The organism is Psychrobacter fulvigenes (assembly GCF_904846155.1).
GTDB lineage: Bacteria > Pseudomonadota > Gammaproteobacteria > Pseudomonadales > Moraxellaceae > Psychrobacter > Psychrobacter fulvigenes.
The window spans coordinates 1,325,677-1,383,347 of sequence record NZ_CAJGZP010000001.1; the positions used below are offsets into that span (position 1 = coordinate 1,325,677).

44 protein-coding genes and 2 pseudogenes (2 of these 46 only partly in view) are annotated in these 57,671 nt (G+C 44.9%); 21 read left to right on the forward strand and 25 right to left on the reverse strand.

Annotated features, from left to right (window positions below; genetic code table 11):
* Positions 1 to 730, reverse strand: the 5' portion of a protein-coding gene (locus JMX03_RS05855; protein WP_201595163.1) for an RtcB family protein. The gene continues 503 nt to the left of window position 1, outside the view; 730 of the gene's 1,233 nt are visible here — the first part of the coding sequence; it begins with the start codon at positions 728 to 730; its stop codon lies off the left edge, out of view.
* 439 nt (positions 731 to 1,169) lie between these two features.
* On the opposite strand from JMX03_RS05855, the gene JMX03_RS05860 reads away from it, so the two are divergent.
* Entirely contained in the window at positions 1,170 to 1,580 is a 411-nt protein-coding gene (locus JMX03_RS05860) for a hypothetical protein (protein WP_201595165.1), read from the forward strand.
* Here JMX03_RS05860 and JMX03_RS05865 read toward each other — a convergent pair.
* Positions 1,577 to 2,404 (reverse strand): IclR family transcriptional regulator, encoded by an 828-nt coding sequence (locus JMX03_RS05865; RefSeq protein ID WP_201595167.1) that lies wholly within the window; start codon positions 2,402 to 2,404, stop codon positions 1,577 to 1,579. The genes JMX03_RS05860 and JMX03_RS05865 overlap by 4 nt on opposite strands.
* Positions 2,405 to 2,609: 205 nt before the next feature.
* On the opposite strand from JMX03_RS05865, the gene JMX03_RS05870 reads away from it, so the two are divergent.
* Both JMX03_RS05870 and JMX03_RS05875 read left to right on the forward strand, forming a co-directional pair.
* Complete coding sequence (locus JMX03_RS05870) at positions 2,610 to 3,794, forward strand: acyl-CoA dehydrogenase (RefSeq protein ID WP_201595169.1); 1,185 nt, start codon at positions 2,610 to 2,612, stop codon at positions 3,792 to 3,794.
* A gap of 246 nt (positions 3,795 to 4,040) precedes the next feature.
* The gene (locus tag JMX03_RS05875) at positions 4,041 to 5,294 is read left to right on the forward strand and encodes a CaiB/BaiF CoA transferase family protein (protein ID WP_201595171.1); all 1,254 of its coding nucleotides are present in this window, start codon (positions 4,041 to 4,043) and stop codon (positions 5,292 to 5,294) included.
* An 87-nt stretch (positions 5,295 to 5,381) separates the two neighbouring features.
* Here JMX03_RS05875 and JMX03_RS05880 read toward each other — a convergent pair whose 3' ends face one another.
* Positions 5,382 to 6,152, reverse strand: coding sequence for an IclR family transcriptional regulator (locus tag JMX03_RS05880; RefSeq protein ID WP_201575008.1), 771 nt, complete (start codon positions 6,150 to 6,152; stop codon positions 5,382 to 5,384).
* Between the two features lie 304 nt (positions 6,153 to 6,456).
* Here JMX03_RS05880 and JMX03_RS05885 point away from each other — a divergent pair, with 304 nt between their 5' ends.
* The 3 genes from JMX03_RS05885 (at position 6,457) to JMX03_RS05895 (ending at position 11,172) form a co-directional block, all read left to right on the forward strand.
* Positions 6,457 to 7,911 carry an NAD-dependent succinate-semialdehyde dehydrogenase gene (locus JMX03_RS05885; RefSeq protein WP_201595173.1) on the forward strand — a complete coding sequence of 485 codons (1,455 nt, stop codon included), beginning with the start codon at positions 6,457 to 6,459 and terminating at the stop codon, positions 7,909 to 7,911.
* Between the two features lie 107 nt (positions 7,912 to 8,018).
* The gene (gabT, locus tag JMX03_RS05890; protein WP_201595175.1) at positions 8,019 to 9,281 is read left to right on the forward strand and encodes a 4-aminobutyrate--2-oxoglutarate transaminase; all 1,263 of its coding nucleotides are present in this window, start codon (positions 8,019 to 8,021) and stop codon (positions 9,279 to 9,281) included.
* A gap of 433 nt (positions 9,282 to 9,714) precedes the next feature.
* A complete protein-coding gene (locus JMX03_RS05895; protein WP_201595177.1) occupies positions 9,715 to 11,172 on the forward strand; it encodes an APC family permease in 1,458 nt (485 codons plus the stop codon).
* A 125-nt stretch (positions 11,173 to 11,297) separates the two neighbouring features.
* Here the strand turns inward: JMX03_RS05895 and JMX03_RS05900 are convergent, their stop codons facing one another.
* From JMX03_RS05900 to JMX03_RS05925, 7 genes are all read right to left on the reverse strand, one after another.
* Entirely contained in the window at positions 11,298 to 12,671 is a 1,374-nt protein-coding gene (locus JMX03_RS05900) for an NAD-dependent succinate-semialdehyde dehydrogenase (RefSeq protein ID WP_201595179.1), read from the reverse strand.
* A gap of 40 nt (positions 12,672 to 12,711) precedes the next feature.
* Positions 12,712 to 13,863, reverse strand: a complete 1,152-nt coding sequence (gene aguA / locus JMX03_RS05905) for an agmatine deiminase (RefSeq protein WP_201595181.1) — start codon at positions 13,861 to 13,863, stop codon at positions 12,712 to 12,714.
* Positions 13,864 to 13,919: 56 nt separating this feature from the next.
* The gene (locus tag JMX03_RS15400; RefSeq protein ID WP_265090501.1) at positions 13,920 to 14,096 is read right to left on the reverse strand and encodes a carbon-nitrogen hydrolase family protein; all 177 of its coding nucleotides are present in this window, start codon (positions 14,094 to 14,096) and stop codon (positions 13,920 to 13,922) included.
* Positions 14,038 to 14,787 (reverse strand): nitrilase-related carbon-nitrogen hydrolase, encoded by a 750-nt coding sequence (locus JMX03_RS05910; protein ID WP_265090454.1) that lies wholly within the window; start codon positions 14,785 to 14,787, stop codon positions 14,038 to 14,040. The genes JMX03_RS15400 and JMX03_RS05910 overlap by 59 nt, the downstream gene beginning before the upstream one ends.
* 139 nt (positions 14,788 to 14,926) lie before the next feature.
* On the reverse strand, positions 14,927 to 16,420 hold the full coding sequence (locus JMX03_RS05915) for a Na+/H+ antiporter NhaC family protein (protein WP_201595183.1): 1,494 nt from the start codon (positions 16,418 to 16,420) through the stop codon (positions 14,927 to 14,929).
* Between the two features lie 237 nt (positions 16,421 to 16,657).
* Positions 16,658 to 18,016 carry an NAD(P)/FAD-dependent oxidoreductase gene (locus JMX03_RS05920; RefSeq protein ID WP_227677755.1) on the reverse strand — a complete coding sequence of 453 codons (1,359 nt, stop codon included), beginning with the start codon at positions 18,014 to 18,016 and terminating at the stop codon, positions 16,658 to 16,660.
* 1 nt (position 18,017) lies between these two features.
* Positions 18,018 to 19,361 carry a glutamine synthetase family protein gene (locus tag JMX03_RS05925; RefSeq protein WP_201595185.1) on the reverse strand — a complete coding sequence of 448 codons (1,344 nt, stop codon included), beginning with the start codon at positions 19,359 to 19,361 and terminating at the stop codon, positions 18,018 to 18,020.
* A gap of 501 nt (positions 19,362 to 19,862) precedes the next feature.
* Here JMX03_RS05925 and JMX03_RS05930 point away from each other — a divergent pair.
* Together JMX03_RS05930 and JMX03_RS05935 are read left to right on the forward strand one after the other, a co-directional pair.
* Positions 19,863 to 20,603, forward strand: coding sequence for a gamma-glutamyl-gamma-aminobutyrate hydrolase family protein (locus JMX03_RS05930; protein ID WP_201595187.1), 741 nt, complete (start codon positions 19,863 to 19,865; stop codon positions 20,601 to 20,603).
* Positions 20,578 to 21,297, forward strand: a complete 720-nt coding sequence (locus JMX03_RS05935) for a cupin domain-containing protein (protein ID WP_201595189.1) — start codon at positions 20,578 to 20,580, stop codon at positions 21,295 to 21,297. Before JMX03_RS05930 ends, JMX03_RS05935 begins: the two co-directional genes overlap by 26 nt.
* A 94-nt stretch (positions 21,298 to 21,391) precedes the next feature.
* On the opposite strand, the gene JMX03_RS05940 is transcribed toward JMX03_RS05935, so the two are convergent.
* From JMX03_RS05940 to carA, 6 genes are all read right to left on the reverse strand, one after another.
* A complete protein-coding gene (locus tag JMX03_RS05940; RefSeq protein ID WP_201574998.1) occupies positions 21,392 to 22,732 on the reverse strand; it encodes a glycosyltransferase in 1,341 nt (446 codons plus the stop codon).
* A 112-nt stretch (positions 22,733 to 22,844) separates the two neighbouring features.
* The gene (locus JMX03_RS05945) at positions 22,845 to 23,717 is read right to left on the reverse strand and encodes a TIGR03915 family putative DNA repair protein (RefSeq protein WP_201595191.1); all 873 of its coding nucleotides are present in this window, start codon (positions 23,715 to 23,717) and stop codon (positions 22,845 to 22,847) included.
* A gap of 9 nt (positions 23,718 to 23,726) precedes the next feature.
* Positions 23,727 to 24,995 (reverse strand): putative DNA modification/repair radical SAM protein, encoded by a 1,269-nt coding sequence (locus JMX03_RS05950; protein WP_201595193.1) that lies wholly within the window; start codon positions 24,993 to 24,995, stop codon positions 23,727 to 23,729.
* A 586-nt stretch (positions 24,996 to 25,581) separates the two neighbouring features.
* Complete coding sequence (gene greA, locus JMX03_RS05955; RefSeq protein WP_201574995.1) at positions 25,582 to 26,058, reverse strand: transcription elongation factor GreA; 477 nt, start codon at positions 26,056 to 26,058, stop codon at positions 25,582 to 25,584.
* A 329-nt stretch (positions 26,059 to 26,387) separates the two neighbouring features.
* Entirely contained in the window at positions 26,388 to 29,666 is a 3,279-nt protein-coding gene (gene carB / locus JMX03_RS05960) for a carbamoyl-phosphate synthase large subunit (RefSeq protein ID WP_201595194.1), read from the reverse strand.
* A gap of 187 nt (positions 29,667 to 29,853) precedes the next feature.
* Entirely contained in the window at positions 29,854 to 31,089 is a 1,236-nt protein-coding gene (gene carA / locus JMX03_RS05965) for a glutamine-hydrolyzing carbamoyl-phosphate synthase small subunit (protein ID WP_201595196.1), read from the reverse strand.
* 579 nt (positions 31,090 to 31,668) lie between these two features.
* On the opposite strand from carA, the gene JMX03_RS05970 reads away from it, so the two are divergent.
* Positions 31,669 to 32,205, forward strand: coding sequence for a gamma carbonic anhydrase family protein (locus JMX03_RS05970; protein WP_201595198.1), 537 nt, complete (start codon positions 31,669 to 31,671; stop codon positions 32,203 to 32,205).
* Positions 32,206 to 32,254: 49 nt separating this feature from the next.
* On the opposite strand, the gene JMX03_RS05975 is transcribed toward JMX03_RS05970, so the two are convergent.
* Positions 32,255 to 32,704 carry a hypothetical protein gene (locus JMX03_RS05975; protein WP_201595200.1) on the reverse strand — a complete coding sequence of 150 codons (450 nt, stop codon included), beginning with the start codon at positions 32,702 to 32,704 and terminating at the stop codon, positions 32,255 to 32,257.
* A gap of 199 nt (positions 32,705 to 32,903) precedes the next feature.
* On the opposite strand from JMX03_RS05975, the gene JMX03_RS05980 reads away from it, so the two are divergent.
* From JMX03_RS05980 to JMX03_RS06035, 12 genes and pseudogenes are all read left to right on the forward strand, one after another.
* Positions 32,904 to 33,605 carry an HAD family hydrolase gene (locus JMX03_RS05980; protein WP_201595202.1) on the forward strand — a complete coding sequence of 234 codons (702 nt, stop codon included), beginning with the start codon at positions 32,904 to 32,906 and terminating at the stop codon, positions 33,603 to 33,605.
* Positions 33,606 to 33,850: 245 nt separating this feature from the next.
* Positions 33,851 to 34,946, forward strand: a protein-coding gene (gene prfB / locus JMX03_RS05985) for a peptide chain release factor 2 (protein WP_201595204.1) whose coding sequence is annotated in 2 segments (ribosomal slippage) — positions 33,851 to 33,922 and positions 33,924 to 34,946 — 1,095 coding nt in all. Because the reading frame shifts where the segments join, the coding sequence is not laid out codon by codon here.
* Between the two features lie 57 nt (positions 34,947 to 35,003).
* Entirely contained in the window at positions 35,004 to 35,288 is a 285-nt protein-coding gene (gene ppnP, locus JMX03_RS05990) for a pyrimidine/purine nucleoside phosphorylase (RefSeq protein WP_201574988.1), read from the forward strand.
* Between the two features lie 182 nt (positions 35,289 to 35,470).
* On the forward strand, positions 35,471 to 36,589 hold the full coding sequence (locus tag JMX03_RS05995) for a DNA topoisomerase IB (RefSeq protein WP_201595206.1): 1,119 nt from the start codon (positions 35,471 to 35,473) through the stop codon (positions 36,587 to 36,589).
* A 216-nt stretch (positions 36,590 to 36,805) separates the two neighbouring features.
* Positions 36,806 to 38,497, forward strand: a complete 1,692-nt coding sequence (locus tag JMX03_RS06000) for an AMP-binding protein (RefSeq protein WP_201595208.1) — start codon at positions 36,806 to 36,808, stop codon at positions 38,495 to 38,497.
* Positions 38,498 to 38,570: 73 nt separating this feature from the next.
* Positions 38,571 to 39,350: an SDR family NAD(P)-dependent oxidoreductase gene (locus JMX03_RS06005; protein WP_201595210.1), complete on the forward strand. Its 780-nt coding sequence runs from the start codon at positions 38,571 to 38,573 to the stop codon at positions 39,348 to 39,350.
* A 113-nt stretch (positions 39,351 to 39,463) separates the two neighbouring features.
* The gene (locus JMX03_RS06010; RefSeq protein ID WP_201595212.1) at positions 39,464 to 40,033 is read left to right on the forward strand and encodes a L,D-transpeptidase family protein; all 570 of its coding nucleotides are present in this window, start codon (positions 39,464 to 39,466) and stop codon (positions 40,031 to 40,033) included.
* A gap of 449 nt (positions 40,034 to 40,482) precedes the next feature.
* Positions 40,483 to 43,080 (forward strand): ATP-dependent chaperone ClpB, encoded by a 2,598-nt coding sequence (clpB, locus tag JMX03_RS06015; protein ID WP_201595214.1) that lies wholly within the window; start codon positions 40,483 to 40,485, stop codon positions 43,078 to 43,080.
* Between the two features lie 178 nt (positions 43,081 to 43,258).
* Positions 43,259 to 44,518, forward strand: a complete 1,260-nt coding sequence (locus tag JMX03_RS06020; protein ID WP_201595216.1) for a PQQ-dependent sugar dehydrogenase — start codon at positions 43,259 to 43,261, stop codon at positions 44,516 to 44,518.
* A gap of 168 nt (positions 44,519 to 44,686) precedes the next feature.
* Positions 44,687 to 46,336 (forward strand): annotated as a pseudogene (locus tag JMX03_RS06025) (BCCT family transporter).
* Positions 46,337 to 46,508: 172 nt separating this feature from the next.
* Complete coding sequence (locus JMX03_RS06030) at positions 46,509 to 48,137, forward strand: BCCT family transporter (protein WP_201595218.1); 1,629 nt, start codon at positions 46,509 to 46,511, stop codon at positions 48,135 to 48,137.
* Between the two features lie 247 nt (positions 48,138 to 48,384).
* Positions 48,385 to 50,039: pseudogene (locus JMX03_RS06035) on the forward strand (BCCT family transporter).
* A 102-nt stretch (positions 50,040 to 50,141) separates the two neighbouring features.
* On the opposite strand, the gene JMX03_RS06040 reads toward JMX03_RS06035, so the two are convergent.
* The 8 genes from JMX03_RS06040 to JMX03_RS06075 all read right to left on the reverse strand — a co-directional run.
* The gene (locus JMX03_RS06040) at positions 50,142 to 50,492 is read right to left on the reverse strand and encodes a hypothetical protein (RefSeq protein WP_227695394.1); all 351 of its coding nucleotides are present in this window, start codon (positions 50,490 to 50,492) and stop codon (positions 50,142 to 50,144) included.
* Positions 50,493 to 50,806: 314 nt separating this feature from the next.
* Entirely contained in the window at positions 50,807 to 51,103 is a 297-nt protein-coding gene (locus JMX03_RS06045) for a DUF3144 domain-containing protein (protein WP_374220368.1), read from the reverse strand.
* Between the two features lie 196 nt (positions 51,104 to 51,299).
* The gene (gene metK / locus JMX03_RS06050) at positions 51,300 to 52,466 is read right to left on the reverse strand and encodes a methionine adenosyltransferase (protein WP_201574976.1); all 1,167 of its coding nucleotides are present in this window, start codon (positions 52,464 to 52,466) and stop codon (positions 51,300 to 51,302) included.
* 144 nt (positions 52,467 to 52,610) lie between these two features.
* A complete protein-coding gene (locus JMX03_RS06055) occupies positions 52,611 to 53,207 on the reverse strand; it encodes a DJ-1/PfpI family protein (RefSeq protein WP_201595220.1) in 597 nt (198 codons plus the stop codon).
* A 58-nt stretch (positions 53,208 to 53,265) separates the two neighbouring features.
* Entirely contained in the window at positions 53,266 to 53,961 is a 696-nt protein-coding gene (nth, locus tag JMX03_RS06060; protein WP_201574974.1) for an endonuclease III, read from the reverse strand.
* A gap of 118 nt (positions 53,962 to 54,079) precedes the next feature.
* Positions 54,080 to 54,910, reverse strand: a complete 831-nt coding sequence (locus JMX03_RS06065; RefSeq protein ID WP_201595222.1) for an RnfABCDGE type electron transport complex subunit B — start codon at positions 54,908 to 54,910, stop codon at positions 54,080 to 54,082.
* A 68-nt stretch (positions 54,911 to 54,978) separates the two neighbouring features.
* Positions 54,979 to 55,974, reverse strand: a complete 996-nt coding sequence (gene nudC, locus JMX03_RS06070) for an NAD(+) diphosphatase (RefSeq protein ID WP_201595224.1) — start codon at positions 55,972 to 55,974, stop codon at positions 54,979 to 54,981.
* A 57-nt stretch (positions 55,975 to 56,031) separates the two neighbouring features.
* On the reverse strand, positions 56,032 to 57,671 hold the 3' portion of the coding sequence (locus JMX03_RS06075; RefSeq protein ID WP_201595226.1) for a hypothetical protein. It continues 43 nt past the right edge of the window; only the last 1,640 of its 1,683 coding nucleotides appear in the window; its start codon lies off the right edge, out of view — the gene reads right to left on this strand; it ends in the stop codon at positions 56,032 to 56,034.

Here is a 57,671-nt window from a genome sequence, read left to right on the forward strand (position 1 = left end):
AACCGACCGCAAACCAATAGTCATCGAAGTGCTCAGTCCCTTCGGCAAAGTAAGCCAAATCTTTATCGGGCAAGTTGATAAACCACTTACGCATATCCTCCCGTGCCAGCTCGATAAAGTAGCGACCGATGGCGTTACCCACGCCGCGCGAGCCTGAATGCAGCATAATCCACACCTGATTGGTTTCGTCTAAGCAGACTTCTACAAAGTGGTTGCCTGTACCCAGCGTTCCCAGATGCTTAAGGATATTGGTGTTTTTAAGCTTAGGGTGCTTTTGGGTTATATAGTTAAAGTCATCAACCAGTGCTGCCCAACCATCTTTAACCGTGTCATCAGGATTTGACCATGCGCCGACATCACGATTTGAGCCGCGACCACGAGACTTGCTACGACCATGGGGAATGGCTTTTTCCAGCTCGCTGCGCAGACCGCGTAAGTTATCAGGCAAATCATCAGCGGTTAGGGTGGTTTGCACCGCCATCATTCCGCAGCCGATATCGACGCCAACGGCCGCCGGGATAATCGCTTCTTTGGTTGGCAATACGGTACCGATGGTTGCGCCAATGCCTACATGCACATCAGGCATCACCGCGAGCCACTTATAAATAAATGGCATTTGCGAGGCTTTAATTAGTTGGTCGTGCGCTTTTGGATCGACAGGGACGCCCTTGGTCCAAAGTCTGATAGGAGTTCCACCATCTTGAATGATGTTATGGTTTATCGGTTGCATAAAAATTCTTCCAAATTTATCAATGTTAATTTATTAATGACAGGTGTTTTTAATAATTATTTAATCGTTATTTTTTTATTAGCTAAGGTTAGGCCAAAGCTATAGTTAAGACCCTTTAAAAATGGTGTAGTACTGTTAGTATAAATTTTCCTTGCTTGCTGTGCGACGTTGTCACTCCAGAGGCGGCGCAAAACCCATCCCAACAGCACATATCAAAGATAGATGTACCAGTTTTAATTAGGACCAACTGTATAGCATAGCATTATAGCATATTCTGATTTAAGTTATTGATATTAAAGGTAAAATAAATGGCAATTGATTGTGTAAGTGTTTTTAGAGTAAAAGGTAAGTATTTAATGAGGTTTAGGTTTAGCTCTGCTGAGTTGGGGTAGACTTATATGGCACACTATCAGTTTTTCTTAATCAATGGAGCACTTACATGCCTTCTCTTAAAACCATTAATTATATGCTAATAGTTGTCTTACTGACCGCTTGTAGTCCATTGTATCAACCAGAGCATAGGGGTGAGCCCGTTGTTAATGATTCAATTGCAATGGTTGTTAATGATTCAATTGCAATGATAGGTATTAGCGAAGATGTCGCACTTAAATGGTTATTAGTAGCTTTAGAGCAGCATCAGGTTGCTGATCTTGATTGTTTGCAGTTTCGTACAGAAAATAACTTTGCTACGGATTCTGAATTGGTTTGGGAGTTTGCAGCTGTCGAGATTCATAATGAAACTTGCGGTGGTGATCCTAATATTGCTCATGTGCGTAATCGCTATAGGGTTAATGCAGATGGTTCAGTGATGGTCTACGATATCGTAAATGCTGAATACCAACCGTTTTAAACACCACTGCCAATCCTCTCAGCCAATTCCTGCAATTTGGGCACGATCACCTTTGCATACTCTTTTGCTTCCCAGTTGGCACTCGGAACACTGGCATTGAGGGAATAGGCATAGTGTCCCGTTGCGACATCAAATACCCCAACCGCGACCGCCAAAATATCATTAGAAAACTCACCATCTGATAGCGTATAGCTGTGCACTTGATAATAGTCTACTGCTTCATCTAGCAGATTTTGCGCTTGCTCATACTCAGCTTTAGATAAGTTTTCTTGCAAATTAGTATCAATAACCTTTTGTCTAGTAGGGTTGCTGACAGCATAAAAAGCGCGGCCAATGGCTGTCCGTGCCACTGGAACGGCTGAGCCAACTTGCAAATTGACCGATAGGCGCGCAGGGCTACGGCAGCAGGCCAGATAGCGCATCTCACCCTCGACTTCTGTCGCTAAGTTCACTGACACTTCGTTTTGATCGGCAAACTGACGTAACAGCGGCTCTGCAAACGCGACCACATCATGACGACTCCAAGCGATAGCGCTCAGGCGCACTGCATTACTGCCCAGTTGGTATTGTCCATGTATCGTCGTGCGCAAAAACCCAAGCGTGGTCAAGGTGTAGATAAGACGGGTGACGGTCGCTTTTGGTAGCTCTGTCATTTTGCATAATTGTTGATGACTGAGCTGATCATGATGTTCAAATGCAGCAAGTAAAGTCAGCCCACGCCCGAGAGCAGTGACAAATTGCCTATCGTCATTCTCCTTGCTTTGAGCTAGTTTGGTAGTCATGCGATCTAATAATGGCGCTGCTGTCGATGAGTCTTTTTTCATTTTTATGACCATATTTGTGGATAAAGGTTTACAGACACGATAAATTTTGCTTAAATAGATATAAATTATGAAACTAAGTTTTGCACAGCGAAACTATTAAGTCAATCATAAGTTAAGAGCTGTGATAAATTAACAATCGCTTAAAGCAATTTGTTCACTCAACCATCATTCGTCGGTCAGGATGACTGACACCAAGGAGCACGATATGTCAAATTACACGGTCCCGAGTTTTGATTGGGAAGATCCATTTTTATTACGTGATCAGTTAACCGATGAAGAGCGTATGGTTAATGACAGCTCACGTCAGTTTTTTCAAAAAGAGCTAATGCCTGGCATCATTGAAGCCAACCGCAATGAGAACTTTGACCGCAATATCATGCGTCAAATGGGTGAGATGGGTCTGCTAGGTGTGACCATCGATGGCTACGGCTGTGCGGGTCTATCAAGCGTGGCTTATGGTTTGATTGCCAAAGAAGTTGAAGCAGTAGATTCAGGCTATCGTTCTGCGATGAGCGTACAGTCAAGTTTGGTCATGCATCCTATCCATGCTTACGGTACTGAAGAGCAAAGAGAAAAATACCTGCCTAAGCTTGCCTCAGGTGAGTATGTCGGTTGCTTTGGTTTGACCGAGCCAGATTCAGGTTCAGACCCTTCATCGATGTCAACGCGTGCGCGCGCTGTCGATGGTGGTTACGAGCTGACTGGAACTAAGATGTGGATTACCAACAGTCCTATCGCTGATGTATTTGTGGTATGGGCAAAAGATGATGAAGACGTGATTCGCGGCTTTATCTTAGATAAGGGCATGAAAGGCTTATCAGCACCAAAGATCGAAGGTAAGTTTTCACTACGAGCTTCTGTCACAGGTGAGATTGTGATGGACAAAGTGTTTGTCCCTGAAGCCAATGCTTTCCCAGATATCCGTGGTCTAAAAGGTCCGTTTGGTTGCTTAAACAAAGCCCGTTACGGTATCGCTTGGGGTGCAATGGGCGCTGCTGAGTTTTGCTGGAAAGGCGCGCGTCAGTACACCCTAGACCGTAAGCAGTTCGGACGTCCACTAGCAGCGACGCAGCTTGTGCAGCTAAAGCTTGCCAATATGCAGACTGAGATTGCGCTTGGCCTACAAGCAGCATTACGTGTCGGTCGTCTAATGGATGAAGACAATGCAGCGCCTGAGATGATCTCACTTATCAAACGTAATAACTGCGGTAAGGCACTCGATATCGCGCGTGTTTCTCGTGATATGCATGGTGGTAATGGTATCTCAGATGAGTTCCACATCATTCGCCATGTGATGAACCTAGAAGCGGTTAATACTTATGAAGGTACGCATGACATCCATGCTCTGATCCTAGGTCGTGCACAGACTGGTATCCAAGCGTTCTTTTAAGGGTAGTTAGCTAATAACTAGGTATTTAGCTAATAACTAAATGTTAGCCAACTACTATTAGCACATCTTTACGTTATTACGTACGTTACTGTTTGGCTTTTTACGAAGCAATTTATAGGCAGTAGCGTACGTTTTTCAGTTGTTATTCATCATTTATTATTCCGCTTTTTTTATCGAAAATTAAATAATGAATAACAGTTTAATGGTAAGAATAGCAAAGCACACGTGACACAATAAGGGATTATTATGACTGCCAACATCGATGAATCTTCACAGCCTGAGAATGTTAATAATGCTACTGGCAATGATGTGCCACAAGGGGCATTGCAGGGTATCAAGGTACTGGACTTATCTCGAGTGTTGGCCGGCCCCTCTTGTACGCAAGTTCTCGCTGATCTCGGCGCAGAAGTCATCAAGGTCGAGCGTCCAAAGATAGGTGACGAGACACGCCACTGGGCACCGCCTGCGTTTAGCGATGAGACGTCTGCCTATTACGCCACTATTAATCGCAATAAAAAATCATTGACGGTCGATATTACCACACCTGCGGGACAGAAGATTATTAAGCAGCTTGCCGCTGATAGCGATATCGTGGTCGAAAACTTTAAGGTCGGTGGTCTAAAAAAATACGGCTTAGACTATGACAGTCTAAAACAAGACAATCCGCGCCTGATTTATGCGTCCTTAACAGGGTTTGGTCAGACAGGGCCTGATGCCAAGCTGCCAGGTTATGATTACATTATTCAAGGCTTATCAGGGCTGATGAGTATCACAGGTCCGAGTGATGGTGAGCCGCATAAAGTCGGCGTGGCAGTGGTGGATTTATTTGCAGGCTTGCAGCTGACGATCGGCATCCAAGCGGCGTTGCTAGCACGGCAGCATACGGGTCTAGGTCAGCATGTCGATGTGGCATTGCTAGACAGTGCTTTGTCTATGCTGGCTAACGTTGGTATGAACCATTTGGCTTCAGGCACCGTGCCACCACGCCTAGGCAATCAACATCCCAATATCGTGCCTTATCAAGTGTTTGCAGGAGCAGGGAAGCAGCACTTTATCTTAGCTTGTGGTAATGATCAGCAGTTTGGCAGACTCTGCCATCTGCTCGACGTTGATTGGCATCAAGACAGTCGGTTTGCGACCAACCCCTCACGAGTCGCCAATCGTCAAGTATTGTGCGATATGCTGGTAGAAAAGTTTGCTGAGCAATCGCGTGTGCATTGGCTGGATGTGTTGAGTCAAGCAGGCATACCGTGCGGACCGATTAATAACATCTCTGAGGCGTTGGCGATGCCGCAAGCTCAGGCACGTGAGATGGTCGTAGATTTCGCAGCGCAGGGGAGCCCTGTAAAAGCGCTTGGTAGTCCGATCAAGCTTTCAGCATCACCCGTTACTTATCGCACGCCGCCACCACGTTTGAGTGAGCATACCGACAGCACACTCGCAGAGCTGGGTTATGATAGCGACATGATAGCGAAGCTAAAAGCCGATGGCATTGTTTGACCTGAGCTTAGTGTAATAAGTAAGCATAAGCAGGCCGATTCAATATTTTGAATCGGCCTGCTTATTTTTTGGCTGTTTGTTTTTTAGCTAAGCGGATTGAGCACTAATAAAGCCCAAGCGTTGTTCGATTTGTTCTGCCAGCTCGATGAGCGCGGTACTGACTTCTTCATATTTAGACTCGTATTCTGCCTGCAAAAAGCTGACTGCCATGCCTGCAATCGCATTGCCTGAAGCGTTACGAATATAAGTACCTAAGCAATACATGCCATCACGCAGTTGTCCGTCATCGAGCGAGATACGGCTATTATGAATCGCACTTAATTCATCAGACAAGGCTTCAAAGCTGTTGACACCGTTAGAGGTGATCGGCTCAGGAAACTCGCCTTCGTACAAAGATTCGATGGTGTGGTTCGACAGAGTAGAGAGCATGGCTTTGCCCGTTGCCGAAAACACAGCAGGCACGCGCACCCCGGCACGGAAGGTAAAACCAAGTGGCGCAGGGGCTTCATGACATGCCAAAAACACCACCTCACCCAAATCCAACTTCGATAATGTGACAGTATGCTGAAGCAGAACAGGATACTGCAAAATAAGATCTTTAAATAACTGTATCACCCCTTGTTGACGCTCATACTCACCTGCCCAGTACAGTAGATATGAGCCCAAATGAAAACGACCGTCGTTGTCTTTATAGATGACGTGCTTGCCCAGTAAGCTCTGTAGGATATTGTGAGTGGAGCTCCGTGGCAGATCCAACTCCTTAGCAACCTGTGCGGCTGTCAATGGCTGCGATGACGCCGTAATTAAGTCTAAAATTTGAAAGGTTTTGTCCAGTGCTGGTACCGTAGTCGCAGTCATAAGTTACCTATATGAAGAGGGTGAAATAATAAATGTGCAAAATAATGCACAAAAAGACAAATAAAGCCGTAATAAGGGTTGCAAATAGTAGCATATCATTCCTATAATGATGTCTCTTATATGGAATTAGTGTTCAGTATATTGAACAGATATATAATTATCAATAGTTATATATGAATGAAAGGTTTTATCAAAGATGTTTATGAAAACCGCTTATGAACGCCATAATAAATATCGTTGATGAAATAATTGTAGATTCCAATGACCCTCATAACCGCCAAGCTTACCGACAAGGAGTGTTGATATGCTAAAGCTATCAAACCAAGATCTCATCAAACAACAGTGTCTAATCAAAGACGGCTGGCACGCTGCCAGTGACGCCGCTACTATTGACGTGAGCAATCCGTTTAATGGCGATATCATCGGTACTGTGCCAAGCCTGACCAAACAAGACGTCGATGACGCTGTCGCCTATGCTCATGAAGTGCAAGCAGCATGGGCTGCCAAGACTGCGCAAGAGCGCGCAGATCTATTGCAAAAATGGGCAGATCTTATCGATGCTAATAAAGAAGATCTGGCTATCATTATGACGGCTGAGCAAGGTAAGCCTTTAGGCGAGTCGCGCGGTGAGATTGGTTATGCCAATAGCTTTATCCGCTGGTTTGCAGAAGAAGGCAAACGCGTATACGGCGATGTTATTCCGGCCAACAAATCACAACTGCGTCATGTCATTCTCAAGCAGCCAGTCGGTGTTTGTGCGGCCATTACGCCTTGGAACTTCCCATCAGCCATGATCACTCGTAAAGCTGCTCCGGCGCTCGCGGCCGGCTGTACGATGATTATTAAACCGGCAACCGAAACGCCATTTTCAGCTTTGGCATTGGGCGCATTGGCCGAGCAAGCGGGTATTCCAGCAGGCGTCATCCAAGTCGTCACTGGTAAGTCATCAACCATCGGCGATATCCTCACGGGCGATGCTCGCATTCAGAAGCTATCGTTTACAGGCTCCACCGAAGTGGGTCGTACTTTGATGGCTCAATGTGCGCCAACCGTCAAAAAATTGTCACTAGAGCTCGGCGGCAACGCACCTTTCATCGTCTTTGATGATGCCGATCTTGAAAAAGCGGCTGAAGGCTTAATCGCTTCCAAATATCGTAACGCTGGTCAAACCTGTGTTTGTGCCAACCGTGTGTATGTTCAAGACAGCATTAAAGATGAGTTTTTAAATATATTTGTCAAAAAAGTCGCTGAGCTTAACGTCGGTAATGGTTTGGAAGAAGGTATTGATATCGGTCCTCTCATCAACCAAAAAGCCTTAGAAAAAGTGCAAGCCTTATTAAAAGATGCATTGGATAAAGGCGCTAATCTGGTTGCTGGCGGTAGTACGAACAGCGCATCAGAGCTGACCTACAATCCAACCGTCATCACTGATATTAGTAGTGATATGGATATTGCGCACGAAGAAATCTTTGGTCCTATTGCCACCATCTTTACTTTTAAGGATGAAGAAGAAGTCATTCGTAAGGCCAACGATACTATTTATGGCCTAGCCGCTTACTTCTATAGTGGCGATTATGCCCGCTCATGGCGCGTTTCTGAAGGCCTTGAGTACGGCATCATTGGTCATAATACAGGTTTGATTTCTACCGAAGTCGCACCATTTGGCGGCGTGAAGCAATCTGGCTTTGGCCGTGAAGGCTCAAAATACGGTCTCGAAGAGTATGTTGTGACCAAGTACTGGTGCTCTGACATCAGCTAGTTTTTGTGTTCTACGTAAATGTAACATCACTCAACATCTAATACTTTTTAGATAAATCGCCACTCAATAATTGGCACTTACGTTAAAAAAGAGAAAAGGACATTCTTATGACTACTACTAATCAATCATTACTCGAGCGCCGTAAAGCTGTCTTACCAACAGGACTTGGTGTTGCTTTTCCTGTCTTTGCCGAAAAAGCACAGAACTCAGAAGTTTGGGATGTGGAAGGCAATCGCTATATCGACTTTGTTGGTGGTATTTCGGTATTAAACACGGGTCACAGCCATCCAAAGATTACCCAGCGTGTACATGAACAGCTAGATAAGTTTACCCATACTGCTGCACAAATGATCAACTACGAGTGCTATGTAGATCTTGCAGAAAAGCTTTGCGAAAAATCACCTATCAGTGGTGACAAAAAGGCGTTTTTCTTAACCACTGGCGCTGAAGCAGTCGAAAACTGTATCAAGATTGCACGTGCGAAGACAGGCCGCCCAGGTGTCATCTCTTTCGTTGGTGGCTGGCATGGTCGTACCCTCATGTGCATGAGCTTGACTGGTAAAGTGTTGCCATACAAAAAGAACTTTGGCCCTATGCCAGGTCCTGTATTCCATGCGCTATTCCCAGCTGAAGAGCTGAATGTAACAGAAGCGCAGGCGCTACATAGCCTTGAGATGATCTTCCAAGCGGATATCGATCCTAGTGAAGTGGCGGCGATGATTATCGAGCCAGTACAAGGAGAGGGTGGTTTCCATCAAGTGACACCATCATTTGCTAAATCTTTACGCGAAATCTGTGATGAGCACGGTATCGTACTCATTTTTGACGAAGTACAGTGTGGTTTTGCCCGTACCGGTACTTTGTTTGCCAGTGAGCAGTTGGGTGTTGAGCCTGATCTTATGACCAGCGCTAAGAGCTTGGCGGGTGGCTATCCTATCTCTGCTGTTATCGGCCGTGCTGACATCATGGATGCTCCACAAGTTGGTGGTCTAGGTGGTACTTATTCTGGCAACCCGCTTGCTTGTGTCGCTGCATTGGCAGTCATGGAAGTGATTGAAGAAGAAAACCTACTTGAGCGTAGTGTTGAGATTGGCGATAAAATTGCCTCGTTCTTAAAAGACTTAAATCTAGGCAGTATCGGTCATATCCGCCATAAAGGTGCAATGCTTGCGTTTGAGCTGATCGATAGCGAAGGTAAGCCAGACACGGATGCAACGGCTAATCTAAAAGCAAAAGCGTTTGAGCAGGGTCTACTGTTAGCCTCTTGCGGTATGCATGGTAATGCCATTCGGGTAATGGTGCCGTTGACTGTCCAAGATGAAGTGCTACAAGAAGGCCTAGATATTATCAAAGGTATTTTGACGGCTTAACTTTTAATCAAACATCGTTTTGTTTAAAAGGTTGTTTGACTACAACAAGGCTGCTCTTATGGTACTCGCTCTAAGTAAGTAAATGACAACGGCGCCTTGTATCACAGGGCGCCGTTTTTGTTTTCTGATTTCAACAATGCCAAACAAACACTTTTTATGGCATCTTGGTTTTTGATAAAAATACTGAATTAATGTCGAATATAAGTGACATAAATATGTTTATCGGTTTACTCTGTATAGTGTCAGTTTTTTGTTGCTACATACATGAGTAAGATGTTGAAACACTATATTACAGGTAGCGACAGGCAAATATGAGGATACGCTCTAATAAAATGATATTTAATAAAAAATAAATCGTAAGCTAAATAAAAACCAACTTAACCCAAAAAGAGTAGAGGGTTAACATGGACGAAACTTGGACAAGGAGTAGGTTATGTCTGTAATGAAAAAATCGCTAGGGGTAGTCGATATTATTGCCTTAGCATTCGGGGCTATGGTTGGCTGGGGCTGGGTAGTACTGGCTGGTGGTTGGGTGTTTTCAGCGGGTACTTGGGGTGCTATGACGGCGTTCGTTATTGGCGGTCTGATAGTAATCATGATCGGTATCACTTATGCTGAGCTGATTGCCTCCATGCCAGTGACTGGCGGTGAGCATACATATACCCACCGAGCGCTGGGGGTTAATATCTCCTTTATATGCTCATGGAGCATGTTGTTTGGTTATTTGTCAGTAGTGGCCTTTGAGGCCGTGGCGCTACCCACAGTGGTTGAGTACCTGATTCCTAACTATAATCAGGGCTATTTATGGTCAGTCGCTGGCTACGAGGTGTATGCGACTTGGGCAGCCGTCGGTATGGCGGGCTCAGTATTGGTCACTTGGCTGAATACCCGGGGGATGGAGGTCAGCGCTTGGTTCCAAAAGACCGCAGTAGCTGGGATTTTATTTGTTGGAACGTTACTGTTTATAGGTGCGGTGTTGTTTAACCCTGAGGCGACCAATACTGAGCTATCGCCAGCTTTTGTTGGTGAAGGCTTCTCTGGTGTTGCTGCTGCTATCGCAGGGGTTATTGTGATGGTGCCCTTTATGTTTGTCGGCTTTGATGTCATTCCGCAAGCAGCTGAAGAGATAGATTTAACCCGCCCCAACATTGGTGAGTTTTTGATTATTGCCTTGATTGTGGCTGTGATGTGGTATGTGGGCGTCATCTGGAGTGTCGGGGTAACGCTACCCATGGCATTGGCAGAAACCTCTACTTTGGCAACGGCTGATGCGATGGAAAGTGCATGGCAGGGTAGATGGGCAGGTGTTTTACTGGTGATTGGCGGTGTACTCGGTATTATGTCGAGCTGGAATGCCTTCTTAATTGGGGGTAGTCGCTTACTATATGCGATGTCTAAGACTCATATGTTGCCGGCGTTTTTAGGTAAACTGCATCCTGTGCATAAGACACCAATCAACGCTATTTTATTTATTGGTGGTTTGGCAACGCTTGCGCCGTTATTTGGCCGTAAGATGTTGGTATGGATTGTGACTGCTGGTGGTTTCGGCGTGGTCATTGCTTATACTTTGGTAGCAGTGTCATTTTTGGTATTGCGCTATCGTGAGCCTGAGATGGTACGTCCTTTTAGAATACCGCAAGGTAAAATCGTCGGGATGATTGCTATCGTACTTGGATTGGGCTTGTTTGTTCTGTACTTACCTGGTATGCCAGCGGCACTTAGTGGTCTTGAGTGGTTAATATTCCTTGGCTGGACAGCATTGGGGATTGTATTCTTCGCTTATGAATCCATGAAAAATCCAGGGATGAGTAAGAAGGTCATGGATGAGGAGTTAGAGGGGCTCAAAGTCATCAATCAGCAGTGGGTGAAGGATAACCCTTATAAAAAGTAGTTTATAGAAAGCAATGAATAGAAATTCGCTTGTATAAAGTGAATTAGAAAATTCTAAATAAAAAGAAAGCCTAACGTTGGACGTTAGGCTTTCTTTTTTCTGAATGAGAGCTGTGCCAATATCAATTAAGACATATCACGAATCAGCTTATGATTTAAGAATTCTGTGATACCAAGCGTACCCAGCTCACGACCAAATCCTGAGCATTTAACTCCACCAAACGGAGTGTTGGCTTCACTGCCAGACGGGGCGTTGATCGTTACCATGCCGACCTCTAGTTTGTTTGCGATGTCTGCTGCCAAAGCTGGGTCTTGCGTTTGGACTGAAGCGCCAAGACCATATGGTACATCGTTAGCAATCTTAATAGCATGCTCTACATCACGAGCTTTGTAGACGACAGCGACAGGTCCAAATAACTCCTGACGATAGACGTCCATTGAGTCATCAACATCGGCCAGTACAGCGGGTGCAAACCAAGCACCAGGCTTATCTTTTAGTAGACCGCCCTCGACTAAAACGTTAGCACCAGCTTGTACTGCGCTATCGAGCTGTTGCTGCAGACCCTGCGCTGCCGCTTTTGATGACATTGGACCGATCGTGGTTTTATCATCTAATGGATCCGCCAAGGTCATCGAGCGTACAGCATCAGTGAAGCCCTCGACGAACGTGTCGTAGACAGAGTCAACGACGATAAGGCGCTTAGCTGCGTTACAGGCTTGTCCTGTATTGCCAAAGCGTCCAGAGATGGCACCTTTGATAGCCAGTTCAATATCAGCATCTGCTGCGACGATGAACGCATCCGAGCCGCCAAGCTCTAAGACGACTTTTTTGAGTGCGTCGCCAGCTACTTTGGCGACTGCTTGTCCAGCACGCTCAGAGCCAGTCAAAGACACGCCCTGTACGCGGCTGTCTTTGATGATGGTTGCCGCTTGATCGTTGGTGGCAAACACATTGTTATAAACGCCATCAGGCAAGCCTGCTGCTTCGAAGATCTCAACGATGATTTCTGCTGTTTTCGGGCACTGCGGCGCATGCTTTAGGATGATGGTGTTACCTACCATAAAGTTTGGCGCAACGAAGCGAGCGACTTGATAATGGGGATAGTTCCACGGCATGATACCTAGTAGCACGCCAACAGGCAGTTTTTGTACAGAGGCTGAGCCTGTATCCACTTCGATTCTGTCAGGTGCCAATAGCTGTTCAGCATTGTCCGCATAATAGCGAAAGATCTCAGCAACCAGACCAAGCTCACCCTTGCCTTGGGCAACAGGCTTTCCCATCTCCGCAGTCATGATACGTGCCAGCTCGTCTTTACGCTCAAGATAGATATCAGCAATCTTATGGAGGATGGCACTGCGCTCACTAAGCGCTACCTGACGCCAGTCTTGATAGGCGCTATCAGCAAGCTCAATCACCTGCTGGATATCATTGTCGCTGGCAGTAGGATAGGTGGCTTCTACTTCGCCAGTGGCTGGGTTGTTAACTTGATAATCGCTCATAAATATTCCTTAGGGTCAAAATCCGTTTTTGGTTATACTTTCATGAATTAGTGCATTTTTTAACTGCGGGCTGCTGCTGAGTAATACAATGAATATTACCACCACCAAAGACAATCTCTTTGGTACGTACCCCAACTACCTGATGCTGAGGAAAGACTTTTTCAAGCTGCGCGATTGCTAAGCTGTCATTTATATCATCGTATTGCGGCACAATGATAGCGTCATTACAAATCAAAAAATTGGCGTAAGAGGCGATACAAATATCACCAGTGCGGCGAGCCTTGGCATCATCAGACTGCACAGTGTCATAATTGTCAGGCAAAGTCACTGGATGTTTAGTACAGCATAGCTTATGGACTTTCAAACGTCTGCCTTGTGCATCTGTCATGTTAGAAAGCTGTTGATAAGCTTTTTGCGTCGCCTCATAAAAAGGATGTTCAGGGTCTTCAGTAAATAAGCAAACCACCTCGCCAGGTCGGGCAAAGCAGGCAATATCATCGATATGACCGGTAGTTTCATCAGGATCAATGCCGTCATCAATCCATAGCACTTTTTGAGCATTAAGATAAGCTTTGAGCTTGTCTTCAATTTGGCGCTCGGTAAGATGTGGATTACGTCCTGGACTGAGCAAACACATGCGGGTGGTCAGTATCGTGCCTTCGCCATCGACATGAAACGCACCGCCTTCCATCACAAAGCCATCAGTACGGTAGCGTTTAATGCCAAGGTACTCACATAAGCGGGCAGCCAGCCTATCATCGTCATCCCAAGGTGTATACAGCCCATCATAATCGCCGCCCCATGCATTGAAAGTCCAATCACAAGCGCGTAGCTCGCCGCTATCATTAATCAAAAACGTCGGCACAATATCACGTGCCCAAGCATCATTGCTTGGCAGAGAGATGACTTCGATATCATCAGGCAGGCTGTCGCGGCACGCTTGATAGTCATCAGCAATGACTAAAACGGCAACCTGCGCAAAGGGCTGGATCGCCATAGCCACTGCCGCGTAAGCTGCTTTGGCTGGCAGGGCTTGCTGGCGCCAGTTATCAGCGCGGTATGGCCATACCATCCATACTTTTTGTATTGGCGCAAACTCCGCTGGCATATAAAAACCGTCATCAATCGGAGTTGAGTCTGTGATTAGCAGGTTAGATGGCTCTTTAAATGACTCTGTATTTTCTGTAGACATATAAATAACCTTATCAAAATAATAGTTTTAATTTATATTTAGGACTGAGCTGTATATCAGCCATGCGTCAGTAAGGTTCCATACATGGATGGGCGACGGTCACGGAAGACGCCCCATTGGCGGCGCTCGATAGCCAGCTTGTCCAAGTCAAAGGTGACGTTTATAAACTCATTTTTATCGGCATGCTTCTTGTAGTATCTCGCCGCGACCATCAGTGATAAAAGAGCCACCATAGAATTGTACTGTGCTGTCATGGCCTTGGTGCGTGATGGTTTCTGCGCCGATACGATTAGAAGCAACGACTGGCATTAGGTTGGCTGCTGCATGACCTTGCATACAACGCTGCCAATGTGCCTTTGAGTCGATGTCCAATGTTGGCTCATCGCCAATCGCGGTCGGGTAAAACAATATCTCTGCACCCATTAGCGCCATACTGCGCGCACATTCAGGGAACCACTGATCCCAGCAGATACCGACACCAATCTTGGCGTACTTGGTTTGCCAAACCTTAAAGCCAGTATCTCCAGGGGTAAAGTAAAATTTTTCGGCATAAGGAATGCCATCTGGTATATGAGTTTTACGATAAGTGCCCAGTATTTCGCCATCAGCATCGATTATGGTGACACTATTAAAAAAAGTATTACCTGATTTTTCATAAAAGCTGATGGGTAGTACCACTTCTAGCTCTTTAGCCAACTTTTTGAAATGTTGAATGGCAGTATTGTCTGCTACTGAGGTAGCAAGCTTAAAATAATCAAAATCATGGACTTGGCAGAAGTAAGGAGTCTCAAACAACTCTTGGAGCAAGATGATATTGGCACCAGCTTTGGCAGCTTGAGTGACCAAATCGGTAGCGGTATCAATATTTTGTTGTTTGTCCCAACTGCAAGTCATTTGGGTTGTAGCAACGGTTACGGTGCGCATAATCTAAATCCTTTTAGTAGCGAATACGAATAAGTAATGTCAAACAAAAAAAAGGTGTTGGACAGTTAGCAATGGGCAACTACTCATCAGTAATTGCCCATAATGTAACGAACGGTTTGGTAATAAGGCTAAGTTATACTTAAGCCATCATATAACCCAAAGCTAAGAAGGTCACGACGGACAGTACCGCACCGAGCATCGCATAGGGGAACTGCGTAAAGGCATGCCGCATGGGTGAACACCCTGTACCCTGCGCTGCTAGTAATGATGAATCACTAAAGAAGCACGCATGACTACCAAATGAAGAGGCAGACAACAACGCACCAATCATGAGGGGAGTGCTTACGCCAAGCGCCAACGAGATTGGAAATACAATCGGCATGGCAAGGACGTATAGACCCCAGCTTGATGAAGTTGCGAAGGTTAAGAAAGCCATGACAGCAAAAATCACCGCAGGGAAAATGATGATAGTCATATAAGGAGTGATGGAATCAATAACATAGGTGGTCATGCCTAGCTCATCATTGATGGCTTTTAGAAAGAATCCACCAACGACAGTTGATAGTGGATATAACATGACTTTAAAGCCTTTAAAAATGGCTTCAACTTGAGTCTCAAAGCTCAGAATGCCCTGTGCCCAATAGACAACAACGGTCACAAAACAAGTCAGTAATGCACCACGTAACAGATCAATCTCAAAATAAACGGTTGAAATAATCAGCAAAATCATTGGAAAAGCAAAGTTCATAATATTGGCTTTGAATGATAGTTTGCGTTTTGCTTTGACGTTTGAGACCAATTGCTCTTCTACGAACGCTTCAGGAACAGGGTTGCCAGCTTTGGCGCGAGCCTCAGCTTTCTTCATTGGGCCCCAATCACCTAAGATGCCGTAAGCCACTAGGAATACAATGATAAGTGCAAACCAAGCATAGGCCATAAAAGGAATGGCGCTGATATAAAGCCCAATGCCTTCACCGTCTCCAGCGACGCCGTTCTCTTCTAACAGACCAGCGAAGTATACCGCCCAAGTAGAGATAGGCACGATGATACACATCGGTGCTGCAGTTGAATCGACAATGTAGGCCAGCTTTTCGCGTGAGACGTTATATACGTCAGTCAGCTTTTTGACCGAGGTCGAAACTGCCAAGCAGTTCAAATAATCATCAATGAAAACGACAACACCCAAACCAAAAGTTGCTAGCAATGACTGCCGACGCGACTTGATGACTTTTTGTAGCCATTCACTAAAGCCGTCTAGACAGCCACTGATTTCAAGTAGCTGAATAAGACCACCCATCAAACCACAAACAAGGACAATCCAGATAATGGTTTCATTACCCAGTACCATCGACATGTTGTCAGCAAAAGGAGAAATCAGATCAAAGGGATTAAGCATGACTAGGCCGGCGACACAGCCGGCTATCATGGATTCAAATGGACGTCTAGAGATAATGGCAGTGACTAGTACCAGTAAGGTTGGTAGTAGTGATAGGGCGCCCCAAGACTCAGTACTATCGCGGCTAAGAGACATCCAGGTAAAAGCAAAATAAATAGCCACTGCGACTATTAGGGTTAAAAATACTCGCTTGTTATGATACTGATCTTTGACAGCATCAGTGAGTTTCATGTTCATAGTTACGCTCCCTGTAAAACTATAGTTTTTTTTAAGATTATTGCTTGATAGACAGTCACGGTTTGACTGTCTATCGAGCTATTAACAACAATCCATTGTTGTGAAGGCGTACTCTGACACCTATCCTCAAAGTAAAATCTCTATCTAATAAGCATGTTTCTAGGGCGTGTTTCTAATGAAATCCTCTCTAAATTTTTTAATAAAGCTGCGCAGCCACGCAGCGGGTAACAGGAAAGATTACATTCCCGTGCGATCTTTTAGCGCATACCACCATGAGCCCATCATAGAGTAAGGTACTCGCAAGGCGCGGCCACCTGGGAAAGGTATCCACGGAATCTTTGTAAAAGTATCAAACTCTGCCGTATTACCATTGATGGCGTCAGCTAATATTTGTCCAAATAAATGCGAGCCTGTCACGCCATGGCCACTATATCCGTGGGCGAAATAAACCCTGTCATGGAGTTTGCCCATTTGTGGTACGCGAGAAAAAGACAAGGCAAAGTTACCACTCCACGCATAGTCAATCTTGACGTCACGTAGCTCTGGGAAAATCTTATTCATATTGGGTCTGATTTTGGCAGTGATATCTGCTGGATCTTGACCGCCATAGACAGTGCCCCCGCCGAATAACATGCGCTTGTCTGCAGAGAGGCGATAATAATCAAGGATATAGCGCACATCCTCGACACAGACGTCAGTCGGAAGTAGCTGGTCTGCCAAGTCTCCTAGAGGCTCGGTGGCGATGATTTGAGTAGACACTGGCATCACCCGATCGGTCAGTTTTGGGATGACTTTATTCAGATAAGCGTTGCCACAAATGATGGCCTGCTTACATGTCACACTGCCAAACTCGGTGATGATTTTGATTGAGTCGTCAGCATATTCGACATCGACGACTAGCGTATTTTCATAAATAGTACCACCACCTTGCTCAACAGCAACAGCCTCGCCAAGCGCAAGATTTAGCGGATGAAAGTGCCCGCCTGAGTGATCTATGATTCCGCCCACATAGGCATCGGTTTTTATGTGCTCTTGAATGCCAGCTTTGTCTAGCATCTCTCGATCATGCATGCCGTGACTTTCCCACAGGGCATGGGTCTCTTGTAAGTCTTTTAACTGGCCATTATTCAAAGCGGCAAAGATGTTCTTTTCTTTGAGATCGCAGTCGATATTATAATCGCTAATAAAACGGCGAATAATCTTGCCACCGCGAGTGACTAATTGACCGACAAAGTCTGCATTGTCTTGTCCATAAGACTTTTTGATCTTTTGCAAACTTGCATTCAGACCGTTGACGATTTGACCGCCATTGCGACCGGATGCACCCCAACCGATTTGTGCGCCTTCAAGCACGACGACTTCATGATCCGTCTCGATTAGATGCAGCGCCGCTGATAGGCCGCTATATCCACCACCAACCACACAAATCTCAGCTTGGATATCATTCTCTAGGGTAGGTCTATCAGGCTTAGGGTTGCGACTGGCAGCATAATAGCTATCAGGGTATTGTCCTTTGTCTGAATAATGCGGAATATTGCGCTTGTTATTAGACTGGCGGCTTGGGCTCATAGGTGGTGTAGCATTGCTATTTGACATATTAAACATCCTGTAAATAGGTGAGGTACTCAAGATTGGTTACTTGTAAAGCAAAGCGTTTGGCTTCTTGCTTTTTGACGGCAGTTAATAGCTCAATCATCTCGGTTGGAAATAGTGAGTCGATTAAGTCGCTGTTTTCAAACTCACGAATGGCAGAGAGCCAGTCTAAAGGCAAGGTCTTAAGATTTGCTTCATCATAAGTAATGCTGTTGATTGGCTCAGGGGCTTCAAGCTTGTTTTCGATACCATACAGCATGCCTGCTAGTACAGCGCTACAGACCAAATAAGGGTTGGCATCTGCACCAGAGACACGATGCTCAATACGGCGCGCTTTGGTGTCACCACCAGGGATACGGACGGCAGCGGTGCGGTTTTCATAGCCCCATGAGACATTGTTGGGCGCAAGCGTACCAGGGGTAAACCGACGATAAGAATTGACATGTGGGGCAAACAATAGAGTGCAATCTGACATGGTGGCCAATAGACCAGCGACCGCATGACGTAGCATGTCTGATCCTGCTTCGGTCCCGTCATCAAAGACGTTGTTACTGTCTTTATCCAGTAGGCTACAGTGAACGTGAAAGCCGTTTCCTGATTGAGTGCCAAACGGTTTTGCCATAAAGGTGGCGGTTAGCTTGCGGCGTGCAGCCACAGATTTGACGACTTGTTTGAATAATATGGCATCGTCCGCAGCTTTTAAGGGGTCATCGACGTGCAGTAAGTTAATCTCGAATTGACCACAGCCGTTTTCGGCCAAAGCAGCATCAACAGGGATATCAAGTTTTTCGCACTGAGCATAAATCTCATCTAAAAACTCATCAAACTGTAATAAATCATTGATGCTTAGAATAGAGGTCTTATTGAGTCTAAGGCCGCTTTTTGGGCGGATAGGCGGTTTAGGAGTTTCGCCTTCGGTATAGTCAACCAGATAAAACTCAAGCTCTGTTGCCATGACAGGCGTGAGTCCAAGCTCTTTGAATCTTTTGCTGATGTAATCTAAAACATGTCTGGCGTCACCATAATAAGGCTCGTTGTCTTCGGTATACAGCCAAACGGGTAACAGAGATGAGGGTGAGCTGGTATTAAGGAGTGGATATGCTGCGCGCCCAGTAGGACGTGCAATGGCATCAATATCACCATTAGACTGTGAAGACTCAATGACATCTGCACCCCAGATATCGACACCTAAAATTGATAAAGGCAAGCGTACGCCGCCGCTTTCTGCTTTATCCATTTGGTTAAATGGGATGCGCTTACCACGAAGTAAGCCATTGATATCACCTGCTGCAATATATACATATTCGGTGTTGTTTGCAGATTCGACCATTCCATTGGTTGTCGTCATGTCTATTCTTCCTGTTGGTTTTCAGACTATTGGTTTTCTAACTTAAAAATTGGTTTTGCTAATTTTGATGCACGTTATTTAAAGTTGATGCCAAACTTGGAGTAAATACAGGGATTAAAAATGAAATAACTGACGAAGCTTCCATGATTGTCGTTACCGTCATTTAAAAATCGAAATCAGTATTTATGCCTTAATATCAAGCGCTTAACCTCGCTTGGTATTGTTATTTATCAACCTATTTGGTGTGCAGATTGTTTCTTTTGTGTTACTAATGACTTTCAATATATAAGTGAAATCTATATATGTCAATTATAATCTGAAATATTAAAAAGAAACTTAAAAAATGCCATTTTGACCTGTAACCGATAATAATGAGTTTTATAGTTTACATTCATTGATGGGTTATGATAGATTTTAGGCTAGTACAGATGCTCATAGCATCTGAAACCAGCGCATTATTTGAGTTTTTAACGTTCACTGTAACAATCAAGGAAGAATAATATGCAAAATCGTAGACCCATTATTGCCATTGTGTCCTGTCATAAGATGGTTGATGGCCAACCAGCACAAGCGGTATATCAAAAATATATCGATGCAGTACATTTTTATGGTGGCAACCCTATTTTGCTGCCAAATACCGCTGCCGAAGGTGAAAACTTTGACGCATTGATAGCAGTGGTAGATGGTATTTTGTTAACAGGCAGTTATAGTAATGTGGCACCAGCGCGTTATAACGCATCACATGTCGAAGAAAAAGAGGATTTGGGTCGTGATGAGTTGAGCTTTAAACTGTTAGCACACGCCAAAAACCATGACATTCCTTTACTGGCGATATGCCGCGGCTTGCAAGAGATGAATGTGTATTTTGCAGGCACACTACATCCAGATTGGCGTGAAGTAGAGGGGTTCTATGAGCCACACTTAGAAGACAGTAGTGCACCACTTGAAGTGCAGTATCAGCCAGTGCATGACGTTATCATCCAGCCTGATGGCCGGTTGCAGACCTTTGGTAATAAGTGGCACGTGAACTCTCTACATAAGCAAGCGATTAACAAGGTGGGTGAGGGGTTATTTGTCGAAGCGTTGGCGCCAGATGGATTGGTAGAAGCCATCAGCCTGCTAGAACATCCGTTTATGATTGGTGTACAATGGCATCCTGAGTTAAATTATGCACAAGATAACTTGTCCAAGTTTTTGTTCACGGAATTCATCCATTATGCCAGCCAAACCCAAGCGCAATAACGATATTTCTAATACTGACATCGACGATAGTAGCGACCATCAAGAGACTGAAGATAGCTGCATCGGCGATATCAGTATAGTAGACGAGAGTGAGTCTACCTCTAGCCCAGCACAGCAGGTATCTGCGGCGATTGAACTGGCAGAGGAAGATATCGGCAAAAAAATCAATCAGATGCGTCTTGATAAAGGCTACTCTCAGCGTAAGCTGGCAAGAATGGCAGGACTGACCAATACGGCGATCAGCTCTATCGAGCGCAACAAGGTGAGTCCTGCTATCAATACCTTGAAGGCCATTTTGCAGGTTCTTGATTCTGATTTGGCGACGTTTTTTAGTGATGAGTGGAAAGAGCGTAGGCCAAGAGTGGTCGTTACGCCAAAGGATTTGCTAGAGCTGAGTGAACCCAATAGTAAGGTGTCTCTGAAACAGGTGTATAACTGTAGTACCACAAAAAACTTAGGGTTTCTGATAGAGACGTATCAGCCAAACAGCTCAACAGAAGAGAAGATCACTCATGAAGGTGAGGAGATAGGGACGGTTATTGAGGGTAAAATTCTCATACGGATTGAAGACACTACTTATCTGCTAAATGAGGGTGATAGCTATGTGATTGATACCAATCATCCGCATACTTTCATCAATCCCACGGATGCGATAACGCGTATTGTCAGTGCCCATACGCCAACGACTTACTAGGGTGTGCCATCAATTAGAGCATTTATATTTTTACCCTCATAATCTCATTGATGACAGGCCCTAATACAGGTCTAATAAAAGCGAGCGATTGGTACTATTTATTTTGCTTATTTTTATTCTCTGTGTTTTTAAGATTTTCTTTTTTGACCAAACCGTCTGTTTTAGGCGGTTTTTCTATTTGTCGCTCTGAGATTTGAGGGCTTTTCTTCTTTAGATTAATGGGCTCGGTTTTGATGAGTCTATCAGTAGACTTTAGGTGTTTCTTGATTCTGCGTACTGAGTCCGCATCTGCTTGTGCCTGTTGCTGTGCTTGTGACTCATCGTAGAGGCTTTGATAGACGGCAAGGGTCTCTGTGATCATCTCACGCATGGTGAATTTATCAGTCATCTCAGGACGAGTAACGCTCTCCAACTGACTTTTGATCACTTTACACAAGGCTTGGGCATTATATTTTTTGACCAGACCTTGTGGATACAGAGGCTGTAAAATCTCACTGAACGCGGCTTGATCCCAGCCAACCACTGGCGTGCCCAGATGAATAGCTTGCAGCGCGTTGATACCGATCGATTCGGGTTGATTGGCAAGTGCCAGCACGATATTCGCTGCAGATAGCCACTCGCGCATGTCATTACGCTTTTGTCCAACGTAGGTAATGCGCTCAGACAGATCAAGCGTGTTGGTTCGTTGGCGAAAATCCTCATGTGCCACATCGCCATATCTCAGATCCTCATCCATGATAATGACGTGAATATTAGGAAACTGTTCTTGCAAATTCCCCAAAATATCAATCAACCATTCTTGTCCGTATTCGTTGCCAATAATAGTCGGAAAGACTAGCCATTTTTTGTGCTCAAGCTCAGGGTATTCTGCAAAAGTGCGCCGCAGCCAATACACTGAAGGATTATGCCGATACGGATAGCGGCGGGTATCGACACCGCGATAAATACGTTTGATCACTCTGTTACCGATACCCTCACGTTTCAGACCTTTTTCTAGGTAGTTTGTTACGCTGTCTGATACGGTAATGATGGTGTCGACATCGAGCAAGGCCTGTGAGTACTTATTAATCGAATAAAAGCCATACATGGTTGAGACCAGCTTTGGGCGAGGGTTGACCCGAGCACGGCGCAGCGCTAAGTGCAATATCCATGCAGGCGTGCGCGAATGCACATGAATAATGTCAGGGTTGTATTGCTCGATAAGGTGACGCAGTGGCGCTACTTGCAGGAGCGATAACCATGACTTTTTGTACATATGCAATTGATGATATATATTGCCATCACGCTCTAAGCGTTTGACCAGCTCATTATCATCATCAGCGCTAGAAACAATGATGGAGGTATGCTCATTTTTGACCAATGCGCGTCCAAGATGAAAAATACCACGTTCGGATTCATCATGCTTCAAAGACGACAGTAAGCGCATAACTTTCATAATAGCGTCGGCCACCGGTTAGTAATATCAAGTTGCTATTGTCAATTAAAAGCGCTCAAAACTCAACCTTGTAGCTTGATTGATTGTGACAAATAAATGAGGTCAGTCAACACTAACGTTTTTTTTGCAGATGCTCGGCATTTGGCAGCACTTGCTTTTCACTCAGGTATTTCCAATAGCGCTGCGGTAGATATTGCTTATACAAGCGCGGGTTTTTACGCTCTTTTATATTAACGTTGGTAAAATATCCTTGCCAGAATTTTTGATAGCGCTGCTCATCCGCGCTATGGATACTGGCAGGATTACGCAAGACGGCATCATCAAGGTCAGTGATAGTTTGCAAAGCAGCAGGACGCGATGGCGTGCTTTGGCTTTTGTCATAATAAATACCATAGCCACGGGTTACATCATAAATCGCCCAGTGCTGATCTTGGTAACGCTGACGAAAATGCTCGCCAATCAATGGCAATACATTAAAGTCAGGCTCAACGCGGGCAAAGTAGATATCATCAGTGGTATGTTCAAACCGCACAAACGCTTCCATGCGATGCTTCTCACGACCGACAGACTTGACCGTCTGTACCAGCTCCAGCACATCTAAATTACCCAAATCCTGCATAATATGGCGGCTAGGGTAGTCAATGGCGTACTTCACTACTTGAAATAAAGTGGTGCCGATGTTGTCTTTTTCAGATAAAAACCCCCAAAGCAAGTTACGCATACCTGAGCGACCTAATAGCTTATTCAACTTGGTTAGTACCCGTTCGGCTTTATCTTCATCAGTAGCAACACTCGTCGCCTCGGCTATTAGTGAGGGTACATAACAGTCCTGAGCGGTCAGCTGTAACGCTTCATCATCTTGTAATCGGTTCGCATAAATGTAAAATACGGCACTTAGCCAGCCTTCAAAACTCGGCTCGTAAAGCACAATACTGGGCGTTATATTTCCGACTGCAAAGGCATTGTTTGGCATCAATTGTGACATAAGATCCCCTTAAAATAACGCCAACTGGCCACTACGCTGATCTTTATATTTCGTCTGGGTCTGCGCCAGCACGTATTGGCGAAAGTTGTCACGGGTTAAATGCGCCAGATGCTCGTTTTTACCTGTAGTAGCGATGAAGTATTTGGCGCGATTGACCGCAGCACCCATTTTTTTTAGATGATAAAAGGTCAGCTGATTAAACTTACGTGCTTTTAATATTTTTTTAGCGGTCTTAGTGCCGATACCTGGGATGCGTACAATCATCTCATAAGAGGCGGTTTGAATATTGACGGGGAAGTGCTCGCGATGACGAATTGCCCAAGCCAGCTTTGGGTCACAGTCCAAATCCAAAAAGGGTGATGCTGGCTCTACAATTTCATGTGCGCCAAAACCATAAAAACGCATCAGCCAGTCGGCTTGATACAGACGGTTCTCACGTATCATGGGCACAGGCGTGCCAATCGCTGGCAAGCGACTATCGGACAGCATCGGTACGTAACCAGAGTAATAGACACGCTTGAGATCATACTGTTTATAGAAATGACTCGATAGCTGAATCACCTGCAAGTCGGTCTCATTACTGGCGCCCACTATCATCTGGCTGGTTTGCCCCGCTGGGGTGAATTTTGGTGCTTTTTTATGCGTTTTACGGCTTTCACGGATGGTAATTATTTCTTCTTTCACCGTCTCCATTGGTGCTTTTAATTGCTCATGCGACTTTTCTGGCGCGAGCAAAGCAAGTCCAGACTTGGTGGGAATCTCGATATTGACGCTAAGACGGTCTGCATAAAGCCCAGCTTCTAACAGCAATTCTTTTGAAGCGCCGGGGATGGTCTTTAGATGGATATAGCCATTGAAGCGCTCACGAGTACGCAGTATCTTTGCCACTTCCACCAAGCGCTCCATCGTGTAGTCGCCACTTTTGAAGATGCCTGAGCTGAGAAACAATCCTTCGATATAGTTGCGGCGATAAAACTGCATGGTTAGATCGACCACTTCCTCGACACTAAAAGCGGCACGCGGCGTGTCATTGCTTTTACGTGAGGTGCAGTATGCGCAGTCATAAATACAGTGATTGGTCAGCAGGATTTTCAGCAAGCTAACGCAGCGACCATCTTCGGTATAGCTGTGACAGATACCGGTTGCGGAGGCGTCACCGAGGCCACCGCCTTGGTTTTTGCGAGTGCTAGCAGAGGATGAGCAAGAGACATCATACTTAGCAGCATCCGCTAAGATATTGAGCTTGCCTTGTAATCGTTCATAATTGATGGTTGCCATAAGTGGTAGTTACAATCAGTTAATAGGGTATTATTTTAGCAAAATAACCGATAAGTCTTTGTATCTATAGGATAATTTATAAAATAACACGACAGATAGTGTCGCACTGTGGATACAGGGTTTTACTGGTAAGGAGTGATTAAACGACTGTATGACAAAGTAATGAAAAGCTATCACCAACTAAAAAAAGGTCTTGCCGACTAAATATTTAGCCCACAAGACCTTTTATCAACTTTAATATTTTTTGAGTTTCAACCTCAGTTTTATCTTTATTGAGCATTGGCACATACTACCAACTTGTTGAATGGTTTGATAGCTAGGATGTTTTTTGAATGTTCAACAGACCCTAGATATCGAAGTTAAGATCATAAAAGACTCCTTTAAAATAACAGCAAATGTCGCAGCCAAAAACAATAAAAAGCAGCAAGAAATAATGCTTGAATAAGAAAAAACCCCGTTAAATGACACGGTAAGGCATGCCAAATAACGAGGGTATTGAGTACTGATAACAGTTAAACTTAACTGTCACTAAAAATGCTTGTATCGCACCTGTTTTTATAAAAACGCGCGAAAACAGTCTGTCACGCTAGCCGTAAATCACTTTCATAATTTCATACTCGACCACGCCTTTTGGCGTTTCGATACGGGCTTCGTCACCTTCAGATTTACCGATAAGGCCGCGAGCGATAGGAGAGTTGACAGAGATTTTGCCAGCTTTAAAGTCGGCCTCATCATCACCAACGATCTGATAGCTTCTTTCTTCTTCAGTGTCCATGTTTTCGATAATGACGGAGACACCAAATACGATGCGCCCATCTTTGGGTAGCGTGGTTGGGTCGATCACCTGAGCAGCGCCAAGCTTGGCTTCGATATCACGGATACGAGCCTCACAAAATCCTTGCTGCTCACGAGCGGCGTGATATTCAGCATTTTCTTTTAAGTCGCCGTGTTCGCGTGCGTCAGCGATAGCCGCAGTAATGCGTGGACGGTCGATGGTTTTTAGCTGTTTTAATTCGGCTTCTAAAGCCGCGTGTCCTTGCGGAGTCATGGGGTAACGTTGCATGTTTTTTCCTTAAACCAATAACACCACACCACCTCCTACTGAATAGTGAGATGGTGTCAGCGTTGTTGCAATGGATATTAAATATAAAAAGAGTAATGGTTAAGACTGAATAATAAGTAAGTGAGCCATCATTTATGAGTGTGTCTCATCTCAATGCAAGAGTAGGCGCACTTAAGCTTACGTAATAAAAAGCATAGTCGCAGTTTAGCCACTATGCTTTTTAGGTCTATCATTTTAAAGATGTTGTCTTCGAGCATTATTTGATATAAACAAACAATGCTCAAAAAGGCTTTTAGGCGTGCCTAACGATTATGCTTAATCTACTGAAGTTATTCAACCAAGTCAATAGACTTTGCTTGCTCATGCAAATCTTGCAGCTTATACACATCAAACGGTAAGTCGATGGCATAAGATTTACAGACTGCATCAGCAGCACCTAAAGTAGTCACATAAAAGACTTTGCCTTGTAGCGCGCTACGGCGGATAGAGAATGAATCCTCTTGCGCCTGTTTGCCTTCAGTGGTGTTAATAATAAGGTCGATTTTACCATTTTTCAAGGCATCAACAATGTGTGGACGGCCTTCGGTGACTTTGTTAATCTGCTTACACTCAATACCATTATCACTCAATATTTTTTGTGTACCAGTGGTAGCAACGATATCAAAGCCAAAGTCGATGAGCTGACGGGCGATCGGAGCGACTTGCTCTTTATCGCTATCACGGACTGAGATAAAGACCGTTTTTGTCTCGCCTTCAGTTGGTAGGCCAGGCAAGCGCTCATTACTACCAATCACCGCTTTGTAAAATGCTTCGCCAAAGGTTTTACCCACGCCCATGACTTCACCGGTTGATTTCATCTCAGGGCTCAAGATAGGGTCAACACCTGGGAACTTGGCAAAGGGGAATACCGCTTCTTTGACTGCGTAAAACGAAGGAACAATCTCGGTCGTAAAGCCTTGGTCTTTTAGTGACATGCCAGCCATACAGCGAGCTGCCACTTGCGCCAATGACGTACCGATACATTTAGAGACAAACGGCACGGTACGCGCGGCACGAGGGTTGACCTCAAGAATATAAACGGTTTCACCTTTTACCGCGAACTGCACGTTCATCAGACCGACCACGCCAAGCTCTTTTGCCATGGCGACTGTTTGCGCACGCATCACATCACACAGCTCTTTAGAGAGTGAGTACGGTGGCAGTGAGCACGCAGAGTCACCAGAGTGCACGCCAGCTTGTTCGATATGCTGCATGATACCGCCAATCACAACGTCAGTACCGTCGCAGACACAATCCACATCGACTTCAATGGCATCATCCAAGAAGCGGTCAAGGAGTACGGGTGCTTCGTTAGATGCTTGTACCGCTGTGCGCAAGTAATGTCTTAGCTCATCTTCGTTATAGACGATTTCCATCGCGCGACCACCAAGTACATAAGAGGGGCGGGCAACCAATGGATAGCCAACGTCTTTGGCTTTGACCAAGCCATCTTCCAAGCTCGTCGCTAGGGCGTTTGATGGCTGGATAAGGTCTAATTGATGAATCATATGCTGGAAACGCTCACGGTCTTCAGCACGGTCAATTGCGTCTGGGCTGGTACCGATGATTTTCACGCCAGCAGATTCTAAAGCGCGCGCCAGTTTCAATGGAGTCTGACCACCGAACTGTACGATGACGCCATCAGGGTTTTCGATACGCACAATCTCTAACATGTCTTCTAAGGTGATTGGCTCAAAGTACAGACGGTCTGAAGTGTCATAGTCGGTTGAAACGGTTTCAGGGTTACAGTTGACCATGATGGTTTCATAACCATCTTCGCGCATAGCTAGGGCAGCGTGCACGCAGCAGTAGTCAAACTCGATACCTTGACCGATACGGTTAGGGCCGCCACCAATCACCATGATTTTTTTGTTATCTGTTGGGTTGGCTTCACATTCGCTGTCATACGTGGAGTACATATAAGCAGTGCTAGTGGCAAACTCTGCCGCACAAGTGTCCACACGTTTATAGACGGGATAAACACCCAAATCCCAGCGCTTTTTGCGCAGTTGCTTTTGGGAGACGCCAAGTAATTTTGCCAAACGCAGGTCCGATGAGCCTTTACGCTTAAAGCTACGTAGGTTCTGTTCGGTCAAACCGCCAAAGCCTAAGGTTTTGATTTGTGCTTCAGTATTGACGATATCTTCTATCTGTACCAAAAACCATGGGTCGATTTTGGTATAGTTAAAGACTTCATCGACGCTCATACCTAGGCGGAAAGCATCAGCGACATAATAGATGCGTTCAGGCGTAGGAATGGTCAGACGATTAATGACTTCAGAACGGGCTTTTTCAGCGCTCAGCTTGCCGTCTTTGATAGCGGCAAAATCAATCTGCTCGTCAAAGCCATCAGAGCCTGTTTCCATACCGCGTAGCGCTTTTTGCATGGATTCTTGGAAGTTACGGCCAATTGCCATGACTTCACCGACTGACTTCATTTGCGTTGATAGGATATTGTCTGCTTGTGGGAACTTTTCAAAGTTAAATCTTGGTATTTTGGTGACGACATAATCAAGCGCAGGCTCAAAGCTGGCTGGCGTTTTGCCACCAGTGATGTCATTTTGCAATTCATCTAGCGTATAACCAACCGCCAGTTTGGCCGCGATTTTGGCAATTGGGAAGCCAGTGGCTTTTGATGCCAACGCTGATGAGCGTGATACACGTGGGTTCATCTCGATAACGACCATGCGCCCAGTCTCAGGGTTGATACCGAACTGCACGTTTGAGCCGCCAGTTTCCACCCCAATCTCACGCAGTACCGCTAGCGATGCGTTACGCATGATTTGGTATTCTTTGTCGGTCAATGTTTGTGCTGGTGCGACGGTGATCGAATCGCCCGTGTGCACGCCCATTGGATCAAAGTTCTCAATCGCACAGATGATGATGCAGTTGTCGTTTTTGTCACGCACCACTTCCATCTCATATTCTTTCCAACCGATTAATGACTCATCGATAAGCAATTGATGGTTTGGTGATAAATCAAAGCCGCGCTCACAGATTTCGATAAACTCATCGCGGTTATAGGCAATACCGCCACCTGAGCCGCCCATGGTAAATGAGGGGCGAATGATACAGGGGTAGCCCATTTTTTCTTGCGTGGCAAAGGCCTCTTCCATAGTCTCAGCGGTTTCGGCACGTGGACACTCAAGGCCGATACGCTTCATGGCTTGGTCAAACAGCTCACGGTCTTCTGCCATTTCGATTGAATCTTTGGTCGCCCCAATCAGCTCACAGTTGTACTTGGTCAATACGCCATGCTTGTCTAAATCTAGCGCACAGTTCAGCGCCGTCTGTCCGCCCATGGTTGGCAAAATGGCATCAGGACGCTCTTTGGCAATGATTTGCTCAACCGTCTGCCATGTAATTGGCTCGATATACGTCGCGTCAGCCATGACAGGGTCGGTCATAATGGTCGCAGGGTTTGAGTTGACCAAGATGACGCGGTAGCCTTCTTCCTTTAGCGCTTTACACGCCTGCGCGCCTGAGTAGTCAAACTCACATGCTTGGCCGATGACGATAGGGCCTGCGCCAATGATAAGAATGCTTTTTATGTCGGTACGTTTTGGCATAGTTAGGGCTACCTTCGTTTGATTGATATTTTAATTGAAATGTTCAGTATGTTTTTTAACCGGTATAGATGTAGGCGCTGATAGTATTGATAATATTCTGATGACTGTCATTGATATCTGCGCCTTATGTGCTGATTGCAAGGTGAAAGCGCTATTCGCCTTAACCTTGCTAAATATCTCGTTACGCTTATGCAGACTTCGCCTTTTCCATCATCTCCGCAAACTTATCAAACAGCGCAGCAGACTCATGTGGACCTGGGCTGGCTTCTGGGTGACCTTGGAAGCTAAATACAGGCTTGCTGGTCAACTCGATGCCTTGGTTAGTGCCATCAAATAACGAGCGATGGGTAGATTTAATATGTTCAGGCAGCGAGTCTTCATCGACCGCAAAGCCATGGTTTTGACTGGTAATCATGACCTTGCTAGAAGCTAAGTCTTGTACTGGATGGTTGGCACCATGATGCCCTGTTTTCATTTTCAGGGTTTTTGCGCCGCTGGCAAGGGCAATGATTTGATGCCCCAAACAGATACCGAAAGTTGGGATGTCTGTTTGCTCAATGATATGACGGACGCTATCGATGGCATAATCACAGGCTGATGGATCGCCTGGACCATTGGATAAAAAGATACCGTCTGGATTCATTGCCAGTACATCTGCGATAGGCGTTTGCGCGGGTACAACCGTCACATGGCAGCCTCTATCTACTAGCAACCGTAGTAGATTGGTTTTTATACCAAAATCATAGGCCACAACATTGAATTTTTTGTCAATATGAGTACCTATCTGTTTGAAAAACCCGCCCGTGCCACTGTCATGGCTACCCACTGCATCACGGTTGAGTAGGGTATCTGATAACTCCCACGTACCTTCTGTCCATTCAAAAACAGTCGGAGTGCTACATTCTTTTGCCAAGTCCATGCCTTTGATACCAGCGAACTCTTGCGCCAGTTTGATGGCTTGTTGCTCATCGTTGCTGCTGATAGTCTCACCATTAGAGGCAGTCATGATACAACCGTTTTGATTGCCTTTTTCACGTAACAAACGCGTGAGCTGACGGGTGTCAATCTCAGCGATGGCGACAGTGTCATGGCGCTTTAGGTAATCGGTAAGAGGTTCAGAGTTGCGGAAGCTTGACGTGGACATGGTCGCATCACGAATGATAAGGCCTTCTGCCCAGATTTTATGGCTATTGCCAGATTCAGCGTCTTCAGCGTTGGTGCCGGTATTGCCAATGTGCGGATAGGTAAGGGTAACCAGCTGACGCGCATAGCTTGGGTCGGTTAGGATTTCTTGGTACCCTGTCATGGCTGTATTGAATACCACCTCACCGACACGATGACCGAGGCTACCGATACTCACACCGCGAAAAATAGTACCGTCTGCTAGTGCCAAAATTGCTTGTATATTTGCCGATGAATTCAAGGGTTGCCTCCGCTGTTGTTAGTGAGTGCCACTATGTTTTGTGAGTGAATGTGTCTGCCAAAAACAACCATTTATAGCTGCAAAAAAACGACTAAAATTAATCACTTAAGACAAAAATTTCCCACAAAAAAGCGAGAAGACATTATCGATGGAAACTACAAAACCCACTGGGTAGTGAATAGGTAACTTGCATCATGTCCGCTCGCTTAGGCACAGATTTTGCGCATTATATACAATATAGGCACAGATAGCCAGACGATTTTGTGGCTGCGGCGCAGTTATCACCCAGAAAGAACGAATACTCGTAGAGGTATAAAATACTTCAATGGCTTAGCAGTAATTGCTTACGTTAAGATGAACAAAACAGCCTAAGCAAGAAGTCAGGCTACTCTATCATCTGTAAAATCGATCAAACACCTTAAATCTAAAAACGTCTAGATTTTAAGAGTCGGCTTTGTCACAATGGGTGTCGTTATTTACTTAGCTTATCAGCCATAAGAGTGGCAAATACTACTTAGGAATGTTTACCACGACCTAATACAACAACTAATAAAATCACCAGTAAAACAAGGAATCGTTATGATTTATCAGTATTTAGACAAAGCACCTGAGTTTGCCGTACCATTCAAAGGTTGGGTGGCAGACACCGCACGAGTGATTGGTGATGTGTACTTAGGTCATCAAGCCAGCGTATGGTTTGGCGCGGTGATTCGCGGTGATAACGAGCGCATTCATATCGGTGACTATAGCAACGTGCAAGAGAATAGCGTCATTCATACCGATGCAGGCATTGAGGTCAAAATAGGTGATTATGTCACTATTGGACATCTAGCGATGCTCCATGGCTGCGAAGTCGGTGATAATAGCCTGATTGGGATTGGCGCTGTGGTGCTGAATAACGCCAAAATTGGTAAGAACTGTATCATTGGTGCCAAAGCCTTGGTCACTGAAGGTAAAGAGATTCCAGATAACTCGCTGGTCATGGGTGCTCCTGCAAAAGTCGTTAAGACCTTAACCGATGAGCAAGCGGCTATGTTGAAGCTGTCAGCGCTGCATTATGCGGAGCGTTGCCAAAAGTTTAAAACTGGTCTGGTAGAGATTGAGCAGCCAGAGTAACAGGGCTATAAAGGATTGGTAATAAGTGCTGGGGTTTATGGGCTTAAGTCTAAACGACTAGCATCATAATTAGCCAGATTAGGCCAAAGATGACAATGCCAATGACGATGCCACGAAAGACGTCATGGCGCACAGCATAGTCATCGATATAAGGGTGATGGTAGTCTGTATCGTCGCTACTCAAAGCGTTGACACTGTCTGCACCTGCGCTCTTACCGAAAATTAAGCCGATCAGTGCGCCTAGCGCTAACATAAAAGGCGCGAATAACCACAGCATCTCGCCATTACCAATATCCAGTATTGAACGAATAACTACAATAGCAAGATCTATGAGTAAACCAACGAAGCCATACATCAATCCATTTAGGAGTGCGTATATCACGCGATCCATCGGCGATTGATAAGCATCACCTAACTGCCGCCTTCTAATCTCTTTGATTGAGCGCGCAGGCCGACGAGGTCTTTTAACAGCAGAGGTTTTACCAATAGGTGGTTTCATACGGTATTCTTACTTTCTTATTAGGATTGAGTGCTATACAGCCCCTAGGCGCTCTAAAAGATTGGCATACCTATGTTAAGCTACCACAAATTTGCTCATTAAGCAGTAAAACTGTCGCGCAGTAATTTGCTGGTTTTTGCGCTTAAGTTTCATCACAAAGCGATTTATATCATTTCATAATCAAGGATAAGGTCTCAATATGCAGGCAACTCACTTACAAGTCGATAAAAAAGAACTGGCATTATTTGATTTGGATCATACGCTCCTAGATGTCGATAGTGACTATCTATGGGGCGAGTATATTGTCAAGCACGACCTCGTTGACGAAGCCGAATATCGTACTGCTAACCAGAAGTTTTATAACGACTACATCGAGGGTACGCTTGATGCGACTGAGTATAATGAGTTTGTGGCAGAGTTTTTGAGTAGCTTACCCATGCAGCGCCTGCATGAGCTGCGTGAAGACTATATCAACAGTGAAATCGAGCCACATATTCGTCCAAAGGCGTTATCTGTACTGCGTCAGCATATTGAACTCGGTCATCATGTCGTGATTATTTCGGCAACCAATGACTTTGTGGTATCAGCCATTGCTGAGCGTTTCGGGGTGGCTGCTGTCGATGTGTTATCGACGCCACTTGAAATAAAAGATGAGCGTTACACTGGCAAATTAACAGATAAGCCAAACTTCAAAGAGGGTAAGATTTATCATCTGAATAAATGGTTAGAGCAACGAAAATCTGAAGGGATGAGTTTTGATAAGACTTACGCTTATTCAGACTCCAAAAATGATATTCCATTACTGGAATGGGCAGATATTGCCATTTGTGTCTCACCTGATGATGCCCTGCATGCGCATGCATTGGCGCATCGTTGGGTGGTAGAAGACTGGTCAATTTAGTTTTTTAAAAGTCATTGCAAGGACAATTAGCCAACTATTTAGCGTCAATCTCATTTAAAATAGCGCAGTATGATTAACACACTCTAAAATAAGTACAGTGCTGCTAGGATTAATTTTTCGCAGCCTCTGTCGGCGTAGGCACAGCACGCAAGAGAAGTTGATACTAGCAGCACGTGACATAGAGCATGCCAGTTTTATTTAGGATTAACTATATTAGCCAGACACTTATTACTTTAGGAAAACTTATGGAAATCAATCCGTATCAAGACAGAATCAAAGATTTATCCGAGCGTGGACAGGACCTCAGGAGGTATCTTTGACTTCGATGGCAAGCAAGAACGCTTAGAAGAAGTCAATTTAGAACTGGAAAACCCTGAGCTGTGGAATGATCCAGAGCGTGCGACCAAGATTAATAAAGAAAAAAGCCATCTTGATAGTGTCATCGATGTGGTTGTCTCGCTTGAGACGACATTAGAAGATGCTGCTGCGATGCTTGATTTGGCGGTAGAGGCAGAAGATGAGTCGTTGCTGGCAGATGTGCAAGCAGAGCTGGACAGTGCTGAAGAGAGAGTTGCTGACTTAGAGTTTCGCCGTATGTTTAGTGGTGAGATGGATACAAATAACTGCTACTTGGACATTCAGTCAGGCAGTGGCGGTACCGAAGCGCAAGACTGGGCGGAGATGCTACTGCGTATGTACACGCGCTGGGCAGAGTCACATGGCTTTAAAGTTGAGGTGATTGAAGTTTCTTCTGGCGGGGTGGCGGGCATCAAATCGGCGACTATTGCTATCAAGGGCGATTATGCCTTTGGCTGGTTGCGTACCGAGATTGGCGTGCATCGCCTAGTGCGTAAGTCACCGTTTGATAGCAATCATGGTCGTCATACGTCATTTGCTGCGGTATTTGTCTCGCCTGAGATCGATGATGATGTCGAGATTGATATCAATCCTGCCGATTTGCGTATCGATACCTATCGCTCATCTGGTGCCGGTGGTCAGCACGTCAATACTACCGATTCGGCTGTGCGAATCACTCACGAACCAACTGGTGTCGTAGTGGCCTGTCAAAATGAACGCAGCCAGCATGGTAACAAAGCCACCGCTATGAAAATGCTACGCGCCAAGCTTTATGAGCTTGAGATGCAAAAACGCATGGAAAAACAACAAGTAGTTGAAGATAATAAGTCTGATATTGGTTGGGGCAGCCAAATCCGCTCTTACGTGCTCGATGACGCGCGTATCAAAGATTTGCGCACTGGCGTTGAAACCTCAAATACCAGTGCTGTACTGGACGGTGATCTTGATCAATTCATTGAAGCAAGTCTAAAAGCGGGACTGTAAAAAATTTATAGGATTTAAAGAAACCAGAAATTAAACAAAGCTACTTAAGGAAAAGCCATGTTAAGTGTAAATAACTATTTTGATGACAAAGTAACTTCTATTGCCTTCCAAACGGCGACCAAGCCCGCGACTGTCGGTGTCATGAGTATCGGTGAGTATGAGTTTGGCACCAGTGAGTTTGAGACCATGACTGTGGTCAGCGGTGCATTAACCGTTAAACTGCCAGACAGTAATGACTGGCAAACCTTTAATGCTGGCGAGTCATTTACCATCGAAGCTAACCAGAAGTTTAATGTCAAAGTGGAAGTAGAGACGGCTTATTTATGTACTTATGGTAAATAATCGCTTTTAATCAATGCGTATTAGATAAATTAACGCCAAGTGTTTGACGCTTGGCGTTTTTTTATGGTGGTTTATTAAGCTAGGTTTTACACAGCATTACACTTTATCTGTGGCAAGCAAACAGCAAAAACTGCCGCAGTTATTTATGCTAAAACGATAACTTTTAACAGGCGTACTATTTTATGACAAAAGCAAACCAGCAGCTGATTAAAGAGGATTTGCGTCATGACTATGAACGTCTGGCACGCCGTGCCAACTTGCGCTATGTCAGTGACAATGAGCCAGGTTATGAGCGCAGACGTTGGGGTCGCGGATTTACCTATCGCGATGCGACTGGCAAAACAGTAAAGGACAAAGCGCTGCGTAAGCGCTTTGATGCCTTGGTGATACCACCGATGTGGTCAGAGGTCTGGATATGCCAAGATGACAAAGGCCATCTGCAATCGACAGGTCGCGATGATAAGGCGCGTAAGCAGTATTTGTATCATCCAGAGTGGGATCGCATACGTGACCAAGCCAAGTTTGATGCCATGATAGGTTTTGCGACCGCATTGCCAAGTCTACGCGCGCAAGTCGAAAAAGACTTAGAGGCTGAGTCATTGTCGCGTGAAAACGTATTGGCTGCAATCGTCAAATTGCTTGAGACGACCTTGATTCGTATTGGCAACAGCCGCTATGCCAAGCTGAATAAAAGCTATGGGCTAAGTACGTTACGTAGTAAGCATGTCAGTGAAACAGACAATGGACTGGCGTTTGATTTTGTCGGAAAAAGTGCCAAAGAGCATCACATTAAATTGCAAGACGAGCGTTTAATTGACATTGTGCAGGCCTGTAGTGAGCTGCCTGGTTATCAGGTTTTTAAATACTTCGATGACAACGGTGACAAACAGGTCGTGGATAGTGCTGATATCAATGATTATCTGCGCACACATACTTGCGGTAATGAGTGTGAAAGCAAAATGTACAGCGCAAAGGACTTTCGCACATGGATGGCGAGTGTGCTTGCTGCCAGCTATCTGTATGATGAGCTGCAAACCTCGGCAGGCAAGGAAGTTTTGGCAAGTGAGCCTGATAGTGATGAGCGGCAGCAACTGGTGACTGATATGGTCAAAGAGGTGGCAGATGAGCTGGGCAATACACCGGCAGTGTGCCGAGCTTCCTATATCCATCCCATTATTATTGAGCGGTTTTTAGCGGGGCAATTCTTTGAGCCATACAAACACGGCCGCCGTGGACGCACAAAACAACATCAAAGCATGGATGAAAAGGCGTTACTTAGATTTTTAAGCACTGTGAAATAATACTCCAAAGTAGAACTTTATCAGCCAAAGAAACCATAAATCTATAAAAATGATACGTTACGTATTGAAATAAACATAGAAGTGCGTTACTAATAGGGTATCTTAAATATAAGAATACCAAACGGTCCATAGGATATGACTGCTTTTCTATTAAAACCAGTAGATAACAGGTTTTTCCAGTGACTGTTTATCTCTCAATTGCTAAAGGATTAGCTCATGACTCTCTCATCTTCAAACATCCCTTCATCTGAAAGCACGCTTACAAGCTACGCCGATTACTACAATAACTTCGATAAAAACGCCCTACTGAAAGAAATCTTTGGTGCGCATTTAGACGATCGTCTCAATGCCTATATGGCCTGCTGTGGACGTCATGTGCGAGATGGCGACGCTGATACTATTGCTTTGGTACATGAAGATACCTCAGGCACTGTGACACGCATGAGCTTCGGTGAGCTGGACAAAGCAAGCGCACAGGTAGCGAATCTACTGCTGTTTTATGGGGTACAGGCTGGCGATCAAGTATCGACCATGCTGCCGCGTACGCCTGAGCTATTGACCATTGTATTAGCAGCTTGGCGGATTGGGGCAGTGTATCAACCGTTATTTACCGCTTTTGGCTATGATTCGATTAAGTACCGGATGGATAAAGCCAATACAAAAGTGGTTTTCACCAATCAAGAAAACCGCAGTAAGTTTGCAGACTTAGCGCAGCAGACAAAAATGGTATTGATAGGCAGTCAAGATGAGTCTCAAGTCTGGGGTGATGATAATTATGCCAATAAAAAGGCTCTACAGTCTCAGGAGTGTGCTCCAGTATTGTTAGACAGTGATGCGCCATTCTTACAAATGTTTACCTCAGGGACAGTCGGCAAGTCCAAAGGGGTGAGTGTGCCATTAGCAGCGCTGTCAGCTTTTTATCTATATATGCGCTATGCCATTGACCTGTGCGCAGATGATAACTATTGGAACATGGCAGATCCAGGCTGGGCATATGGCTTGTATTATGCGATTACTGGACCTCTATTATTAGGTATCACCACTTATTTCAATGAAGCGGGTTTTGATGCCACCAATACGCGCGATTTTATGGTGCGTCATAAGATTACCAACTTAGCCTCTTCACCAACGGCATTTCGTATGATGAAGTCTAGCGGTGTCTTTAAAGAGATTTCTGAAAATAATCCTTCGAAATTATCATTACGCTGTGCCAACTCAGCAGGTGAAACTTTGAATACGGAAGTAGTAAGCTGGGTGGAGAGCCATTTAGGCTGCCGAGTCTGTGATCAGTATGGACAGACAGAGACTGGCATGACTTGCTGTGAGCATCATGCGCTAACGCATAAGTGTCCAGTAGGCTCGATGGGTATGCCGCTACCAGGACATACCCTCGTGGTATTAGATGATGACATGCAAGTATTGCCTGATGGCGAGCAAGGGCAGTTGGCAGTGGTGGTCAGTCAGTCGCCAGCGTTTTACTTCCGTGGTTATAGCTGGAATGAAAAACAAGCCTTCGCTGATGATTATTATCTGACAGGTGATGTGGTCGAGCGTCACAGTGACGGTACTTATTGGTTCTCAGGGCGTGACGATGACATCATTACGACCGCAGGTTATCGTGTTGGGCCAACCGATGTCGAAAACACCGTGTTAGAGCACGAGGCGGTTGCAGAGTCGGCTGCAGTAGGTGTACCTGATGAGATACGCGGGCATAATATTAAGTCGTTTGTGGTACTAAAAGAGGGTGTTGCAGGCAGTGATGAGATTGCGCAGCAGATTAAAGACTTGGTACGCGAGCGTTTAGCAAAACATGCCTATCCACGCGAGATTGAGTTTGTTGCAGCATTACCAAAAACGCCAAGTGGTAAGATTCAACGCTTTTTGCTACGTAGTCTGTCTGCTGAATAAATAAACTTCATTGTCGCAATATAGTAATTTCTAATACTTTCAACTAACAATATTAAATGGTTAAGGAATGATCATGCAAATTCAACAACACAGCTTTTTGGTTACTGGTGGTGCATCGGGTTTAGGTGAATCAGTCGTTCGCGCCATCGTTGCTGAAGGCGGCAACGTCGTCATCGCTGACCTCGATGAAGCAGCGGGGCAAGCGTTGGCAGATGAGCTGGGCGCCAACGTACGTTTTGTGCGCTGTGATGTTACGAGTGGCGATGAGGTACAGGCCGCTATCGATATGGCCGAAAAAGCATTCGGTGGTCTGCAAGGATCAATCAACTGTGCGGGTATCGTAGTAGTACAAAAGCTACTGGATCGCGAAAACAATCCAGCGGACCTTGATGCCTTTAGCCGCGGTGTTAATATCAACCTCGTCGGCTCATTTAACGTAGCGCGCTTAGTCGCAGCCAGTATTGCCAAGCGCGTAGCGACTGACGATGATGCCGAAAAAAACGCCGACCAAGGTGTAATTATCAATACCGCCTCCATTGCTGCCTTCGACGGTCAAGTAGGACAAGCCAGCTACTCCTCATCCAAAGCTGGCGTGGTGGGTCTGACCTTACCATTAGCACGTGAGCTGGCACGTCACGGTATCCGCGTCATGACGATTGCGCCTGGCGTCTTTGCTACTCCTATGATGCAAAGCATCCCTGAAAAAGCGCGTGAGCAGCTAGAAGCAGGTGTTCCTTATCCTAAGCGTATGGGTGCACCCAATGAGTTTGCCAAACTGGTCATGCATATCATTGATAACGCTTATCTAAATGGAGAAGTCATTCGTCTAGATGGTGCGATTCGTATGATTTAGTCCTCTTTCAAACGTGTTTATGGTTTGATTCATAAGTTTTGCACAAACTTGGCATGGTCTTTTGCTATTTTATAAAAGTTGAATTTATTCATTGACAATAAGAAGCAAAAATCATGTCATTTTTCTTTAAAGGTTCTAGGAAACACTCAATTTGGATGTTGATGGCGATAGGGATTAGCCTTACAGTCATTCTTAGCATCAGAGTCAGTGCTTCTTCTGCTAATACCGCAAAACAAACACAGCCCATCCCTAACACAGTGGTGATTGATAAAGTGTTTGTTGATAAGTCAGAGCGCCGTATGCAACTCTTGAGCGGTGATACCGTTATTAAATCTTATCGTATTGCACTAGGAGATAGTCCAGTAGGTCACAAGCAGCAAGAAGGTGATCAGCGTACGCCCATAGGGACTTATGTTTTAGATTATAAAAATGAAAACTCCATCGCTCATCGCTCGATTCATATCAGCTATCCCAATGCTGCTGACAAAGCACACGCAAAATCACTGGGTGTCAGCCCTGGCGGCGATATCATGATTCATGGTCAGATGAATGGCTTCGGTCATCTGGCATGGTTTAATCAGCAGCGAGACTGGACAGATGGCTGTATCGCGGTTACTGATGACGAGATGGATGAGATCATGGATGCTGTGAAAATTGGCACACCTATCGAAATCGTTGAGTAGTTGGTTTTTTAATTGTCTTAAATATCTGTACTTTTTGACGTACTAGTGGCGTATCTGGAGTTTTTTAGAAGTAATATTCACACCCTCTTCATACTTTATCTGCATTTTATTCGTGTTCTTAAAAGCTTTTTCCGTCTTTGTTTGAATAACCGACAACTTCCTAAAATTTCTTTGGTTTATTCTCTTGAAATATTTCACAAGTATGCCTATTAATGAGATATCGTCAATATCATTGTTATGAGTAGGGTTTAGTTTGGAAGGGTTGTATCTCCGACATTTTCTGTATATACGCGATGATACGCATAAGTCACTAACTATTATTGACAACAGAGAGTTCAAGGTTGAAAAACTACTGAGCATACCTTATATAGATAACAACGAAAGGCCGGCGGTATCGTTTAATACTTATAAAAATCCGCGGCTCATACTAATTATAAAAGGACACAATGATGAGGTTCGAAAAATTTACGCAAAAGCTGCAATCTGCTATCTCCGAGGCGCAAAGCTTGGCTCTAGGACGTGATCACACAGGTATAGATCCTGTGCATCTGTTGGCAGTATTGCTCCAAGATGAGTCTAACTTATCGATTTGCCAACAAGCAGGGGCATCTATTCCCGCGCTAAAAAACGGTGTAGCAAAGGCGCTCGACAATCAAGCAACGATTAGCGAGCCAACAGGCGACGTTAATTTAAACCCAAATTCGGTTAAAATATTGAACTTGGCAGATCGTCAAGCGCAAAAAGAAGGCGATGACTTTATCGCTACTGAATGGGTGATATTGGCCCTCGCTGAGCAAGGCGACACCAAAAAGATATTTGAAAGCGCTGGCGTAACGGCTGCCAAATTAAAAGCCGTGATCGAGCAATTGCGCGGTGATGAGACCGTTGACAATCAAAACGCCGAAGACCAACGTGATGCGCTGAATAAATATACCATTAACCTGACTGAGCAAGCAGAACTTGGCAAGCTTGATCCAGTGATCGGTCGTGACGAAGAGATTCGCCGTACTATCCAAGTGCTGTCACGCCGTACTAAAAACAACCCGGTACTCATCGGTGAGCCAGGTGTTGGTAAGACAGCCATCGTCGAAGGCTTGGCACAAAAGATCATTAATGGTGATGTGCCAGAAGGTCTGCGTCGTAAGGAAGTGCTCTCATTAGATTTGGGTGCTTTGATTGCGGGCGCAAAGTTCCGTGGTGAGTTTGAAGAGCGACTCAAAGCTGTGCTGAGTGATTTGGCGAAGCAAGAGGGTAACGTCATCTTATTTATCGATGAGCTGCATACCATGGTTGGTGCTGGTAAATCTGAAGGGTCTATGGATGCCGGCAATATGCTAAAGCCAGCGCTTGCGCGTGGTGAGCTGCACTGTGTCGGTGCGACGACGCTTGATGAATATCGTCAATATATCGAAAAAGACGCCGCTCTTGAGCGCCGTTTCCAAAAGGTGTTGGTTGATGAGCCGACGGTCGAAGACACCATTGCGATTTTGCGTGGTCTCAAAGAGCGTTATGAGCTACATCACGGAGTTGATATTCAAGACAGTGCTATCATTGCCGCGGCGCGGATGAGCCATCGTTATATTACCGATCGCAAACTGCCAGACAAAGCCATTGATTTGATCGATGAAGCGGCCAGCCGTTTACGCATGGAGATGGACAGTAAGCCTGAAGCATTAGGCAGGCTAGATAGCCGTCTGATTCAGCTAAAAATGCAGCGTGAAGTGCTTAAGAATGAAGAAGATGCTGGCGCGCAAGCTGAACGTAAAGTGCTCAATGAACAAATAGAAGAGTTAGAAAAAGAGTACGCCGATCTCAATGAGATTTGGCAAGCAGAAAAAGCATTGGTTAAAGGCAGTCAGCAGCTCAAAGACGAGCTAGACAAGGCACGTATTGCTTATGACAAAGCCAGCCGTGAAGGCGACTATGAGACCATGAGTAAGCTACAGTACGAAACGATACCGCAACTTGAGCGTCGTATCGCTGAGTCGGATTTGGCTGAACAAGAAGAGCAGGCAGATGATGCTATAGGTGGCAAGCTGCTACGGACTAAGGTCACTGATAACGAAATCGCAGAAGTCGTTGCCGCTGCTACTGGCATCCCCGTCAGTAAGATGATGCAAGGCGAGCGTGATAAAATGATCGCTATGGAAGAAAAGCTCCATGAGCGGGTGATCGGTCAAGATGAGGCTGTTGAAGCAGTGGCCAATGCTGTACGCCGTAGTCGCGCAGGTCTATCAGATCCCAACCGTCCGTCAGGTTCTTTCTTATTCCTTGGACCTACGGGTGTCGGTAAAACTGAGCTGACTAAGTCGCTTGCAAACTTCCTATTTGATAGTGAAGACGCCATCGTCCGTATCGACATGAGTGAGTATATGGAGAAGCACAGCGTCAGCCGTTTGGTCGGTGCACCTCCAGGATATGTCGGTTATGAAGAAGGTGGTACTTTGACGGAAGCGGTACGCCGTAAGCCTTATAGTGTTATTTTGTTTGATGAGGTCGAAAAAGCGCATCCAGATGTGTTCAATATCTTATTGCAAGTGTTGGACGATGGGCGCTTGACGGATTCACAAGGTCGCGTGGTTGACTTCAAAAACACCGTTATCATCATGACCAGTAACTTGGGGTCGCACAAGATTCAAGAAATGGTCGGTGAGAGCTACGAGGATATCAAAGCGGAGGTCATGGAGTCGGTTGGACAGCATTTCCGTCCGGAGTTCGTCAACCGTATTGATGAGATTGTAGTATTCCATCCGCTTGGTATGTCACAGATGGCAGGTATCGCTGATATTCAATTGGACAGATTGCGTCAACGTCTACAAGAGCGTGAGCTGGATATCGAGTTATCGCCTGACGCGATGAGTAAGCTGGTTGCGGTTGGCTATGATCCGGTGTATGGTGCGCGTCCGCTGAAGCGTGCTATCCAGCAAGAGATCGAAAACCCGCTGTCATTGAAGCTGCTGGCAGGTGACTTTGTCGCTGGTGATATCATCAAGGTCGATGTCGGTGTTGATGATAAGCTAACTTTTGATAAGCTTAGAATGAGTTAATACAGTCAGTTCAGAAGTAACCAACCCCTTACTTGCATGGGCAAGTAAGGGGTTTTTTCTTTTTTAAGACATCGGCTATAGAAAAACATAATCTGTACCAGAGCCTGAGCGATGCTTGCTATATTGGGAGTAGATATCATTAGAAGTGATATAAAAGCAAACTGAAAGGATGGATATTATGACAACGACAATTACGCATTTGAAAGTGCCTTTGACCATCGTAGCATTACTGTTTAGTGCTTCGGCTTGCTCTAACCCATCAACGACCAATGCTGAGAAGGCCGCTGTACAATCAGAAGCATCAGGCAATGCTGCCACCGATACACAACCTGCCAGTACACAAGCCAGTGCTGCCAAGCCTGAGTTTACGACGACGCCTGTCGCCAGTTTTGATGAGCCATGGGCAATGACAGCGTTACCCAAAACAGATAATGAATCACCAAAAGTATTGGTGACGCAAAAAACAGGTGAATTGTTTATCGTCGATACCGCTACAGGAGAGAAGGCAGCCGTGAGCGGCGTATCTAACGTGGCTTACGGTGGACAGGGCGGCTTAGGGGATATTGTACTTGCGCCAGATTTTGCAGATAGCATGATGGTCTATCTTAGCTATGTCGAAGCAGGCGTAGGAAAGGACAGTAATAAATATGGCGCCAAAGTCATTAAAGCTAAGCTTGTAGACTTAGACACCGCGCCAAGCCTACAGCAGATTACTCCGATCTGGCAGCAGATCCCGAAGCTTAAAGGACAAGGGCATTATAGTCATCGCTTGCTTTTTTCACCTGATGGTCAGTACTTGTATATCAGCTCAGGTGACAGACAAAAACAAGATCCTGCACAGGATATGAGTGTGAACTTGGGGAAAATAATACGATTAAACCTTGATGGTTCTGTGCCAACAGACAATCCATTTGTTAGTCATGCTACCAGCTCTAATGATATCTCTAGCCAGTTTTGGACGACAGGACATCGCAATGTGCTAGGCATGACGTTTGATGATGCGGGCAGGCTTTGGGCACATGAGATGGGACCAAGAGGCGGCGATGAGTTTAATTTGATCGAAAAAGGCAAAAACTATGGTTGGCCGATAGTATCAAATGGTCGTAATTATTCTGGCATTGATATACCTGATCATGACACACGTCCTGAATTTGAAGCGCCTAAGATCACTTGGACACCAGTAATATCACCGTCATCGATGAGCATATACTCATCGGGTCAGCACAATGACTTTCCAGCATGGGAGGGAAGTGCTCTGATCAGTGGATTGTCATCAAAGGCGCTGATAGTGGTTGATATGGACGAAAACAATGAGGCTTCTGAGCGTTACCGTTATGATATGGGAGAGCGTATCCGTAGCGTATTGGCTGTGGATGGTGAGGTGTGGTTGGTAGAAGATGGCGATAATGCTCAGTTGTTACGCTTACTGCCCAAATAGTTAGGAGGTGTTTAGCAGCACAAGGAAAGCTGTGTTTTTTAAGAGATATATAGCAGAACCATGAGAGTGCAGCTGTTATTTCTAGTAAGTTAAGGATTGTAATTTATTGATAATAAACAGTTAATTTGTTATGGTGGCACTCCTAAAAAAATTAAGGCTAATGAATAAATGGATCATGTAAAAGTTGAAAGATTAGGCCCATTTCCAAGGGTGAATAAACCTGTCTTTATTACATCAGGTATTTTAATCGTCGGCTTCATTATATCTGGTGCGTTCTTCACTGAGACCGCTGGCGCCCCGTTTAGTTTTTTACAGAGCTTTATTACCACAAACTTCGGTTGGCTATTCATTATTTTGATGAACGTGGCGCTGGTGTTTTGTATTTACCTAGCAGCGAGCCGCTACGGTGATATTCGTTTGGGCAGACAAACAGAAGAGCCGTAATACCCCTTATTCTCGTGGATTGCGATGCTGTTTTCAGCGGGTATCGGTATTGGGCTAGCGTACTGGGGAACAGCAGAGCCGCTATATCACTTTATGGCACCGCCACTTGGTGAGCCAGAAACGGTAGAAGCTGCCAAGCAGGCGATGAACCTCTCGTTTTTACACTGGGGTTTACATGCTTGGGCTATTTATACCATCGTTGCTTTGTCTCTAGCTTATTTTCATTTTCGCCGCGGACTGCCGTTATCGATTCGCTCAACGCTATATCCTATCTTGGGTCAAAGGATTTATGGTCGTTGGGGACATACCGTCGATATCTTAGCAGTATTCGGTACTATGTTCGGTGTCGTGACTTCCTTGGGTCTTGGCGTGATGCAGATTAACTCTGGTCTTGAAGAGCTATTTGGCATACCAAACACCATCATTATGCAGTTCATCATCATTGCTTTTGTGACGGCATTGGCTTGTGGCTCGCTGATGTTAGGTCTTGATAAAGGTATCAAGCGTTTAAGCGATATTAATATGGCTTTCACCGGTGTGCTGTTGGCATTTATGGTGATTTTAGGTCCGACACTCTTCATTTTTGATAGTTTCATTGAAAACATCGGTAACTATCTGACAGCGGTCGTTCCATTGGGTTTTTGGGGTGAGGCTTATAGCAATACCGATTGGCAGGGCGCATGGACGATTTTCTACTGGGCATGGTGGGTTAGTTGGGCACCATTCGTCGGGGTATTTATCGCTCGTATTAGCCGTGGCCGTACCATTCGTGAGTTTGTATTAGGTGTATTGTTAATACCAATGACCATTTTGTTTTTCTGGTTTACGACTTTTGGCGGCGTGGCCATTCATATGGAGTTGCTGGCAGCCATTAATCCTGAACTGGTTAGCCCAGGATTGGTTGAAGCGGTACAAGCAGATACAGGTAGTGCCATCTTTAAGTTGGTCGAATACTACCCACTCACCAAGCCTATTACGTTTTTGATCGTTATCATGATTGTACTTTGGTTTGTGACCTCGTCTGACTCGGCCAGTTTTGTTATCGATATGCTGACCGCTGGTGGTGATACCAATCCACCAAAAATCCAACGTCTGTTTTGGGCGATCATGCAAGGTCTGATAGCTGCCATATTGTTAGCCGCAGGTGGTTTGGGCGCTCTACAAGCCGCAGCGATTGTTGCTGGGCTACCGTTTGCTATTGTGGTTTTTGTCATGATGTATGCATTACTGCGTGGTCTTAGTCGCGATCGTCTCATTTTATATCGTAATCAGCTGCGCTTCATTACTGATGAGTCGGCAGAGCACAACTCGGCTGATGAATTCGTCGATGAGCACTTGCTAAAAGGTCCACCCAAGATTGTGGATGGCGATTAATTTTTGATTTGAGACTGGGTGTCAATGACAGTTTCAAGAGATAGCTTCAAACAATAGCTCTGATATTTCAGGGCTATTTTTTTGTATCAAAAATAACAAATATGGGCGTTATGTTTGATAATTGGGTAACATCTTGTTAAGGTTGTTAACTCTAAAATATTGGATAAGTAATATGAGTGAACTCAAAATAGGTCGTTTAGGGCCTTTTCCACGAGTGAATAAACCTGTGTTTATTGCCTCAGCGGTATTGATTGTAGGGTTTATTATTTTTGGTGCCCTATTTCAAGAACTGGCAGATACTATATTTACGAGTGCGCAGAGTTTTATTACCCAACGATTTGGTTGGATGTTTGTCATTTTGATGAACGTTGCCGTGTTTCTCTGTTTGTATTTAATCTTTAGTAAATACGGTGATATCCGTTTAGGTCACCAAACCGAGACACCGCAGTACAGTCTGCCATCTTGGATTGGCATGCTATTCTCAGCTGGTATCGGTATTGGTATCATGTACTGGGGTACTGCTGAGCCTGTCTATCACTTTATGGCACCGCCACTGGGTGATGCAGAGACGGTAGAAGCTGCCAAACAAGCGATGAATATCTCATTTTTACATTATGGTATACACGCTTGGGCGATATATGCTGTCGTAGCGTTATCATTGGCCTATTTTCATTTCCGCCGCGGACTGCCGCTGTCGATTCGTTCTAGCTTATATCCGATATTGGGTCAGAAGATCTATGGCAAGTGGGGCCATACCGTCGATACGCTCGCAGTATTTGGTACCATGTTCGGTGTGGTAACGACGTTAGGTTTTGGAGTATTACAGATCAACTCTGGACTAGAGGGCCTGTTTGGCCTGCCTAATAATGTGACCATGCAGGTTATTTTGATCGCATTGATTACGATGCTGGCTTGTGGCTCATTATTAATGGGTTTGGATAAAGGCATCAAACGTCTCAGTGATACCAACATCATTTTGACATTTGTATTGTTAGGATTTGCCTTTATCATGGGTCCTACTCAGTACATTATGGATAGCTTGGTCGAAAATACTGGTAACTATTTACAAAACCTTGTGCAGTTAGGCTTTTGGAGTGAAGCTTATAGTAAAGGTGATTGGCAGTCTTCATGGACGATATTCTACTGGGCATGGTGGATCAGCTGGTCGCCATTTGTAGGGGTGTTTATCGCTCGTATCTCTCGTGGTCGTACGATTCGTGAGTTCTTATTGGGCGTGCTATTCATTCCTATGATTATCTTGTTCTTCTGGTTCACAACCTTTGGTGGTGTGGCAGTAAACATGGAGTTGATCGGCAATCCTGGATTTATTGAAGTCGTACAAAACGATTATGGTAGTGCTATCTTTAAGTTGATGGAGTTTTATCCATTGACCAAAGCGACTACCATGCTGATTGTTATCATGATTGTATTATGGTTTGTCACCTCATCGGACTCAGCCAGCTTTGTCATTGACATGCTGACCTCTGGTGGTGAAACCAATCCGCCTAAGATTCAGCGTTTGTTTTGGGCGATTATGCAAGGTCTTGTGGCGGCGATTTTATTGGCGGCGGGTGGCTTAGGTGCGCTACAAGCAGCAGCCATTGTCGCTGGATTTCCTTTCGCGATTGTGCTCTTCATCATGTTGTATGCGATGCTGCGAGGGTTTAGCCGCGATGAGTTGATACTCTATCGTGCAGAGCAGCGCTTTATCACTGATGAATCAGTTGAGCACAATACGGCCAACGAATTCGTCGATGAGGAGTTGCTTGAAGGACCACCTGAGGTTGCTAAAGGTGACTAAAGCACGGTACTAAGCCTAAATGTAATGTGAATATCTTAATATAAAACAAAACCCCAGTCTCATTGTAGATTGGGGTTTTTTTATAAGAGTGATTGTACACATGCAGAAAACATCATATCAAGAAGATAAGACAGCTAAAAAGCTTGCAGAATTTGTTCATACAAAAACTCCCCATCATACTAGGGTTATATTTGATAATTCATCAACATCTTGTTATGGTTACGCTCTTTTAAATTTGGAAAGATCTATGGACCATGTAAAAGTTGGCAGAGTAGGACCTTTTCCGCGAGTGAGTAAACCTGTATTTTTAACCTCGGTAATCTTAATTACCCTGTTTATTATTTTGGTGCATTCTTTAACCAACAAGCAGAAATAGTATTTAATCAAGCAAAAGCATTTGTCTCTTTGCGTTTTGGTTGGTTCTTTATTGTGGTGATTAATGCCACTGTATTGATGAGTATCTATATGATATTTAGTCGATATGGCGATATTCGGCTGGGTCATCAGAATGAGAAACCTGAAAATAAGCTCATCTCTTGGATTGGTATGCTGTTCTCAGCGGGTATCGGTATCGGACTCTTATACTGGGGTACGGCTGAGCCGCTATATCACTATATGGCACCGCCTCTAGGTGAAGGGGAAACGGTCGCCTCTGCTAAGCTTGCGATGAATATCTCGTTTTTGCATTATGGTGTTCATGTGTGGGCGCTCTACGGCATGGTTGCGTTAGCGTTGGCTTATTTTCATTATCGCCGCGGTTTGCCATTGGCCATCCGCTCAACGCTATATCCAATACTGGGCAAAAAAATCTATGGTGGCTGGGGACATACGGTTGATACCTTAGCGGTATTCGGTACGATGTTTGGGGTAGTGACCACCTTGGGTCTTGGAGTTTTGCAGATTAACTCTGGCCTTGAGAGCTTATTTGGTATTCCTAACAACATCAGTGTACAAATCATCTTAATTGCCGTTATTACGGTACTTGCAGGGATGTCACTGTTCTTAGGGCTGGATAAAGGTATTAAGCGCTTAAGCGATATCAATATCTTTTTGACTATTATACTATTGAGTTTCGTTATCCTCTTGGGGCCTACGCAGTTTATTTTTAATAGTTTTATTGAAAATATCGGTAATTATTTACACCAAGTCATTCCACTAGGTTTCTGGACGGAGTCTTATGAAGGTCAAGAAAACTGGCAGTCTTCGTGGACGATTTTCTATTGGGCATGGTGGATTAGTTGGTCGCCGTTCGTTGGTGTATTCGTGGCTCGTATCTCTCGTGGTCGTACCATTCGTGAGTTCACATTGGGCGTGTTATTAATCCCTGTGGCGATATTGTTCTTGTGGTTCACCGCTTTCGGTGGTTCTGCGGTACATATGGAGCTGATGGCTGCAGTCAATCCTGACATAGCAAGCCCTGGTCTTGTCGAGGCTGTTAGAGCAGATACTGGCAGTGCCATCTTCAAACTAATGGAATCTTACCCGTTAACATCAGTATTTAACCTACTCATTGTTATCATGATTGTGCTGTGGTTTGTGACTTCATCGGACTCTGCCAGCTTTGTGATTGATATGCTGACCTCAGGCGGTGATACCGATCCTCCAAAAGTTCAGCGCTTGTTTTGGGCAGGGACTGAGGGCGTCATCGCGGCAGTGCTATTGGCGGCTGGTGGCTTAGGGGCGTTGCAAGCAGCTTCTATCGTATCAGGTCTGCCATTTGCAGTGGTGATATTGGTGATGATGTATTCATTATTACGCGGTTTGAGTCGCGATCATCTAATTCTCTATCGTCAGCAGCAGTGGTTTATCACTGAGGAGTCAGCAGAGCACAATTCAGCAAATGAGTTCCCTGATGAAGATTTACTGAAAGGTCCGCCAGCAGTCAAAGAAACAGGTGAGTAATTGTTTTTGACTTACCTACGATAATACGGCACTGAAAATGTAATAAGTAAAAATCCCAGTTTATTTTAAACTGGGATTTTTTGTAAATGGCTTATCTGTAAGTTATTCTAATGTCGCGTTAGGTTGGATGCATTCTCCTTTTACATAACCAATCGCGGCAGCTGTGCCACAGGCTGAACAGGCGTTGCCCGCCGTTCGATAACTGACTACCGAGCCAACTTTGGTGGTAACGCAAACAGGGTCATATTGCATAGTACACATGTTTTGCTCTGGGTTGTGAGGCGGGCACTTAGTAAACAGATTGTCAATGGGTGCTGGTTGGTTGATAGGCGGTATATGATTCGAAGTGGCATCAGGCTCGGCGACACTCGGTATATTACTACAGCCTACTAATGTCATCGCTACGGATAATCCTAGTAACGATAGCCAAGATTTACATGAATTTTTTATCATGATGAAAATCCTTATAAGTGAGTGTAATAACCTCCTGTTATTATCATACCAATCCCAAAACTACGTTTGACTATGCCAAACTCATTAAGTCTACGAGAAGGAGTACTTGCGCTCGTCTGCTTATGGTTATAGTTCTTTGGAATGGTATATATCAGCATAAAATCAAAAGTATCTGATAATTGCTGCATCATTTTATCTTAGACTATTTTTTGGTAGTCATCTAGCCCATATGCTTTTGATAAAAAACCAGGCCTAATAAAAAACCCAAGCTTAGTATTAAGCTTGGGTTTTGAGTACTTTAATGCTCCAAAACTTTAGTCAGCAGCTTTGTCGTCTTTATTGAGCTGTACATATTTATCAAAGTTTTGTGCATAGTCAGTTAGGTTGTCGCTTAGCATCTGACGGTACTGTTTGACATAAAACTCTACGATGTCATCTTTTTCTTTAGCAAAATCATCACCTTTTACAAAGCCAATAGATGCGACTGAGGCACTGTAACGGGCGGCAGCATATAATAAAGAAGCGCCTACTTGGCCTGAATGAGCATCAGGGCCTAATTGACTGTTTGCCACACCGATGATGGCATCGGCGCGCTGGTAAAACGCCTGCATTTCTGGGGTGATTTCGATGTTAGCGTCAACACCATTATCTTGGTCTTGAGTCGTATCTTGTGACATTAGCTACTCCTGTAAAGTTTAGATAAACGAGTAAGTATGAGCAATCAGGCTATTATCTCCTGAACAACCCTATCATAGCGGATGAGACAGAGTTGAATCAGTGGTAGAAGCCAGTTGTAGAATTTAAGATTTATAGGCCAGCATCTGCTTTTAAGATTTCGGCTTTGTCTGTTTTTTCCCAAGTGAAGGCGATGTCTGAGCCAACACGACCAAAGTGTCCGAACGTGGCTGTTTTTTGGTACATTGGCTGTAGCAAGTTCAGCATTTGTGTAATGCCATAAGGGCGCAGATCAAAATGCGTACGAATCAAGCGAATGATTTCCTCAGAGCTGATCTTGCTGGTGCCAAAGGTATTAACAGAGATTGAGGTAGGTTCAGCAACCCCAATAGCATAGCTAACTTGTACTTCACAGCGGTCTGCTAAGCCTGCAGCGACGATGTTTTTGGCAACATAACGTACGGCATAAGCCGCACTACGATCAACTTTTGAAGGATCTTTGCCACTGAATGCACCGCCGCCATGACGAGCCATGCCACCATAAGTATCAACGATGATCTTGCGACCAGTGAGCCCTGCATCTCCGACTGGACCGCCAATGACGAATTTGCCAGTTGGGTTGATGTGATAGCGGGTACCAGCATGCAATAGATCAGCAGGCAATACTTGCTTGATGATATTTTCCATCACCGCTTCTTGTAAGTCTTTTTGTGAAATGCTTGGGTCGTGCTGAGTGGAGAGAACCACAGCGTCAATAGCAGCTGGAATATCACCATCATATCTTAGAGTGACTTGTGCTTTGGCATCTGGACGTAACCAAGGCAGGTCACCAGCACGGCGCAGCTCAGATTGACGTTCCATCAGACGATGCGCAAACTCGATTGGCGCAGGCATCAAGACATCTGTTTCATTACTGGCATAGCCAAACATCAACCCTTGGTCGCCAGCGCCTTGCTCTTCTGGACTACTGCGATCAACACCTTGCGCGATTTCAGGAGATTGCTTGCCCAGCATGTTGATAACGGCGCAGGTCTCACCGTCAAAGCCAAGGTCTGAGTGGTGATAGCCAATGCCATTGACCGTATCACGCACAATACGTTCAACATCGATGTTGGCAGTAGTCGTCACTTCGCCTGCTAATATTACGGCACCTGTTTTTACTAAAGTCTCGCAGGCAACACGTGCTTGCAGGTCTTCACGTAAAATGGCATCGAGGATAGCATCGGAGATTTGGTCAGCCATTTTATCAGGATGGCCTTCACTCACGGATTCTGAAGTAAATAAGTTGTATTCACGCATAATGGGATCGCTTAATAGCAAGGACTGTCATTAGTAAGACCAGTCATAATTGAATGTTAACGGAAAATAAGAGGCAAAAGTGAATCAAAAAATTAGCACATTTTACCGTGAATCGGGTTAAAACTCTAGTGTTAGGCATTGCTGCTAACAATTATAGAAATCATCAAGCTGGCTGTCCTCTTGCCAGCGGTATTCTGTATAGCTAGCAATCTGCCGCGCGGTATCAATATCATGTCTATCGGCAATAAAACCAAGCGCCATATCCATTCCAGCACTGACGCCTGAGGAGGTGTAAAACTTACCGTCTACTACCCAGCGTGCTTGGTGTACCCAATGAACTTTATTTGATTGCTCAATAACCCATTGCCAAGCAAGCTTATTAGAAGTTGCACGCTTGTCATCTAAGAGATTAGCCTTTGCTAATAACGCACTGCCAGTACAGACGCTGAGCACCCAGTCAGCATTGTTAGCAAGCGTGGTTAGGGTCTGTAAAAACTGGCGGTTCTCGATTACTTGGCGAGTACCTTTGCCACCAACAATCAATAAGATATCAGTCTGATGCTCTAACTCTGTTACCGCGATAGTATGCAGAGCAATCCCATGATGGTTATAAATAATACCACCTGTCATAGAGGCAAATTGGATACGAAAATGCTCAGGCAGGCTACCGAACATCTCGATCGGTCCAAATAGGTCTAGCGTTTCAAAATTATCAAATACTAAGGCAGTGAGTGTTTGCATCAATCTTCCTTAAGTTGAAATGGCTATAAAAGGCAATGCTAACAATAATAAAGAATCTTTATATCTCTAAAAACTTGGCTTTATCCTTAAACATACATTCCTCAAAGACAGGACAGGCACCGCATTTTGGTGTACGTGCTTGGCAGGTATAGCGCCCATGCAGAATAAGATAATGATGGGCATCAACGATTAAGTCTTCTGGGATACGCTCGACCAGTTTTTTTTCGACCATCAACACGGTTTTGCCAGTAGCCAGACCTGTGCGATTACCAACTCGAAAGATATGGGTATCGACGGCCATGGTCGGCTGTCCAAAAGCAGTATTTAATACCACATTAGCGGTTTTGCGGCCAACGCCTGCCAACGACTCCAAATCTTTACGGTTATCGGGAACTTGACTGTCGAATTTTTCAATCAAGTCGCGACAAGTTTTTATGACATTTTTGGCTTTAGAGTTATATAGGCCGATGTTTTTTATATAAGACTTCAGCCCTTCTTCACCCAGAGCCAAGATTGCCTCTGGTGTATTTGCCACTGGATATAATTGTTGGGTGGCAATATTGACGCTCACATCAGTCGCTTGTGCAGACAAAATGACGGCGATAAGTAGTTCAAAGTCACTACTGTAGTTTAGTTCGGTTACTGGCTCATCAATAGTGGCAGCCAGCTTTTCAAAAAACGGCCGAACATTACGATTGGGCAATCGTCTTGATGGCGGTGTCTCTGCAGTCTTGTGTTTGACAGTTTTACTCATGGTATTTTGATTATCTTTTAACAGTAATATTTAAAAGCGGTGGCTTAAAATCTTTAAGCATTGTATTGATGCGCTGAAATAACGTTAAACGTCTTTTGCTTTAACGAAGCCTTTAGAGTTATAGTTTTGCAAGTTGTGCTTGTAGCTCTGCCAGCTCTAGGCGCTTATTGCTATTCTCACGCACACTCAGCTGTTTTTCGAGCTTTTTAATTTTGCTTCTCAGTTTGGCGGCGGCAATGGTGTCTTTGGCTTGCTGCTCACTGATATCTAACGTTTGGCTGGCGGCGTTATTGAGTTTGGCTTCAACCATACTAACAACAGGCTTGGTATTACTGCTATCTGCAAGCTGCAGAGTCACGCGGTTTAGATGAGTATGATAACGCTGACGCAAATTATCCTGTTCTTGAATACGTACACTTTCAGTGAGCTCACGCTCAATGGGTATCAAATCAATACAGTCAACAGGGCAGGGCGCTATACATAACTCGCAGCCAGTACATAAATCGGTAAAAATCGTATGCATATGCTTGCCAGTACCGATGATAGCATCCACTGGGCAGGCAGGAATGCATTTGGTACAACCGATGCAGTCATCTTCACGAATGACGGCGCGAACCTCGGTTGGGCGCTCAGTGCTAGGATCTATTGGCCATTGTGAAGCGGCAGCCGTTAGTGGCTCTTTACTATCAATGTTAAGTATTCGACGAATAGCGTCTGTAACAGGCTGTCCACCTGGCACACATTTATTATACGGCTCACCCTCTACCACGATCGCAGTAGCATAAGGCAAGCAGCCATCTGGGTGCTCACAAAGTCCACATTGAGTCTGCGGTAGACAGGCGTCAATGGCTGCAATCTGCTGCTGAATATCAGACGGCAAAGAAGCTAAGGTCAATGTATCAAATAAAATAGGTAGGTCTGCTAAGCGTGTGTCAATATTACTGGGCATGTAAATAACGGCCTTAAAACTGGCGATAAATAATAGGGTTTATACGTGGGTATTCAATTATAACTTATCTAAAGTGACATCCCTTGCTCATGCATAATCTGCGCGATTAGTTCATAAGCGATACTGCCTTTAAAAGGTATCTTAGGCAGATTTGAGAGATCAAAAAAATCAGCATGCGACAGCTCTTTTTGTTGTATGGCAATCTCGCCGCTGGCATACGACGCGCGAAAGCCCAACATCAAATTAGAAGGAAAAGGCCACGGCTGACTGCTCACATAGCGTATGTCCGTTAAGCTGATGGCCACTTCTTCAGCGACTTCACGTACGACCGCATGCTCCAAGCTTTCACCTACCTCTACAAACCCTGCAATGAGACCGTACTGTAGCTCCGAGCTTGGCTTGCCATAGCGATGATGGTGGGCCAATAGTATTTGCATCTCTCCAGTCTTAGGATTTGGGCGAGTAATAGCAGTGATGATACAAGGCTGCACACGTGGATATTGACGTAAGCGGCAGACTTGACAAACCATGGCACGCTCACCAGATTTATCCGCATGGACTGGCGCGCTACAACGACTACAAAACTGCGTATCTGCCTGCCAGCGTAAGAGTTGAATAGCTTGGCTCAACTGCGCGGCAAGCGCAGCAGGTAGTTGCGTAATCAGCTGCCGATAAGAAATAAAGTCGACAGTGTCACTAGGCTGAGAATTATCAACAGCGCCTTCTGTTTCAGGTGTGAAGAGGAGCGTATCAGAAGCTGTACTCAAGTCTGGAATAGCAATACCGTGCACTTCTGCATAATGAGACGTAATGGCACTGGTCGCGCGAAAGTCTTTAGTCTCAGTATGTTTGAGTGCTTCTTCCCAGTGGCTGGGTGCTAAGCTTTCTATAAGCTCCACACGTCCTACTTGATAGGCATCAGCATCCGTCGCATCACTCATTACAGCATCGTTTTGTAATGCAAGGTCTTCAGTGTTTGGGAGCATCACTTGTAATGGCCACCAACCTGCCACTGTATGTCGACACAGTATGGTCTCGTTATCAAGTACAAAAGCGGTGGTCATCGTCAACTATCCAAACTATGAGTGAGCGTGCATAAAAGCGATACATGCTGAGGGTATTTAAGCAGTCAGCAGCTGGTTTAAACTATCCAATGCAATATCAAGAGACTGCTTGCTAATAGGGCGATTGTTTTCAAAACCCTCCAAGCGATAATCTACCGCCATTATGACGTCAGCGATACGTGCCAGTGTTTGCTCATCGATAACAGAGCCATCTGCCAAGCGCTCTTCTATATAAACAGAAAGCTGGCCAAACAAGTTGGCAGCGGCAGGAATCTGCAAAAACCTGACCGCGCCTGCCACTTGGCGGAGCATTTCAGGAGTGTTTTGAATTTTGACTATGTCGCGGTTGGGATCGGCTAAATAATCAGTGATAGCTTGCACGATACTGGATATCGTCAAGCGACTCTCTTTAACCAAGGTATCATAAGCTGTATCTAGCTGATGTAATGAGATATGTTGGTTATTCATAGGCAGGTGCGTCATACCTGGGGTATGTCTTCTTGCCATCGCCGTCGAGGCGTTTTCTGCAAGCATCAGAGATAAGAGTAGGTGATCAAAATCCTCTGAGGTCGGTGTCTGCCATTTTGCTACTTTTGCAGCAGCAGACTCAAGCGCACTTGCGGCATCATCTAAACCCAGTAACTGCATGGCCGAGCTTAGTTCAGTTAAACTTTCTGTTATCGAAGACACTTGTAGGACAAGTGCGTCAGAGGTATCGCCACGTCCATAGCTTTCGGCTTTTTCTTTAATGCTATTGATTTGATTTTGAATGATATGATTCAGTGTGTCGGTAATGGCGCGATTAGGCCCAAACAAAAAGCGTTCCATTTGCTTGCGCTGCGGCGACTCTAGCTGATTGATAGCGTATTGCTCACGCAGTTTTTGTGCCTGTTCATTATCACGCCGGCAAGCAAAGCTGACTAAATCAGCAAAACGCCTATCCATGACGGGCAGATAGTTTTGAAACTGCTGTTCTAGATAGATAAGGGTATGTTTCTGGCTCATTTTCAGCGGTAGTATGTCTTTTAGATCAGTGACTGCCGCCGTTGCCGCTTGCCAAAATAAACTGCTGGTATGCGCTGCGATCAAAGCACAGGCTGCACTCATGGCATCCAGTTTTTGCTGTGCATCTGGGGTTAATAGGCTGTTGTTTTTTGTGAGCGCCACACCCAGACCACTACGATAAGCACTCGTTAATAGCTCGATATCGAGATTGAGCTCACTTAGCGGCTGATAGTTCTGTTCAGGGTTGGCGATGACGACACTACTGCTACCAAAATTAGAAAAATAGCTGGCATCGATAGTATCCTGCTCACTATGGACATGCAGCTTATTAATGATCGGTAGTAATAACGTTGGCTCTACCGTCTCTTTTAACAAAACAAATTCAACGTAGCGATCAAGCGTCATAATGGCTTCTGATAGATCCATAATCAGCGCCGTATCATTATTATTGCCATTATCGAATAGCTTCTGAAAGCCAAAGGCGATCGCTGTGCTTAATATCTGTCCACCCTTTAACCCGATCAGCTCAAAAATACGGGACAGCTGCGTCAATACATCAATGGAGTCTAGTAGTAAAGGTGCCTGTGCAGTATCATCATTGAACTCGCTTAAGTGAGTTTCACTGTCTTTAAGAATGACAATGATTTCATCATAGAGCAGATGCAATGATGGTAAGTTAAAGTTAGTGATAC

Coding starts and splice junctions, on each gene's coding strand:
- aguA (WP_201595181.1), bottom strand. CDS start 13,863: ATGTCTACAGAAAATACAGAGTCATTTAAAGAGCCATCTAACCTGCTA.
- JMX03_RS15400 (WP_265090501.1), bottom strand. CDS start 14,096: ATGGTGGCTCTTTTATCACTGATGGTCGCGGCGAGATACTACAAGAAG.
- JMX03_RS05920 (WP_227677755.1), bottom strand. CDS start 18,016: ATGTCAAATAGCAATGCTACACCACCTATGAGCCCAAGCCGCCAGTCT.
- JMX03_RS05880 (WP_201575008.1), bottom strand. CDS start 6,152: ATGACTGCGACTACGGTACCAGCACTGGACAAAACCTTTCAAATTTTA.
- JMX03_RS05910 (WP_265090454.1), bottom strand. CDS start 14,787: ATGCGCACCGTAACCGTTGCTACAACCCAAATGACTTGCAGTTGGGAC.
- ppnP (WP_201574988.1), top strand. CDS start 35,004: ATGTTAAGTGTAAATAACTATTTTGATGACAAAGTAACTTCTATTGCC.
- JMX03_RS05895 (WP_201595177.1), top strand. CDS start 9,715: ATGTCTGTAATGAAAAAATCGCTAGGGGTAGTCGATATTATTGCCTTA.
- gabT (WP_201595175.1), top strand. CDS start 8,019: ATGACTACTACTAATCAATCATTACTCGAGCGCCGTAAAGCTGTCTTA.
- JMX03_RS05860 (WP_201595165.1), top strand. CDS start 1,170: ATGCCTTCTCTTAAAACCATTAATTATATGCTAATAGTTGTCTTACTG.
- metK (WP_201574976.1), bottom strand. CDS start 52,466: ATGCGTGAATACAACTTATTTACTTCAGAATCCGTGAGTGAAGGCCAT.
- JMX03_RS05950 (WP_201595193.1), bottom strand. CDS start 24,995: ATGGCAACCATCAATTATGAACGATTACAAGGCAAGCTCAATATCTTA.
- JMX03_RS05980 (WP_201595202.1), top strand. CDS start 32,904: ATGCAGGCAACTCACTTACAAGTCGATAAAAAAGAACTGGCATTATTT.
- clpB (WP_201595214.1), top strand. CDS start 40,483: ATGAGGTTCGAAAAATTTACGCAAAAGCTGCAATCTGCTATCTCCGAG.
- nth (WP_201574974.1), bottom strand. CDS start 53,961: ATGAGTAAAACTGTCAAACACAAGACTGCAGAGACACCGCCATCAAGA.
- JMX03_RS05885 (WP_201595173.1), top strand. CDS start 6,457: ATGCTAAAGCTATCAAACCAAGATCTCATCAAACAACAGTGTCTAATC.
- nudC (WP_201595224.1), bottom strand. CDS start 55,974: ATGACCACCGCTTTTGTACTTGATAACGAGACCATACTGTGTCGACAT.
- JMX03_RS05975 (WP_201595200.1), bottom strand. CDS start 32,704: ATGAAACCACCTATTGGTAAAACCTCTGCTGTTAAAAGACCTCGTCGG.
- JMX03_RS05875 (WP_201595171.1), top strand. CDS start 4,041: ATGACTGCCAACATCGATGAATCTTCACAGCCTGAGAATGTTAATAAT.
- JMX03_RS05925 (WP_201595185.1), bottom strand. CDS start 19,361: ATGACGACAACCAATGGAATGGTCGAATCTGCAAACAACACCGAATAT.
- JMX03_RS06030 (WP_201595218.1), top strand. CDS start 46,509: ATGAGTGAACTCAAAATAGGTCGTTTAGGGCCTTTTCCACGAGTGAAT.
- carB (WP_201595194.1), bottom strand. CDS start 29,666: ATGCCAAAACGTACCGACATAAAAAGCATTCTTATCATTGGCGCAGGC.
- JMX03_RS06040 (WP_227695394.1), bottom strand. CDS start 50,492: ATGATAAAAAATTCATGTAAATCTTGGCTATCGTTACTAGGATTATCC.
- JMX03_RS05945 (WP_201595191.1), bottom strand. CDS start 23,717: ATGTCACAATTGATGCCAAACAATGCCTTTGCAGTCGGAAATATAACG.
- JMX03_RS06020 (WP_201595216.1), top strand. CDS start 43,259: ATGACAACGACAATTACGCATTTGAAAGTGCCTTTGACCATCGTAGCA.
- JMX03_RS06065 (WP_201595222.1), bottom strand. CDS start 54,910: ATGCCCAGTAATATTGACACACGCTTAGCAGACCTACCTATTTTATTT.
- JMX03_RS05915 (WP_201595183.1), bottom strand. CDS start 16,420: ATGAACATGAAACTCACTGATGCTGTCAAAGATCAGTATCATAACAAG.
- JMX03_RS06005 (WP_201595210.1), top strand. CDS start 38,571: ATGCAAATTCAACAACACAGCTTTTTGGTTACTGGTGGTGCATCGGGT.
- JMX03_RS06000 (WP_201595208.1), top strand. CDS start 36,806: ATGACTCTCTCATCTTCAAACATCCCTTCATCTGAAAGCACGCTTACA.
- JMX03_RS05935 (WP_201595189.1), top strand. CDS start 20,578: ATGCCAGCCAAACCCAAGCGCAATAACGATATTTCTAATACTGACATC.
- JMX03_RS05995 (WP_201595206.1), top strand. CDS start 35,471: ATGACAAAAGCAAACCAGCAGCTGATTAAAGAGGATTTGCGTCATGAC.
- JMX03_RS06055 (WP_201595220.1), bottom strand. CDS start 53,207: ATGCAAACACTCACTGCCTTAGTATTTGATAATTTTGAAACGCTAGAC.
- JMX03_RS05940 (WP_201574998.1), bottom strand. CDS start 22,732: ATGAAAGTTATGCGCTTACTGTCGTCTTTGAAGCATGATGAATCCGAA.
- JMX03_RS05900 (WP_201595179.1), bottom strand. CDS start 12,671: ATGAGCGATTATCAAGTTAACAACCCAGCCACTGGCGAAGTAGAAGCC.
- JMX03_RS05870 (WP_201595169.1), top strand. CDS start 2,610: ATGTCAAATTACACGGTCCCGAGTTTTGATTGGGAAGATCCATTTTTA.
- JMX03_RS05865 (WP_201595167.1), bottom strand. CDS start 2,404: ATGAAAAAAGACTCATCGACAGCAGCGCCATTATTAGATCGCATGACT.
- JMX03_RS06010 (WP_201595212.1), top strand. CDS start 39,464: ATGTCATTTTTCTTTAAAGGTTCTAGGAAACACTCAATTTGGATGTTG.
- JMX03_RS05930 (WP_201595187.1), top strand. CDS start 19,863: ATGCAAAATCGTAGACCCATTATTGCCATTGTGTCCTGTCATAAGATG.
- JMX03_RS06045 (WP_374220368.1), bottom strand. CDS start 51,103: ATGCAGGCGTTTTACCAGCGCGCCGATGCCATCATCGGTGTGGCAAAC.
- JMX03_RS05970 (WP_201595198.1), top strand. CDS start 31,669: ATGATTTATCAGTATTTAGACAAAGCACCTGAGTTTGCCGTACCATTC.
- greA (WP_201574995.1), bottom strand. CDS start 26,058: ATGCAACGTTACCCCATGACTCCGCAAGGACACGCGGCTTTAGAAGCC.